At 31.3% G+C, this 57,671-nt stretch carries 53 protein-coding genes and 1 other annotated feature (2 of these 54 cut by a window edge); of the genes, 49 read left to right on the forward strand and 4 right to left on the reverse strand.

Annotated features, from left to right (window positions below; translation table 11 throughout):
* Window positions 1-930 carry the 3' portion of a serine hydroxymethyltransferase gene (locus ACWJJT_RS02265; protein ID WP_462955917.1) on the forward strand. The gene continues 300 nt to the left of window position 1, outside the view, so only the last 930 of its 1,230 coding nucleotides appear in the window; its start codon lies off the left edge, out of view; the stop codon is at window positions 928-930.
* Between the two features lie 149 nt (window positions 931-1,079).
* On the opposite strand, the gene ACWJJT_RS02270 is transcribed toward ACWJJT_RS02265, so the two are convergent.
* Window positions 1,080-2,375 (reverse strand): hypothetical protein, encoded by a 1,296-nt coding sequence (locus ACWJJT_RS02270; protein WP_462955918.1) that lies wholly within the window; start codon window positions 2,373-2,375, stop codon window positions 1,080-1,082.
* Between the two features lie 135 nt (window positions 2,376-2,510).
* On the opposite strand from ACWJJT_RS02270, the gene ACWJJT_RS02275 reads away from it, so the two are divergent.
* Together ACWJJT_RS02275 and ACWJJT_RS02280 are read left to right on the forward strand one after the other, a co-directional pair.
* Window positions 2,511-2,912, forward strand: a complete 402-nt coding sequence (locus ACWJJT_RS02275) for a hypothetical protein (RefSeq protein ID WP_462955919.1) — start codon at window positions 2,511-2,513, stop codon at window positions 2,910-2,912.
* A 282-nt stretch (window positions 2,913-3,194) separates the two neighbouring features.
* Window positions 3,195-3,965, forward strand: a complete 771-nt coding sequence (locus ACWJJT_RS02280; RefSeq protein WP_462955920.1) for a histidinol phosphate phosphatase — start codon at window positions 3,195-3,197, stop codon at window positions 3,963-3,965.
* Between the two features lie 274 nt (window positions 3,966-4,239).
* On the opposite strand, the gene ACWJJT_RS02285 is transcribed toward ACWJJT_RS02280, so the two are convergent.
* Both ACWJJT_RS02285 and hisS read right to left on the reverse strand, forming a co-directional pair.
* Complete coding sequence (locus tag ACWJJT_RS02285; RefSeq protein WP_462955921.1) at window positions 4,240-5,589, reverse strand: aminotransferase class V-fold PLP-dependent enzyme; 1,350 nt, start codon at window positions 5,587-5,589, stop codon at window positions 4,240-4,242.
* Between the two features lie 117 nt (window positions 5,590-5,706).
* Window positions 5,707-7,023, reverse strand: coding sequence for a histidine--tRNA ligase (gene hisS, locus ACWJJT_RS02290; RefSeq protein ID WP_462955922.1), 1,317 nt, complete (start codon window positions 7,021-7,023; stop codon window positions 5,707-5,709).
* Window positions 7,024-7,356: 333 nt separating this feature from the next.
* On the opposite strand from hisS, the gene ACWJJT_RS02295 reads away from it, so the two are divergent.
* The 5 genes from ACWJJT_RS02295 (at window position 7,357) to nifU (ACWJJT_RS02315) (ending at window position 11,052) form a co-directional block, all read left to right on the forward strand.
* Window positions 7,357-7,797 (forward strand): RrF2 family transcriptional regulator, encoded by a 441-nt coding sequence (locus ACWJJT_RS02295; RefSeq protein ID WP_165412752.1) that lies wholly within the window; start codon window positions 7,357-7,359, stop codon window positions 7,795-7,797.
* Window positions 7,790-8,974: a cysteine desulfurase NifS gene (nifS, locus tag ACWJJT_RS02300; RefSeq protein ID WP_462955923.1), complete on the forward strand. Its 1,185-nt coding sequence runs from the start codon at window positions 7,790-7,792 to the stop codon at window positions 8,972-8,974. Before ACWJJT_RS02295 ends, nifS begins: the two co-directional genes overlap by 8 nt.
* 1 nt (window position 8,975) lies before the next feature.
* Window positions 8,976-9,404 (forward strand): Fe-S cluster assembly scaffold protein NifU, encoded by a 429-nt coding sequence (gene nifU, locus ACWJJT_RS02305; RefSeq protein ID WP_165412750.1) that lies wholly within the window; start codon window positions 8,976-8,978, stop codon window positions 9,402-9,404.
* A 10-nt stretch (window positions 9,405-9,414) separates the two neighbouring features.
* Window positions 9,415-10,491 carry a tRNA 2-thiouridine(34) synthase MnmA gene (gene mnmA / locus ACWJJT_RS02310; RefSeq protein ID WP_462955924.1) on the forward strand — a complete coding sequence of 359 codons (1,077 nt, stop codon included), beginning with the start codon at window positions 9,415-9,417 and terminating at the stop codon, window positions 10,489-10,491.
* A 162-nt stretch (window positions 10,492-10,653) separates the two neighbouring features.
* Entirely contained in the window at window positions 10,654-11,052 is a 399-nt protein-coding gene (gene nifU, locus ACWJJT_RS02315; RefSeq protein ID WP_462955925.1) for a Fe-S cluster assembly scaffold protein NifU, read from the forward strand.
* Between the two features lie 73 nt (window positions 11,053-11,125).
* Here nifU (ACWJJT_RS02315) and nagZ read toward each other — a convergent pair whose 3' ends face one another.
* Entirely contained in the window at window positions 11,126-12,346 is a 1,221-nt protein-coding gene (gene nagZ, locus ACWJJT_RS02320) for a beta-N-acetylhexosaminidase (protein ID WP_462955926.1), read from the reverse strand.
* A 253-nt stretch (window positions 12,347-12,599) separates the two neighbouring features.
* Here nagZ and ACWJJT_RS02325 point away from each other — a divergent pair, with 253 nt between their 5' ends.
* The 41 genes from ACWJJT_RS02325 to ACWJJT_RS02525 form a co-directional block, all read left to right on the forward strand.
* The gene (locus ACWJJT_RS02325) at window positions 12,600-13,106 is read left to right on the forward strand and encodes a PRC-barrel domain-containing protein (RefSeq protein WP_462955927.1); all 507 of its coding nucleotides are present in this window, start codon (window positions 12,600-12,602) and stop codon (window positions 13,104-13,106) included.
* Window positions 13,093-14,121: an AI-2E family transporter gene (locus ACWJJT_RS02330; protein ID WP_462955928.1), complete on the forward strand. Its 1,029-nt coding sequence runs from the start codon at window positions 13,093-13,095 to the stop codon at window positions 14,119-14,121. Before ACWJJT_RS02325 ends, ACWJJT_RS02330 begins: the two co-directional genes overlap by 14 nt.
* 84 nt (window positions 14,122-14,205) lie before the next feature.
* Window positions 14,206-14,399, forward strand: a binding site (T-box leader).
* A 118-nt stretch (window positions 14,400-14,517) separates the two neighbouring features.
* Window positions 14,518-17,163, forward strand: coding sequence for an alanine--tRNA ligase (gene alaS, locus ACWJJT_RS02335; protein WP_462955929.1), 2,646 nt, complete (start codon window positions 14,518-14,520; stop codon window positions 17,161-17,163).
* A gap of 184 nt (window positions 17,164-17,347) precedes the next feature.
* On the forward strand, window positions 17,348-17,605 hold the full coding sequence (locus ACWJJT_RS02340; RefSeq protein ID WP_165412743.1) for an IreB family regulatory phosphoprotein: 258 nt from the start codon (window positions 17,348-17,350) through the stop codon (window positions 17,603-17,605).
* Window positions 17,606-17,681: 76 nt separating this feature from the next.
* Window positions 17,682-18,101 (forward strand): Holliday junction resolvase RuvX, encoded by a 420-nt coding sequence (gene ruvX / locus ACWJJT_RS02345; RefSeq protein WP_462955930.1) that lies wholly within the window; start codon window positions 17,682-17,684, stop codon window positions 18,099-18,101.
* A gap of 72 nt (window positions 18,102-18,173) precedes the next feature.
* A complete protein-coding gene (locus tag ACWJJT_RS02350; RefSeq protein WP_165412741.1) occupies window positions 18,174-18,431 on the forward strand; it encodes a DUF1292 domain-containing protein in 258 nt (85 codons plus the stop codon).
* 183 nt (window positions 18,432-18,614) lie between these two features.
* On the forward strand, window positions 18,615-19,067 hold the full coding sequence (locus ACWJJT_RS02355; RefSeq protein WP_462955931.1) for a Fur family transcriptional regulator: 453 nt from the start codon (window positions 18,615-18,617) through the stop codon (window positions 19,065-19,067).
* Window positions 19,068-19,315: 248 nt separating this feature from the next.
* Complete coding sequence (gene typA, locus ACWJJT_RS02360; RefSeq protein ID WP_462955932.1) at window positions 19,316-21,139, forward strand: translational GTPase TypA; 1,824 nt, start codon at window positions 19,316-19,318, stop codon at window positions 21,137-21,139.
* Between the two features lie 21 nt (window positions 21,140-21,160).
* A complete protein-coding gene (mltG, locus tag ACWJJT_RS02365) occupies window positions 21,161-22,159 on the forward strand; it encodes an endolytic transglycosylase MltG (RefSeq protein ID WP_462955933.1) in 999 nt (332 codons plus the stop codon).
* 100 nt (window positions 22,160-22,259) lie between these two features.
* Entirely contained in the window at window positions 22,260-22,928 is a 669-nt protein-coding gene (locus ACWJJT_RS02370; protein ID WP_462955934.1) for an O-methyltransferase, read from the forward strand.
* Window positions 22,925-24,157, forward strand: a complete 1,233-nt coding sequence (locus ACWJJT_RS02375; RefSeq protein WP_462955935.1) for a peptidase U32 family protein — start codon at window positions 22,925-22,927, stop codon at window positions 24,155-24,157. Before ACWJJT_RS02370 ends, ACWJJT_RS02375 begins: the two co-directional genes overlap by 4 nt.
* Window positions 24,157-24,792, forward strand: a complete 636-nt coding sequence (gene udk / locus ACWJJT_RS02380) for a uridine kinase (RefSeq protein WP_462955936.1) — start codon at window positions 24,157-24,159, stop codon at window positions 24,790-24,792. Before ACWJJT_RS02375 ends, udk begins: the two co-directional genes overlap by 1 nt.
* A gap of 62 nt (window positions 24,793-24,854) precedes the next feature.
* Window positions 24,855-26,612 (forward strand): penicillin-binding transpeptidase domain-containing protein, encoded by a 1,758-nt coding sequence (locus ACWJJT_RS02385; protein WP_462955937.1) that lies wholly within the window; start codon window positions 24,855-24,857, stop codon window positions 26,610-26,612.
* A gap of 124 nt (window positions 26,613-26,736) precedes the next feature.
* Entirely contained in the window at window positions 26,737-27,465 is a 729-nt protein-coding gene (gene sigK / locus ACWJJT_RS02390; protein WP_462955938.1) for an RNA polymerase sporulation sigma factor SigK, read from the forward strand.
* Between the two features lie 244 nt (window positions 27,466-27,709).
* Window positions 27,710-28,765 carry a type IV pilus twitching motility protein PilT gene (locus ACWJJT_RS02395; RefSeq protein WP_462955939.1) on the forward strand — a complete coding sequence of 352 codons (1,056 nt, stop codon included), beginning with the start codon at window positions 27,710-27,712 and terminating at the stop codon, window positions 28,763-28,765.
* Window positions 28,766-29,138: 373 nt separating this feature from the next.
* Window positions 29,139-30,395, forward strand: coding sequence for a cell division protein FtsA (gene ftsA, locus ACWJJT_RS02400; RefSeq protein ID WP_462955940.1), 1,257 nt, complete (start codon window positions 29,139-29,141; stop codon window positions 30,393-30,395).
* Between the two features lie 15 nt (window positions 30,396-30,410).
* Window positions 30,411-31,502, forward strand: coding sequence for a cell division protein FtsZ (gene ftsZ, locus ACWJJT_RS02405; RefSeq protein WP_462955941.1), 1,092 nt, complete (start codon window positions 30,411-30,413; stop codon window positions 31,500-31,502).
* Window positions 31,503-31,789: 287 nt separating this feature from the next.
* Window positions 31,790-32,596, forward strand: a complete 807-nt coding sequence (gene spoIIGA / locus ACWJJT_RS02410; protein WP_462955942.1) for a sigma-E processing peptidase SpoIIGA — start codon at window positions 31,790-31,792, stop codon at window positions 32,594-32,596.
* 55 nt (window positions 32,597-32,651) lie between these two features.
* Window positions 32,652-33,359 (forward strand): RNA polymerase sporulation sigma factor SigE, encoded by a 708-nt coding sequence (gene sigE, locus ACWJJT_RS02415; protein ID WP_462955943.1) that lies wholly within the window; start codon window positions 32,652-32,654, stop codon window positions 33,357-33,359.
* A gap of 239 nt (window positions 33,360-33,598) precedes the next feature.
* Window positions 33,599-33,859 (forward strand): YlmC/YmxH family sporulation protein, encoded by a 261-nt coding sequence (locus ACWJJT_RS02420; protein WP_165412727.1) that lies wholly within the window; start codon window positions 33,599-33,601, stop codon window positions 33,857-33,859.
* A 60-nt stretch (window positions 33,860-33,919) separates the two neighbouring features.
* A complete protein-coding gene (nrdR, locus tag ACWJJT_RS02425) occupies window positions 33,920-34,375 on the forward strand; it encodes a transcriptional regulator NrdR (protein WP_462955944.1) in 456 nt (151 codons plus the stop codon).
* A 446-nt stretch (window positions 34,376-34,821) separates the two neighbouring features.
* Entirely contained in the window at window positions 34,822-36,231 is a 1,410-nt protein-coding gene (ltrA, locus tag ACWJJT_RS02430) for a group II intron reverse transcriptase/maturase (protein WP_258280593.1), read from the forward strand.
* A gap of 290 nt (window positions 36,232-36,521) precedes the next feature.
* Window positions 36,522-37,217 (forward strand): response regulator, encoded by a 696-nt coding sequence (locus tag ACWJJT_RS02435; RefSeq protein WP_462955945.1) that lies wholly within the window; start codon window positions 36,522-36,524, stop codon window positions 37,215-37,217.
* Window positions 37,218-37,219: 2 nt separating this feature from the next.
* A complete protein-coding gene (gene pnpS, locus ACWJJT_RS02440) occupies window positions 37,220-38,923 on the forward strand; it encodes a two-component system histidine kinase PnpS (protein WP_462955946.1) in 1,704 nt (567 codons plus the stop codon).
* 181 nt (window positions 38,924-39,104) lie between these two features.
* Window positions 39,105-39,992: a phosphate ABC transporter substrate-binding protein gene (locus ACWJJT_RS02445; RefSeq protein ID WP_462955947.1), complete on the forward strand. Its 888-nt coding sequence runs from the start codon at window positions 39,105-39,107 to the stop codon at window positions 39,990-39,992.
* Window positions 39,993-40,194: 202 nt separating this feature from the next.
* On the forward strand, window positions 40,195-41,106 hold the full coding sequence (gene pstC / locus ACWJJT_RS02450; RefSeq protein WP_462955948.1) for a phosphate ABC transporter permease subunit PstC: 912 nt from the start codon (window positions 40,195-40,197) through the stop codon (window positions 41,104-41,106).
* On the forward strand, window positions 41,106-41,993 hold the full coding sequence (pstA, locus tag ACWJJT_RS02455; RefSeq protein ID WP_462955949.1) for a phosphate ABC transporter permease PstA: 888 nt from the start codon (window positions 41,106-41,108) through the stop codon (window positions 41,991-41,993). Before pstC ends, pstA begins: the two co-directional genes overlap by 1 nt.
* A 12-nt stretch (window positions 41,994-42,005) precedes the next feature.
* Window positions 42,006-42,758, forward strand: a complete 753-nt coding sequence (gene pstB / locus ACWJJT_RS02460) for a phosphate ABC transporter ATP-binding protein PstB (RefSeq protein WP_462955950.1) — start codon at window positions 42,006-42,008, stop codon at window positions 42,756-42,758.
* Between the two features lie 23 nt (window positions 42,759-42,781).
* Entirely contained in the window at window positions 42,782-43,438 is a 657-nt protein-coding gene (phoU, locus tag ACWJJT_RS02465) for a phosphate signaling complex protein PhoU (protein WP_462955951.1), read from the forward strand.
* Between the two features lie 65 nt (window positions 43,439-43,503).
* Window positions 43,504-44,328 carry a substrate-binding domain-containing protein gene (locus ACWJJT_RS02470; RefSeq protein ID WP_462955952.1) on the forward strand — a complete coding sequence of 275 codons (825 nt, stop codon included), beginning with the start codon at window positions 43,504-43,506 and terminating at the stop codon, window positions 44,326-44,328.
* A 301-nt stretch (window positions 44,329-44,629) separates the two neighbouring features.
* Window positions 44,630-45,967 (forward strand): DUF512 domain-containing protein, encoded by a 1,338-nt coding sequence (locus ACWJJT_RS02475; protein WP_462955953.1) that lies wholly within the window; start codon window positions 44,630-44,632, stop codon window positions 45,965-45,967.
* Window positions 45,967-47,283 (forward strand): ribosome biogenesis GTPase Der, encoded by a 1,317-nt coding sequence (der, locus tag ACWJJT_RS02480; protein WP_462955954.1) that lies wholly within the window; start codon window positions 45,967-45,969, stop codon window positions 47,281-47,283. The genes ACWJJT_RS02475 and der overlap by 1 nt, the downstream gene beginning before the upstream one ends.
* Before the next feature lies 1 nt (window position 47,284).
* Window positions 47,285-48,277, forward strand: coding sequence for an NAD(P)H-dependent glycerol-3-phosphate dehydrogenase (locus tag ACWJJT_RS02485; RefSeq protein ID WP_462955955.1), 993 nt, complete (start codon window positions 47,285-47,287; stop codon window positions 48,275-48,277).
* 146 nt (window positions 48,278-48,423) lie between these two features.
* On the forward strand, window positions 48,424-49,902 hold the full coding sequence (gene spoIVA / locus ACWJJT_RS02490) for a stage IV sporulation protein A (protein WP_462955956.1): 1,479 nt from the start codon (window positions 48,424-48,426) through the stop codon (window positions 49,900-49,902).
* A gap of 191 nt (window positions 49,903-50,093) precedes the next feature.
* On the forward strand, window positions 50,094-50,960 hold the full coding sequence (locus ACWJJT_RS02495) for a polysaccharide deacetylase family protein (RefSeq protein WP_462955957.1): 867 nt from the start codon (window positions 50,094-50,096) through the stop codon (window positions 50,958-50,960).
* A 79-nt stretch (window positions 50,961-51,039) separates the two neighbouring features.
* Window positions 51,040-51,693, forward strand: coding sequence for a thiaminase II (tenA, locus tag ACWJJT_RS02500; RefSeq protein WP_462955958.1), 654 nt, complete (start codon window positions 51,040-51,042; stop codon window positions 51,691-51,693).
* A 145-nt stretch (window positions 51,694-51,838) separates the two neighbouring features.
* A complete protein-coding gene (locus tag ACWJJT_RS02505; RefSeq protein WP_462955959.1) occupies window positions 51,839-52,279 on the forward strand; it encodes a GatB/YqeY domain-containing protein in 441 nt (146 codons plus the stop codon).
* A 694-nt stretch (window positions 52,280-52,973) separates the two neighbouring features.
* On the forward strand, window positions 52,974-54,401 hold the full coding sequence (locus tag ACWJJT_RS02510; RefSeq protein ID WP_462955960.1) for an aspartate ammonia-lyase: 1,428 nt from the start codon (window positions 52,974-52,976) through the stop codon (window positions 54,399-54,401).
* 408 nt (window positions 54,402-54,809) lie between these two features.
* A complete protein-coding gene (locus ACWJJT_RS02515) occupies window positions 54,810-56,090 on the forward strand; it encodes a dicarboxylate/amino acid:cation symporter (RefSeq protein ID WP_462955961.1) in 1,281 nt (426 codons plus the stop codon).
* Between the two features lie 31 nt (window positions 56,091-56,121).
* Window positions 56,122-57,294 (forward strand): NAD(P)-dependent malic enzyme, encoded by a 1,173-nt coding sequence (locus ACWJJT_RS02520; protein ID WP_462955962.1) that lies wholly within the window; start codon window positions 56,122-56,124, stop codon window positions 57,292-57,294.
* A 187-nt stretch (window positions 57,295-57,481) separates the two neighbouring features.
* On the forward strand, window positions 57,482-57,671 hold the 5' portion of the coding sequence (locus ACWJJT_RS02525) for a hypothetical protein (RefSeq protein ID WP_462955963.1). 149 nt of this gene lie beyond the right edge of the window; the window shows 190 of its 339 coding nt (coding positions 1-190); the start codon lies at window positions 57,482-57,484; its stop codon lies beyond the right edge, outside the window.

Consider the following 57,671-nt stretch of genomic DNA (forward strand, 5'->3'; position numbering starts at 1 on the left):
GCTGTATATTTTTCAATGCTTAAGCCAGGAGATACAGTACTAGGTATGAATTTGAGTCATGGTGGACACTTAACACATGGTAGTTTAGTAAATTTTTCAGGGATTTTATATAACTTCGTTCCTTACGGTGTTAATTTAGAAACAGAAACTATAGATTATGAAAAAGTGAGAGCTTTAGCTAAAGAGCATAACCCTAAAATGATAGTTATTGGGGCTAGTGCTTACCCAAGAGCTATAGATTTTGCAGCATTTAGAGAAATCTGCGATGAAGTAAACGCATATATGTTTGTTGATATGGCTCATATAGCAGGACTTGTTGCAACAGGAGCACACCAGTCTCCAGTTCCATATGCTGATTTTGTTACTACTACAACACATAAAACACTTAGAGGACCTAGAGGTGGAGCAATTTTATGTAAAGAAAAATATGCAAAACAAGTAGACAAGTCTATTTTCCCAGGAATGCAAGGTGGACCATTAATGCATACTATAGCAGCTAAAGCTGTTTGCTTTGGAGAAGCTCTTAAACCAGAATTCAAAGTTTACATTGACCAAGTAGTTAAGAATGCAAAAGTATTGGGAGAAGAACTTTTAAAATATGGATTTAAATTAGTATCTGGAGGGACAGATAACCATCTTTTACTTATTGAATTAACAAACAAAGATATTACTGGAAAAGCAGCTGAAAAGTTATTAGATATTGTAGGTATTACTGTAAATAAAAATACTGTACCAAATGAAACCTTAAGTCCATTTGTTACAAGTGGCATAAGAATTGGTACACCTGCTGTAACTACAAGAGGATTTAAAGAAGAAGAAATGAAAAAAATAGCTGAACTTATAAATGAAACTCTAGAAAATAGAGAAGGAAACTTAGAACCAATTAGAGAAAAAGTAGTACAATTATGTAGTAAATTCCCGTTATACTAGGCGAATAGAAACATAATATTTGTGTGTAGAGAAGGGCATCTGCTTATTGGCAGGTGCCCTTTATTAAAATATGGCAATAGAAATATTAACTCCATTATATATTATTATTATTGATAACTTTGAAGATTTATATTTTAGTTTTTGTGATTTTACACATTTATATCTTGGGTTTCAGCGTCGTTCACAGCAGTATCTTTAACTATTAATACTGATTCACAGCTATTACAGATTTCAGAAGTCTCACTATTAAGTGCGGTGCAATTTGGGCATCTTATCATAATTTTAATTCCATTTGCAGATTGAGGTGATGTGTTAGTATTATGGTTAGTGTGATTTTGCTTTTGAAATAAATTTTGTAGTTTATGCTTTAATAAAATCCCCTCGTCTGATTTTAAAAGGTACTTTATTGAAACAAACGCAATATATCCTATAATTACCGTGTCTATTAATTCATAAGGAGTACTATATTTGGAATGCTGTATTTTTGGCAAAGAACTAGCTAGCATCACTAATTTTGAGATAGTAATAACTATAAATGATAGAGCAAGAGCAATGTACTTTTTATTTATAAAGCACAGGCCACCTACAAGCAATAATATTGTTACGCTACTGTTAATCCATATAAAGTCAGTGAAAATGGATATTGCAATTGATATAAAACTTACAAAATATAAAATGAAATCTATAAATGGCATAATAGTTTTTAAGACTTTAAAGGAATAAAGCACTTCAAGAAGATTTTGACAAACTTCATCAAAAGTTATCCCAGTTGCTTCTTTTGCCACAAGGGAATTATCCATTTCTATTATGTTTTTTATATTCGAAGAGAAAGTATTTCCTAGTGGAAGACTTTTAGGCTGCGATGAGTTAATTTTTGAGAAGCATGAATTTGAATTAGTCGCGTTTTTGTGTAAAGTTAATTGTACCAATATTCCAACTATAGAAATGGCTACACTAAGAAGTATATTAGCTAAATCACTATCTGCTTTAAGTATTATAAGTAAACTCATGCCAGCCGCGAAGCCACCTGAAACACTGGTGGAGAGAATAATTACAGTTTTTACAAAAAATATACTTAAAATACCTACCACTAATGATGTAAATATTGATAATGCAATACTTTGTGTCAGCATATAAGCTAATAAAAATCCCATAAGACCACAAAGAGTAAAAACTCCTACATTATATATCTTTAATGATATAAAAGCTCCTCCTATAGCGAATAGCAATCCGAAAAATATCCCCGCTCCTAAGCTTCCTATAATAAATACGCTGACTAATCCACCTAGCATACCAAATATTAAAAATCCAAAAACAGCAATCCAAAATTTTAATATCTTATACCCTAGGAAACATTGTAAAATTCCAAAAATAAATAATGTGATGGCAATAAGTTTAATAGATTGGCCAGACGTAGAGCTAAATTGATTTAAAATTTCAATCATTTACATGATCCTCCCATTATAATTTTATTGTTCCTGCAAATGAAATTATAACATATATTTACAAATTATAAAATAATTTACTGAAATATATAATTTAAAATATGGGCATCTTAATATATAAGAAGAGGTGGAGTTATGAAGATTAAGATAGCATGTGTTTTATTATTAGGTATGTGTATGATAGGGTGCAATCGTACTACTGAGGTAGCAACTATGGTAGAAGATTTAAATATGTCACAAAAACAATCTGTAATATCTCAAAGTCAATTAAAAATTATAAATGAAGTATCCGTTGTTAAGCGTGGAGAAACAGGTGTTATAACAATACAAGGAACACCGAATACATTATACAACATAAAGACTTCTTATAAATTAGCAAATAAAACAGTCTCTGTCATTCAATGGCGTACTACTGATGGTACAGGGGTGACTACATTTGATTGGATTGTTAGCATGGGAACTATGGCTGGAACATATGATGCCACAATATCTGGTGGAGGAGATACATTAAAAACGAATCATAGAGTTCTTTCGTAATATATAATATAAATTGGATATTTCAACTAAAAAGGCTTGGTATTACAAAGAGAGTAGTTTGTATTTTTTTTATGTCTTGTTTTTGAAAAAGGGCGAAGCTTTATAAAATTTAAATAACATAAGAAGACGAAGGGATTACATTTTATAATCCCTTTTTTTAGTGCATAATCTCAGGAGATGATTTAACTGAAAATTATATATTTATAAACTATGATATAATTAAATAAATAAAAGTAAATAATAGCTTTTGCATGATATATAGGAATACTAGGAGGATGGCTTATGATTGACTCACATATACATACAGAATTTTCTTTAGACTCCCAAATGAAGATTCAGGATGCACTAGAGCATTCGAGGAAAAATGGAATAGGAATGACTATTACAGAGCATCTAGATTTGAAATTTCCAACAGGAACAGGTTTTGTTTTTGATATAAATAAATATTTTAATGATTATGAAAGGTATAGAAGTAGCAAGTTTATGCTTGGGATTGAAATAGGTATGCAACTTATATGCCTAGAGGAAAATAGAGAAATAGCACGTAAACATCCTTTTGACTATATAATCGGATCTATACATGTAGCCAAAGGAGAAGATGTTTTCAGTCCGAAATTTTATGAAGGTAAGACTAAAAAAGAAGCCTTTGAGCAATATTTTTCAAGTATGGTCGATTGCATAAAACAGTACGACTTTATTGATAGTTTAGGACATATTGACTATATATCTAGATATGCCACTTTCAATGATAAGGAAATACATTATCATGAATTTAATGAATGTATAAATGACGTTTTAAAAGCTATAGTGAAAAATGGAAAAATAATGGAAATTAATACTAGAAGACTAGGAAATAAGGAGGCATATATCAATTTGATTAATATTTATAAAGCATACAATCAAATAGGAGGAAAATATGTAACCATAGGATCAGATGCTCATCATGCAGAGGATATTGGGAAAAGATTCTTAGAAGCTACTAGGATATGTGAGATATGTAACCTAAAGCCGGTGTATTTTAAAAAGAGAAAAATGGAATATATTTTTATGTAAAAAAATATTTTATTTTAATGAATAGTTAATAAGAGCCCCCCTTTATTGGGCCAATATTTTGAACTAAGGAGGACAAAAATGGAAAATAGCCAATTAATTAATCAAGTTATCGCATATTAACTACCACAACATCAATATCTATGATAATTATTGGCTCAATGCTTGCGTCAAAATTGAGAAGAGACAAGCTCCGCATAATGAGACTTGTCTTTTTATAATTTCAGATAAAAACTAAAGTATATTATTTTTATTTACCAGTAAATGAGTTTAGAAGTTATACATCAAAAAGGGTTTTTTTCATATTTTCATATTTTGCAACATAAAAATTTTTGTTTAATGAAATTTTCTTTAGAGCATAAGCTAATGTATCAATTTCTGAGTAAGTGTTATACAGTCCAAAACTTATTCTAACCATTCCAGGACGGCATAAATCAGGATTTGTTATGAGATTAAGTGTAAACTCATTAGGAATATTCAATAGCTTAGCAAGGTATGGCTGAGCACAAAAACACCCGCTTCTCACTGAAATACCCCACTCATAGGAAAGGATTTTTGCAACCAAGGCGTGGTGAATTCCGCAAATATTAAAGGGGATTATGCTAACCCGGTCAACTCCTTTAGAAGTATCACAATATATTTTTAAGTTTGGAATATTTTTTATTTTCAAAATGGCGTATGCGGTCAATTTTTTTTCAATACATTCCACGTTGTCCATACCAATTTTATTCAATGTTTTAATAGCAGATGCTAGAGCTATAGATCCTATAACATTGGGCGAACCTGCCTCATGCCTTTGAGGAGAGTCATCCCATTTTATAAAATCATGAGTAACAATATCTACTGTTCCACCGCCTACTAAATCGGGCTCACATTTATCTAAGAAATTTTTAGGACCGATTAATACACCAGTGCCAAAAGGGGCATACATTTTATGAGCAGAGAATATTAAAAAATCTATATTATATTCTGAATTCTTATTACTCATAATAAAAGGAGCGTGGGGTATTAATTGTGCTCCGTCCACAAGTAGTTTTGAACCAAATTTATGAACTAATTTAGCGATAGCATAAATAGGGTTTTTATATCCAGTTACATTTGAAGCACCTGTAATTGTAACTAATTTTATATGATTATTATATTTATTTAACTTAGATTCTAAATCATCTAAGGACAAGCGACCATCCGCATCTACGGATATATAATCGATAATAAATTTATCTCTCCAAGGTAGGTCGTTTGAGTGATGCTCCATATCCGTTGTTAGAATAACATTTTTTTCATATGGATCGTATAATAGGGTGGAAAGCTTGTTAAAGGCTTCTGTGGAATTTTTAACATAAATGACTGTATTATTAAAATCAGCATTAACAAATTTGCTGACGATATTTCTAGAATCGTCATATAATCTAGTAGTTAGTTGAGACTTATACCCTTCACCACGGTGAATGGAGGAATACCACGGAGCAAAATCAATAATATCTTCCATGACAGATTTAAAGGGAGGTGTAGTTGCTGCATTATCAAAATTAATTGCAGTAACACTTTTTCCGGATATAAGGGGTACCTTTTTGTTTATGCCAAGTATCAAACCCCTGTAGCTTGGACTATTATCTTTACTAGACATATAATCCTCCTCGTAAAATTATTTACAGTATATAGTATTAGTCTTACGAAGAAAAGGTGACTAAAAAAGAGAAAACTTCAGGAAGAGTATGAATCTCCTTCTGAAGTTGTTAATGATTTATAAATTAACTATTTTATGAGCATCATCAAAATCAGAAGTTATTTGCTCACCAGTGAGCATATTCTTTATAGTAACAGTTTTATTTTGAGCTTCTGTTTCACCTAATAAAAGTACAAAAGGGATATTTAATTTATTTGCATACCCAAGCTTCTTTACAAGTTTAGTATCCTCAAGGTATATTTCTGTGATTACGCCCTTATCTCTTAACGCATTTGCAAGAGAAATTCCATAATCAATATTATTATCTAGTGGTATTACTAGTGCTTTTGTTATTGAAGAGGTAGTGCTATTTTTAAAGAATCCAACTTCATTTAATTGATAAAATAATCTAGTAAGACCAATTGATATCCCTACTCCTGGTAGTTTTTGTTTTGTATAATACCCTGCTAAATCATCATAGCGTCCACCTGAGCATACAGATCCTATAGAAGGGTATTCGTTTAAAAATGTTTCATAAACAGTTCCTGTGTAATAATCAAGGCCTCTGGATATTTTTAAATCTATTTTAAAATTATCATCAGGAACTCCAAATAATTTAATGTATTTAGTAACTGTTGAAAGTTCACATACACCGTCTTTAAAGTTTGAATTAGAAATGTTTAAATTCTTTAATAATAATAAAATATCATCGTTGCTTCCACTGATATTAATGAATTCAAGAATTTTTTCTACGACTTCTTTACTTAAACCACTATTTAAGAGTTCCTCGGTTGCGGTTGTTACTCCAATTTTATCTATTTTATCAATAGTCTTTAATACCTCAGATTTATCTTGGATTTCTAAAGATTCAAAAAAACCATTTAATAACTTTCTATTGTTTATTTTTATTGTGAAATTCTTAAATCCAAGATTGTTGAATATTGAATAAATAATGCTAGGTATTTCAGCATCATTCAAAATACTTAAACTGTTGTTTCCAACAATATCAATATCGCATTGGTAAAATTCACGGAAACGTCCTTTTTGATTTCTCTCTCCTCTATATACCTTACCGATTTGGTATCTTCTAAATGGGAAAGTTAAAGAACTAAAATTTTGAGCCACATATCTCGCGAGTGGCACTGTTAAATCAAATCTAAGGGATAAATCATTACTACCCTTTAAAAATCTATAAATTTGTTTTTCGGTTTCTCCGCCTCCCTTTGCCAGGAGTATTTCTGATTTCTCTATTACTGGTGTGTCTATGGGCATAAACCCAAAGCTCTCATATGTTCCCCTTATTGTATCTGCTAATTTGTTGAACTGAATTTGATCTGCTGGCAGTAACTCCATAAAGCCAGGCAAAATTGATGGTTTTACAATTTCATTTTTCATTTTTAATACCTCCTATAAAAATATAAAAAACCCCACGCAGGTGATGCACCTACGTGGGTGATATTCTTCCAAAGCTTTTTTTTAAATTATACTATATATAATTAAATACTTCAAGGAAACTTTTTTAGTTATAAGATTAAATACTTCTCATAATATATAAATTTGAGTATTATGGATATATATATGAATTATTAATGAATAATTCAATGATTTAGCTTATAAATAGGAATAATAATGAAGAATTGAGTTATTTATAGTTGACAACATTACTAGGATTTGATATTATTATTTTAGAAAGTATAGCAAAACACTCTACTTTGAAGGAGTGATTGTATGAAATTATCTACTAAGGGAAGATATGGGGTTAAAGCCATGGTGGATTTATCAATAAATTATGGAGAACAACCTGTATCTATAAAAAGCATATCAGAAAGACAAAATATTTCTGAATATTATTTAGAACAATTATTTTCATCACTAAGGCGTGCGAAGCTTATTAAAAGTATAAGGGGAGCTCAGGGTGGATACATACTAAATAGAAAACCAGAGGAAATAACTATACAAGACGTCCTTGACGTACTTGAAGGTCCAATTGAGGTGTCAAATTGTTTAGAAGACGGAGCATGCAATAATATTGATTGTTGTGCTACTAGATTATTATGGAAGAAATTAAAAAATAGTATAGATAGTGTAACGTCATCAATAACTTTAAAAGATATTGTAGATGATTACAATGAAATTACATTAATTAAAGGAGTGAAAGATAATGAATAAATCAATTTACATGGACCACGCTGCAACCACTTATACTAAACCAGAAGTTTTGGACGCGATGATTCCTTATTTTACAAAATACTTTGGAAATCCTTCATCAATTTACTCTTTATCAAGAGAGACTAAAAAAGCTATTGATGTTGCAAGAGACAAGGTGGCAAAAGCGCTAAACGCCAGCGAAAATGAAATTTACTTTACTGGTGGAGGTTCTGAAGCAGATAACTGGGCAATAAAGGGGATAGCTTCTGCTTATAAGCAAAAGGGAAATCATATAATTACAACAACAATTGAACATCATGCAGTATTACATACTTGCGAATATTTAGCTAAGAATGGATTTGAAATCACATATTTACCAGTTGACGAATACGGATTTATTAGCATTAAAGATTTAGAAAATGCTATTACAGATAAAACTATTCTAGTATCTGTAATGTTCGCTAACAATGAAATTGGAACAATAGAACCAATAAAAGAAATAGGCGCATTATGTAGAAGTAAAAAAATACTTTTTCATACGGATGCAGTTCAAGCAGTAGGTCATATTCCAGTTGATGTAAAAGAAATGAACATAGATTTATTATCCCTTGCTGGTCATAAATTTTATGGACCTAAGGGCATAGGAGCTTTATATGTAAGAAAAGGAATTAAAATAGATAATTTAATACATGGTGGTGGACAAGAAAGAAATAGAAGAGCAGGTACTGAAAATGTAGCTAGCATAGTGGGAATTGGTAAAGCTCTTGAACTAGCGGTAGAAAACATGGGAGAAAATAATAAAAAACTAGTGTATTTAAGAGATAAGCTTATGAATGGATTATTAGAAGTACCTTACACAAGATTAAATGGACCAATAGGAGCAAAAAGGCTCCCAGGCAATTCGAATATCTGTTTTAGATTTATAGAAGGTGAATCTATATTATTGATGTTAGATGCAAAAGGCATTGCAGCGTCAAGTGGAAGCGCATGTACATCGGGTTCTTTAGACCCATCTCACGTGTTACTTGCCATAGGTCTTAAGCATGAGATAGCACATGGATCCTTAAGATTAACATTAGGTGATGCTACCACAGAGGAAGAAGTAGATTTTGCATTAGAAACAATACCAAAAATAATCCAAAGATTAAGAGATATGTCCCCGCTATGGGATGACTACTTAAAGAAAGGGGAAAATTAATATGATGTACAGTGAAAAAGTTATGGACCATTTTACTAACCCAAGAAATGTAGGAGAAATTCAAAATGCTAGTGGAATTGGTGAGGTTGGTAACGCTAGATGTGGAGATATTATGAAAGTTTATTTAAAAGTAGAAGAAAATATAGTAGTAGATGCAAAGTTTAAAACTTTTGGTTGTGGATCAGCTATAGCATCTTCAAGTATGGCAACAGAGCTTATTAAAGGTAAATCTGTAGATGATGCATGGACACTTACAAATTTAGCTGTGGCTGAAGCGTTAGATGGACTTCCAGCAATAAAAATGCATTGCTCAGTACTTGCTGAAGAAGCTATTCACAAAGCAATTAATGATTATAGAAGTAAGGCTGGACTTGAAGTATGGGATTTCGTAGAACATGACGATATACATGGTGAAGTACACGGAGAATAGGTGATATTAAATGAAGAAAAAAGTAGTTATCGGAATGAGTGGTGGAGTAGATAGTTCCGTAGCTGCATATCTTTTGAAAGAGCAAGGATATGAAGTTATAGGAATTATGATGAAGCTATCACCAGATAATCAGGATTATGAAGAAAATGAAGGCGGATGTTGTTCTATTTCTGCAGCAAATGACGCAAGGCGCGTTGCAGATGCACTAGATATACCCTTTTATGTTATGAATTTTAAAGATGTTTTTAAGACAAATGTTATTGATAACTTTATTGATGAATATATGGAAGGTAGAACGCCTAATCCATGTATTGTATGTAATAAAATAATTAAATTTGATGAATTTTTAAGAAAAGCGAAGGCGCTTGGTGCTGATTATATAGCTACAGGTCACTATGCTAAAATTGAAAAACAAGAAGAGCGATATATTCTTAGAAAATCAGAAGATGATAGAAAAGATCAAACTTATGCATTGTATACATTAACTCAAGAGCAATTAAGTCACACTTTAATGCCTTGTGGAGATTATGCTAAACCGGAAATACGAAATATTGCAGAGCGAATTGGACTAGAGGTTTTTAAAAAAAGGGACAGCCAGGAAATTTGCTTTATACCTGATAATGACCATGGAGCTTATATTAAGAAGTATAGTGGTAGAGAAATAAAGCCAGGTAACTTTGTTAATAAGCAAGGGGAAATTATGGGGAGACACAAAGGAATAGTGTATTATACTATAGGACAGCGAAAAGGACTTGGGATAGCGGTAGGTAAGCCTGTTTTTGTTACTGATATTAACCCTCTAACAAATCAAGTGATAATAGGTGATGAGGAGGATATTTTTAAAACTGAGCTTATAGCAAAAGATTTAAATTTCATTCTCTTCGATAAGCTGACCTCGAATTTAAGAGTTTCAGCTAAGATTAGATATTCGGCAATTCCTCAATTAGCTAATTTAATCCCTTTGGAAAATAATAGGGTGAAGGTCGTTTTTGATGAGAAACAAAGAGCTATAACCAAAGGCCAATCAGTAGTTTTCTATTCAGAAAACTTAGTAGTTGGCGGAGGGATAATCGAGGAAATTTTATAGGTGTACTAATTTAGTTTATAATTTAGGCAGAGGGATATCTAGTTAAAAAACTAGGTATCCCTCTGTATTTATAGTGGATAATTGTAACTATTTTAAATAGTGAAATTTCAGCTCTGAAGGTGATGATTTGATTATTTTGTTTATAAAAGGAGGAGCAATATTATGATGTATAGTGATAAGGTTATGGAGCATTTTTATAGTCCAAGAAATATGGGAATATTAGGTGATGCTAACGGTATTGGAGAGGCAGGAGACCCTAATTGCGGGGATATAATGAAGATTTATATAAAGGTTGAGGATAATATAATAACTAGTGTTAAGTTTAAGGCTTTTGGGTGTGGCTCAGCTATTGCATCATCTAGCATTGCGACAGAGCTTATAAAGGGTAAAACCTTAGAACAGGCATGGGAATTAACCAACAAGTCAGTAATTGAAGCCCTGGAAGGATTACCGGCTTTAAAACAACATTGCTCAGTGCTTGCAGAACAAACTATACATAATGCGATAAATAATTATAGAGAGTCGTGCATGCTTGAGCCTTGGAGGAATGATTTAAAATAAATATATTTCAGCTACGAAGGAGATGATTTAATGAAACTTCATTGGTGTTAATCCCATGTAGTTTGATTTTGATTTACTCTTTCAATAAGTTTTCTATTTTATTGTTAAGTTCATTAATGTTTATTGAACTTATGGCATCGTTATTAATAATATATTTTTCTTTGAGTTTCAGTATTCTATATACACTCTCATTTAATCTATTTTCTGATATTACATTATTTTGTACTGCAGCTTTTAGTGAATTAATTACTTTTAGCTCGTTGTAATATTCATGGCATACTAAGATAATGTCACTTCCAGCATTAAATGATTTAACGGCAGCATCGCCAATGTCATTATATTTTGTAATGGCCGCCATAGTCATATCATCAGTAATGACTACACCGCTAAACTTTAAAGTTCCTCTTAATATATCGGTTATAATAATTTTTGACATACTCGCAGGAGAAACAGCATCTATTTTATTAAGTAATATATGTGATACCATAATGGCATCCACATTATTTTTTATAGCTTCATTAAAGGGAGTCAGTTCAAAAGCATTAAGTTTTGTTAAATCCTTATTTACTATAGGCAGGCCTACATGGGAATCAACTGAAGTGTCCCCATGGCCAGGAAAGTGTTTTACCACAGGAATTATATTGTTATCTATCATACCTTCCATGGTTTTAATGCCTAGTTTATTAACAATATCAGTGGTACTCCCAAAAGCTCTGTCTCCTATTACAGGATTATTAGGGTTGCTATTTATATCGAGTACTGGAGCAAAATTCATATTAAATCCAAAGGTTTTAAGTTCTTCTGCAATAATTTTCCCAATGTTGTAACTTAAGGCACCATCCTTCTTTTCCCCTATAACCTGGTTGGATGGAAGCTTTTTAATTTCATTTGGAATTCGTGATACCCGTCCACCTTCCTCATCTACAGAAATAAATAGAGGGGTTTTGTTTTGTGAATTAGTAGTTTTTAGTGAGTTAATCAGGCTAACTAATTGATTAGAAGTAGCTACATTATTTCTAAATAAAATAAATCCACCAACTTTATGGTCTTTAATCAAATTATTTATATTATTATTCATTGTATAACCATCAAGCCCAACAATTACTAACTGACCAATCTTGTCATCTAAGCTCATAGCATCAATCTTGTTTTGAACTACATCAATATTTTCAGGCTTAGGATTAACAACCTCATCCTTAGAATTAAAATTAGGGCTAAGGTTAAAATTTGAATTACTACAGCCAGATATAAATAAACCACCAATTAACAATATACTTATAATTAATTTTTTCATTACTAAATTTCACCACCTTCTTTTAATAAAATGAATAGGGTAAAGAAGTCATTAAAGAATAAAATTTTTATTAAAAATATTATTTAGAGCAAATATAAGAAATAGAGTTAACAGTAATTTAATATAAGAAATTGTGCAACTACAAAATACTTATCTTTAACATTATTTTTAGTATATGTAATAATTCTGAGATTATTTGGAGAATATAACTATAAATAAATAATAATTAAATTTTTTTCATTTAGGAGATAATATGTTTAAAAGCAGAGATTTTATATTTATGAATGTTGTTAGTGTGGATGGCAAGAAAATTGGGTTTATCAGAGATTTGTTAATGGATTTTAATAAAGGAAAGGTAATTGGATTTGTAATATCTCCTTATAAACTTTTTCATAAAAATTTAAGTGTATTAAAAGAAGACATCATATATTTTAATAAGCACATGGTAGTTAAAAAAGTAGAGAAAAGTAAATATCTATGTTTACATAGCTTTATTAATATGGATGTAATAGATAAATGTAGCAATGTATTTGGTATGGTGGAGGATATTACTTTTTCATGTGATACATTTGAAATAAAAGGAATTATAGTGTCTTCTGGATTTATTACAAATATACTTAGAGGGAAAAGGATAATGCTAATAAATGAACTAATACTTGGAGAAGAAAATATTCTCTACATTCCCAATTTTGATGAATCATGTTTTAAAAGTATGCCACATAACTTCTTTGTGGAGGGAAAAGCCGATGAAAAAAAATAGCAAAAAGAAGTTAGCTATTACGATTCTCAGTATTATTATTTTTGTAGTTGTACTCTTTATGTTAATAAAAATCCCTATTGTTAAACAATTAATAAATTTAGTTTTTATTTCCTTTATTGTTGCATATATACTAAAACCATTATATATGCTTTTGATTAGAAAAGGAGTAAATAAAAAAGCTACTGCTTGTTTAATAATAGTCGGTTTATTAAGTTTAGTATTATTAACATTTATAGTGGTAATTCCATCAATATTTAGAGAAAGTTTAGACATAAATAAGGCAATAAATGATTTGCAAAAATATTTATTTAATGCAAATATGAAAATAAAAGTATTAAATAGAAGCAGAGTCATGAGTACTATTATGACTACTATATACCAAAAATCAAATGCTCAAATACTCCTAATATTTAATAAAATATTAGATTCTATCATGGGCATCGGTGAGAATATATTAACTTACATGGTTTCGCCTTTAATAGTATATTACTTTTTATGCGATAGTGAAAACATGATAAATAAGGCTTTGATAGTTTTTCCGCCAGAGAGCAGAAATATAATAAAGAGAATCATAGAGGATATTGATAAAGTATTAGGAAGGTATATTATAAGTCAATTTATCTTATGTGGAATTATAACCATTGCTACGTTTTTGATATTAATGTTTATGAAAGTTGATTTTCCTTTAATACTTTCATTGATAAATGGAATTTTTAATATAATACCTTACTTTGGGCCTATCTTTGGGGTAATACCTATCATTTTAATAGCTCTGCTTGCCTCTCCAAAAATAGCCTTATATACAGCGTTGTGGCTATTTGCACTTCAACAAATCGAAGGAAGTATATTGTCACCAAAAATAATTGGTGATAGTATAAGTATGCACCCATTAACAGTAATATTATTGTTGGTTATAGGTGGGAAGGTTGGAGGGATTTTAGGTATGATACTAGCAGTGCCATTAGGAGTAGTGATAAAAGTTATATATGAGGACTTAAATTATTATCTGTTCTAGGAATAAGCAATATATTTTTATTTATAATTTGCATATATTGAAGTATTAAGGTAAAATGTACTATAGTATATATATATAAGTTAATATCAGGTAATGATAAGAATTAGTAAATATAGTTAATCATTTAGAGAGGAAGTGGAGGGTGAAAACTTCTTGATAGACATATTGAAGCTGTCTTTGAACCTTATTTTGTTGAGAGATATCACTATATAATTAATAAAAGTTAATTATATAGTGATATAATTAGGGTGGTAACGCGGAAAACTTTCGTCCCTTGCTTTAGGGAAGTGAAAGTTTTTTTATATTTTAGAAAATTATGAATTTTTAAATTCTATATATAAAATTAGTATAAATAGATCGTGTTAACACTATCTATAAATAATTGGAGGAGATATTATGGAAAAGTTAGGATTAAATGAAATTAGGGAATCGTTTCTAAATTTTTTTGAAGGTAAAGAGCATCTTAGACTAGAAAGTTTTCCTCTAGTACCTAAGAATGACAGCAGTTTATTGCTTGTAAATGCGGGTATGCAACCACTTAAACCATATTTTACAGGAGTTAAAACTCCACCTAATACTAGAATAACTAATTGTCAAAAATGTATTAGGACAGGAGATATTGAGAATGTAGGAAAGACATCAAGACATGGTACTTTTTTTGAAATGCTTGGAAATTTTTCTTTTGGTGATTATTTCAAAAAAGAGGTTATACCATGGGCTTGGGAATATGCAACAGAGGTTTTGAAAATACCAAAAGAAAATTTATATATAACTATATATTTAGATGATGATGAGGCTTTTGATGTATGGAGTAAAAATACTGATGTTGATTCTTCACGTATTTTTAGGTTAGGAAAAGAAGAAAATTTTTGGGAAATAGGTCAAGGACCTTGTGGACCGAGTTCAGAAATACACTTCGATAGAAATGTAGAACTCGGCCAAATAAAAACGGAAGAAGAGTTTATTAAGGCAGGCAATGAAGATAGAGTAATAGAATTTTGGAATTTAGTGTTCACTCAATTTAATAAGGATGAACATGGTAACTACAACAAATTAAAAAATCCTAACATAGATACAGGTATGGGTCTAGAGAGAATAGCTGGTATAATGCAAGGCACAGATAGTATATTTGAAGTAGATACTATAAAAAATATTTTAGAAGAAGTTTCAAGAATTTCAGGTGTGAAATGTGGAGATAGCCGTAATGAGTCGATATCTTTAAAAGTTATAACAGACCATGTTAGAAGCACAACCTTTATGATAAGTGATGGTGTGCTTCCGTCTAATGAGGGAAGAGGTTATGTTCTTAGGCGGCTACTAAGGCGTGCGGCAAGACATGGTAGGTTAATTGGAATTAAAAATACTTTTTTAAGTGAACTTTGCGATACTGTTATTGAAAACTCCTCTAAAGCATACCCAGAATTAAAAGAAAAATCATCCTATATTAAAAAAGTTATAAAAATTGAGGAGGAAAGATTTTTAGAAACTATAGATTCTGGTATGGATATATTAAAAGTTTACATAGAGGAGCTTCAAAAAAATAATAATAAAACTTTAGGTGGAGATAAAGCTTTTAAATTATACGATACCTATGGTTTTCCATATGAGCTTACAGAAGAAATACTTAGCGACGCGGGTATAAAAATTGATTTAGAAGGATTTAATGCTGCAATGCAAAGTCAAAAGCAAAGGGCAAGAGCTGCTAGAGGACAGTCGAATTATATGGGCAGTGGAGAAAGTTTAATGAGCTTAATTCCTAAAAATATAGAAACAAGATTTGATGGATATGATAAAATGCAATTGAAATCTAAGGCTAAATTTTTAATTAGTGGCGATGAGCATGTTACAGAGCTTTCAAAGGGTTCAAAAGGGATTATTGTAACTGAAGATACTCCTTTCTATGCAGAAATGGGAGGACAAATTGGAGATAAGGGAATAATCTTTAATGATAATTTTAAAGCAAAAGTGTATGATTGCCAAAAAGATATTTCTGGTAAAATAATACATTTTATCGAGGTATTAGAAGGAACATTGATAGCAGATGAAATAGTAACTCTTAAGGTTGACGAAGAGAGGAGAGCTCAAATTTGTAAAAATCATACTGTAACTCACATGCTACAAGAAACACTAAAAAGAGTTTTAGGTGATCACGTTCATCAATCAGGTTCTTATGTAAATGAAGATAGATTAAGGTTTGACTTCACTCATTTTTCTGCACTAACTGAGAAAGAAATTGCTAAAGTTCAGCAAATTGTAAATGATAATATTATGAAGGCATATAAGGTAGAGACTGAGGTTATGAGTATAGAGAAAGCTAAGGAAACTGGAGCTATAGCATTATTTGATGAAAAATATCAAGGAGATGTTAGAGTAGTAACTGTAGGAGAGTATAGTAAGGAATTATGTGGCGGTACTCATGTTAGAAATTCAGGCGAAATCGGATTATTTAAAATTTTATCTGAAGCGGGAGTAGCGGCAGGGGTTAGAAGAATTGAAGCTATAACAGGTAGACAATCTATAAAATATGTAGATGATAAAAGTGATTTATTAAAAGATATTGGGAGTACATTAAAATGTTCAGAAAAAGACATAATAAATAAGTTACAAACTCAATTGCTAGAATTAAAAGACAAAGAAAAGGAAATAGTATTATTAAAAGAAAAATTAGCTAGTTCTTCAGTAGATGAAATTTTAGAGAATATTAAACAGGTCAAAGGTGTTAAAGTGATTTCTGGAGCTGTAAAAAATATAAACGGAGATGCTTTAAGAGATTTAGCTGATAAACTTCGTAATAAAATTGTTGATGGTGTCGTGGTAATAGGAAGTTGTACAGAGGATAAAGTACAATTTGTTGCAATGGCATCTAAGTCAGCAATAGATAAAGGAATACACTGTGGGAAAATAATTAAAGAAGTTGCTAAAATCGCTGGCGGTGGTGGTGGTGGAAGGCCCGACATGGCAGAGGCAGGTGGGAAACTTCCCGAAAAATTAGATGAAGCAATAGCGAATGTATGCTCTATAATTGAAAGATTGGTAAAATAGTATACTTTTTGCAATAGTTGTTTTATAATATAACTAATAATAAGTAATTTAATTATAGTTATTATGTAATTATGGAACTTATTATAACTGAAAAAAATTTACTATATTACCAAATGATTTCCTAGCGTATTCAAATGGGATAAATTTTAGTGTTTAGCGTATGATGAGGAAAGGGGTGTATATAATGGATAATAATCAAAATACAGTCCAATTTGATTTTGTAAAAGATAAAAAAGATTTAACAAAAACTATTTTGACTGACGTATATAATTCACTTATAAAAAAGGGCTATAACCCAGTGAATCAAATGGTAGGATATCTAATTTCAGGAGATCCGACATATATAACGAACTACAATGGAGCAAGAGCGATGGTAAGAAAGCTAGAGAGAGATGAGATATTGGAAGAAGTTTTGAAATCTTATCTAGACATAAAAAAGTAAAATGCCCATAGGGGGCATTTTATTTTTTAAAGTTAGTGGTGTACATTAACTAGGCTATTATTAAAGGAGCATGTGGATGAGAATATTAGGGTTAGATATTGGAGACAGAACAATAGGGGTAGCAGTATGCGATCCACTAGGATTAACAGCACAGGGAATTACAACAATTAAAAGAAAAAGCATAGTTCTAGATATAGAGGAACTTTCTAAAATATGTAAGCAATACAATGTAGAAGGTTTTGTATCAGGACTCCCTAAAAATATGAATGGAACTATAGGACCACAAGGGGAAAAGGTTCAGCGTTTTTGTGAAAAGCTTAAAGAAACATTAAATTTAGAAGTGAAAATGTGGGATGAAAGATTATCAACAGTAGCTGCTAATAGAGTGATGCTCGAGGGCGATTTATCTAGATCAAAAAGAAAAAAGATTGTAGATAAAATTGCGGCTACATTCATTTTACAAGGATATTTAGATAGTTTAGGTACGCGTCTATAAAATGAAATTTACAGAAATATGCAACGGGTATTAAGATATTATTGATTGCATAAATTGAAAGGAGAGAATAAAATGGATAACAATGTTGAAACCGTATTATTATATGATGAAGAGGGTAAAGAAATAGAATTTGATGTACTAACGAAATTGGACATTAAAGATAAGGAATATGTTATAGTTGCGCCAACTGGTGAAGAAGATATTGATGCAATTGCACTAAGAATAGATAAGGACGCAGAGGGTGAGGATATTTTAGTTACAATAGATGACGATGAAGAGTTTGAAATGATTTCAGAGGCGTATGACGCAATTTCTTCAGGAGAACTATAATAGCATTTAAGCAAATAGATTCTAAATTAAGGCATTTTAGTATATTTTTAAACTAATTAACCTATTTTCTTAAAACTAAATGATTATCAATTGACAATATTATAATAAAGGATTAAAATAAAAGTATACTTAATATAATCTTATCTGTGAGTCAAATGATGTTTGTAGAAAAGGGGTATATATATGTCAAAGGTATCTCCAGAGAGCGTTGAGAGTTTAAAAGAAACTCTAAAGCAAGAGGGCTATAAGCTTACTCCGCAGAGAAGAGCTATTTTAAATGGAATAATTAAGAGTGAAGGTAGCCATCTTACTGCGGAAGAACTATATGACTTGGTTAAATCTGATTGTCCAGAAATAGGTCTTGCTACAATTTATAGAACAGTTCAACTTCTTGAAGAAATGGGTGTAATTCGAAAGTTTGATTTAGATGATGGCTGTAGTAGATATGAACTTAACCATGAAAATGAGAGACATCAACATCATCACCTAATATGTAATCGCTGTGGTAAAGTATTAGAGGTTCAGGGAGATTTACTAGAAGAATTGGAGACTATTATTGAAAAAAAATATAACTTTAAGATTGAAGATCATAGTTTGAAATTCTATGGTGTTTGTGACAAGTGTATTTGCAAATAATGTAAACGATAAATCCTACAGAGGAAGCATTTGTATTTATGTGGGATGATGTGATGAAAAAACCAACTAAATGATGTAATTTAAGTAAATGTATCATTTTTTTAATAATGAATGCTATACATAGTTGACTTTTTTGCAAGATAACATTAAAATAAGTATAGTAAATGCGAAAGTTGGGTACTTCAAGATGTATCCAATTTTTGTTTGTGTAATATGTTTAACTTACGAAAAAAAATTGGAGGATTAATATGAATTTATTTACAAGAAATGATGTTAGAAATATAGCAATAATTGCTCACGTAGATCACGGTAAGACAACACTAGTGGATTGTTTACTTAAACAAAGCCATATTTTTAGAGAAAATGAAAAAGTACAAGAAAGAGTAATGGACTCTAACGATTTAGAAAAAGAAAGAGGAATAACAATTCTTTCTAAAAATACTGCAATAATGCATAATGGAATTAAAATAAATATAGTTGATACTCCTGGCCACGCTGATTTCGGTGGAGAGGTTGAACGAGTACTTAAGATGGTTGATAGCGTACTACTTGTAGTTGATGCATATGAAGGTCCAATGCCACAAACTAAATTCGTTTTAAAAAAGGCATTAGAATTAAACCTTAAGCCAATCGTTGTTATAAACAAGATTGATAGAAAAGATGGTCGTCCTACACATGTTCTTGATGAAGTATTTGACCTATTTGTTGAACTTGGAGCGGATGATGAACAATTAGACTTTGCAGTGGTATATGCTTCTGCTAGAGAAGGATTTGCTAAATTAAATGTTGATGATGTAAGTGACAACATGGAACCATTATTTGATTCTATAGTAAAGAATGTAAAGGCACCAGAAGGATATTTAGATATGCCACTTCAATTGCTTATTTCAACTATTGATTATAATGAGTATGTTGGTAAGATAGGAATAGGAAAAATCGAAAGAGGATCAATCAAAAGAAATCAACCTATCGCACTTATAAGAAAAGATGGTACAATAAACAATGTTAAAGTTTCGGCTCTTTTCGTTTACAAAGGTCTTAAAAGAGAAGAAACTGATGAAGCAATTCTTGGTGATATAGTAGCAGTTTCTGGTATTCCAGACATTAACATCGGAGAGACAATAGCTGATGTTAATGAACCAGAAGCTCTTCCATTCGTTGAAATTGATGAGCCTACACTAACTATGAATTTCATGGTTAATAATTCTCCTTTTGCAGGAAAAGAAGGAACTTTTGTTACATCAAGACACATAAGAGATAGACTTATTAAGGAACTTGAAACCAATGTTAGTTTAAGAGTAAATGAAATTGATGATGGTTTTGAAGTAAGTGGAAGAGGAGAACTACATCTTTCAGTTCTAATTGAAACTATGAGACGTGAAGGATATGAATTCCAAGTGTCAAAAGCAAATGTTATATTTAAAGAAGAAAATGGCCATAAAACAGAGCCAATTGAGTACCTTACAATTGACGTACCAGAAGAATTTATGGGCGTAGTAATGGAAAAAATGGGACCTAGAAAAGCAGAAATGGTAAATATGACTTCAGCTATAAACGGATACACTAGATTAGAATTTAAAATACCATCAAGAGGATTAATTGGATTTAGAAGTGAACTTATGACTGATACCAAGGGTAATGGTATAATGAATCACGTTCTAGATGGTTACGATAAATACAGAGGTGAAATCCCAGATAGAAGTAGAGGTTCTTTAATTGTATTTGAAACAGGAGAATCAATTACTTACGGATTATTTAATGCTCAAGATCGTGGTACTCTTTTCCTAGAACCAGGAGTACCTGTATATGCAGGTATGATTGCAGGAGAATGTGCAAGAGCAGGAGATATGGAGATAAATATTTGTAGAAAGAAACAATTAACAAATACTAGATCTTCAGGAGCAGATGAATCACCAAAACTAGTTCCAGTAAAACAAATGACACTAGAACAATGCTTAGAATTTATAGCTGTTGATGAGTTAGTTGAAATTACTCCTCTAAATATCAGAATGAGAAAAAGAATATTAGATTCAGGAGAAAGAAAAAGAGCAACTAGCAAAAAAAGCAAATAGCATAAATTATGGGGTGGTTTAATGAAAAAGATAGTGCTATTAATTGTGGGTTTAATAGTTTGTGTATTAGCTGGTAATTTTCAGTATAAAAAGATAATACAGCATCCTATTAAAACTAATAAAGATATCTATGTTGATGTGAAAAATGGAGACGCTTTGTATAGTGTACTAGATGATTTAAACCAAATTGGTGCTATAAAAAATGCAAGTATTATAAAATTTTATATCAAATCAAACAAAATAAAATCTAATGTTCATACAGGAAAGTTTTTGATACCGAAGGATGCTACAGTTGTGGAGTTTATAAAAATTTTATCAACTGTAGGAAATGAAAAAGACATTATTAAAGTAACAATACCTGAGGGATTTGATATAAATAATATTGCAAATATGCTACAAGAAAAAGGAATAATAAACAAAGAAAAATTTATTGATAGCTGTAAAACTTACAAGCTGCCTACTTATATTATGGAAAAAGAAAACCGAAAATTTAATTTGGAAGGTTTTCTTTTTCCATCTACATATGATCTTAAAGTCGGTATGAGTGGAAATGAAATAATAAAATTAATGGTGGATAAGTTTTACAGTACTATAAATGAAATAAATAAAGAAAAGCCTATAGATATAAAGAAATTAGATAATATAATAATAATGGCATCAATTGTTGAAAGAGAAACTAGTGATAAAAATGAAAAAGCTAAAGTGGCATCAGTTTTTTATAATAGGCTAGAAAAAGACATGAAGTTACAATCTTGTGCAACTGTTTTATATTCTTTAGGTAAACATAAAGAAAAATTATACAATAAAGATTTAGAAGTTAAGTCACCTTATAATACCTACAAGGTGACAGGACTTCCTGTAGGTCCAATATGTAATCCAGGAGAAGAATCTATTAAAGCAGCCTTATCTCCTACTAAAACAAATTATTTATACTTTGTTTTAAGTAATGATGGAAAGCATTTTTTTACAGATGACTATAATGAATTTTTAAAGGTAAAAGATGTAACACAGGGATTTTAGTTAGTGTTAGTCACATGAGAATAAATAACAAGTCAGTATAATTATATCGTTGACTTGTTATTTGTTTTTATGTGCATTAATGAATTTTGGAGGAAATTAAATGAGTGGGATAACATATGATTATATGGAACAATATTTAAGAGATCTCATTCCAAGTAATGTTGGTATTTTAGATGAGCTAGAGAAATTTGCTCTCGAGAATAGAGTCCCTATAGTTCAAAAAGAAACTGCTAAATTTTTGGAATTAATGATAACTATAAATAGACCTAAAAAAATTTTAGAGCTAGGCACAGCTATAGGATATTCTTCTATTTTAATGAATTTAACTTCCGATGGTTTAAGTGAAATTACGACTATTGAAAGAGATGAAAAAATGATAGAAATTGCAAATTCCAATATAATAAAATACGGAATGCAGAATAAAATTACTGTTCTAAAAGGAGATTGTTTAGAGATTTTAGAAAGTCTCCAAGATGAATATGATATGATTTTTATGGATGCAGGTAAAGGTCACTATAACCATTTTCTTCCTCACTGCTTGAGACTCTTAAAAAAAGAAGGGGTTCTTATTGCTGATAATGTGCTTTTTCGAGGAATGGTTGCATCGAAAGAACTCGCAACACGTAGAAAAATCACTATAATAAAACGTATGAAAAGCTATTTAGAACTAGTATCTAATAATGATGACCTTGTAACTTCTGTAATACCAATGGGTGATGGTATCTCAGTTACAGTAAGAAAGTTTGCAGGGGGCAGTAAGGAGGCATGAAACTAATGAAACCAGAAATATTAGCACCGGCAGGTAATTTGGAGAAATTAAAAGCAGCTATAAACTTTGGAGCAGATGCAGTTTATTTAGGCGGAAGTAAATTGAATTTGAGAGCTTTTGCAGATAATTTTAGCAATGTTCAATTAAAAGAAGGTATAGACTTTGCACATTCCAAAGGTAAAAGAGTATATGTTACATTAAATGTATTTCCTCACAATGACGATTTAGACGGCCTAGAAGGTTACCTAAAAGAGATATATGAACTAGGTGCAGATGCTATTATTGTTTCTGACCCGGGAATTATTATGACGGCTAGAGAAGTTGTACCAAATTTAGAAATTCATTTGAGTACCCAATCTAACAATGTAAACTACAAATCAGCTATTTTTTGGCATAAGCAAGGGGTCAAAAGAATTGTTCTCGCAAGAGAATTGTCTCTAGGTGAAATTAAAGAAATTAGAGCAAAGTTGCCGGATACTTGTGAACTTGAAGCTTTTGTCCATGGATCTATGTGTATGGCCTATTCGGGAAGATGTCTTATGTCAAATTATATGACGGGAAGAGATGCAAATCGTGGACAATGCGCTCAGCCATGTAGATATAAATATTTCTTAACGGAAGAAAAAAGAGATGGTGAATACTTTCCTATAATAGAAGATGATAAAGGTACTTACATAATGAATTCAAAGGACTTATGCATGATAGAACATATACCGGAACTTGTAGAATCAGGGATAACGTCATTTAAAATAGAAGGAAGAATGAAAAGCTCATATTATGTTGCTTCTGTATGTAAATCCTATAGAGAAGCTTTGGATACATATATGAAGGATTCGGTAAATTATAAATTTCAAAAAAAATGGATGGATAATCTCCTGAAACCTAGTCACAGACAATATTATACTGGGTTCTACTTTGGAGATCCAAATAAACAGATACATGAATCCTCTTCATATATTAGAGATTACGATATAGTTGGAATTGTACGCGAATATCATTTGGGAAATAATATTGCATTAGTAGAACAAAGGAATAAAGTATTCCAGGGTGATACTGTTGAAGTATTAAGGCCTGTAGGAGATAATGTTTTAATTGTGCTTAATGATATGAGAAATTCTAAGGGCGAAAGCATAGCTGCTGCACCAAGTGCCCAGATGTTATTCACTGTAAATGTTAAAGAAAAACTACATGAGAATGATATACTTATCAAATCTAAGGAGAAAGAATAATGTATCGCCCGGTTTTAATAGGGATAACCGGAGGTACGGGTTCAGGGAAAAGCACTATAGCGAGAGAAATTTATAAACATTTTGGTGAGACATGTATTACAATGATTGCACAAGATTCTTATTATAAGGATCAAAGTAATCTTTCTTTTGAAGAAAGAATAAAAACAAATTATGATCATCCGGATGCTTTCGATACTTCACTATTAGTGAGACACCTAAATCTTCTTTTAGAAGGAAATGTTATTGAAAAGCCTATTTATAATTTTGAAATGCATAATAGAATAGAAGAAACAGTTTCCGTCCAGCCAAAGGAAATTATTATATTTGAAGGAATTCTTGTACTCCAGGAAAAGGTTCTTCGTGACATGCTGGATATTAAAATATATGTAGACACAGATGCAGATGTTAGGTTTATACGAAGACTTACAAGAGATATTACCGAGAGAGGTAGAACAACAGATTCTGTTATAAATCAATATTTAAATGTTGTTAAACCAATGCACGAACAATTTATTGAACCTACCAAAAGACACGCTGACATTATAATACCTGAAGGCGGACATAATAAGGTAGCTATAGATATAATTACAGCTAATATAAGCCAAATACTGCAGAAACAGCAAAAGAAAAAATAACATATTTGAAGTATAAAACATCTCAATCTAGGCGAGAATTAGCCTAGGTGAGGTGTTTTTTTATGAGTAGTAGAAATAATATCTTTGGTTACTCAAATCAAAGAAGTGAAATTAAAAAAAGAACGTGGACGGTAATGGGTGTGTTTACGGTATTATTTTGTTTTTTAATTTGGAGAATCATGAATTACATGTATTTCAAATCTGAACCCTTGAAAACTATGTTTAATTCACAATATACAATAGATGAACAATACGGGTCTCTATATAGTTTAACTGACTGTAATGGGCGAGATCTTTTGAATTATGCTGTGAGTTACTATGCGATTATTGATCCTGTCGATTATTTGAGATTTAATGAATATACTAGCAAATATGACATGCAAGCATTAACTATTACTTTAAGAAACTATGATAAAGGCTATGATTTAGAAAAAATAAAAGGTAATGGTAATGGAGAGAAAATAAGATATAAAATTGATGAAGTGACTTATAATAAACTTAAAGATATTAAAAAAGTAAAAGGGTTTTATACCTATGTAGCTAATGAGGTGATCAAGGATAGGAATTGGAAAATTGAAAATGTATTGATAGACCCGAAATACAATAAAGAGCACGTTGATCCTGTATCTAAAAAAGTCGTTAGTGATTATGTATTCAAAGGCACTGATTCTTTGGAAATGGAAATATACAATAAAACTAAAAATAATGATTATACAAAAATTAGATTCTCTAAAGGGGTTAATGGCGAAATAGCTGCGGGCAAAATTATTAATCCTAAAAACAATGTTAATGTAAGACTTACCTTAGATAAGGAAATCCAAGATAAAGCCTGTGCTGTTCTTCAAGAGGGAATCTACAAAAAGTATAGTCAAATTGGTGTTGTAGTAATGGAGAGTAATAATGGAAAGATAAGGGCGATGGTACAAAAGGATGATAACGCTTATAATGCAAACTTAGGATATCCAAGTACTAATGGAGCTTTGCCGGGATCGATTTTTAAAGTTATTGTGGATGAAGCTGGTTTAGATACGAATAAAATAGATAACTATAAAAAATATACAGTAAGTCCTAAAATATTTCTAGAAGAGCCTTTTAAGGGAGAAACATTTACAGTTGCTGAGGCGCTAGCCAAATCTTCTAATAACATATTTGCTCAACTAGGTTGGAAAATAGGTTTTAAAAATATATATGATTATGCAGAAAAACAAGGGATGTTACATAAAGTATTAAATATTCATCAAGAGGCCAGTGGTAAGTTTGACATGGCTGATTTATTAAACCCTACGGATGGTGATACAAGCCAAACAGCTATTGGTCAGAATGTTAGAATAACGCCGCTAGAAGCCATGAGTATTCCTAATACTATTATAAATAATGGAGTGTATGTTCAGCCAAGCATAATAGATGCATACGTAAATGATGATAATAAAATTCTAGGGGAAATTACCCCTAAAAATACGACCGTACTAAAAAGAGAAACTGCAGAAGCTGTGAAACTTCATATGATGGATGTAGTAAACAAAGGCACAGGAGCCCAGGCTTCAATTAAAGGCATGGATATAGGTGGGAAAACGGGCACTACTACATACTATGTAAACAAATTAGTAAATGGGAAAAAAGAAAGTCAGAAGTGTTCCGATGGATGGTTTGTTGGCTTTTTCAATTTAAACGGGAAAAATTATTCTATGGTTGTATATGTGAATAATATTGAGATGAGTAATGTAAAGGGTGTAGCAGATGAAGAAGGTGGAGGTACAGCGGCTCCAATATTTAAAAAAGTAGTTAACGCCATTAAAGCATCTCCTGTGGGGCTGCATTAAAGACTTCGGAAGGAAAGTTATTAGCTAAAGAAATTTATAAAATAATAAAATAAATTTCCATGTACAGGCACTTTTAGTAAAATAAATCATATTATATTAATAAGCTCTATTAGGAGGAACATCTGTGTTTTTCATAAATTGTTTATTAGATATGATTGGAAATGTTACACTTTTGACGGCTTATATAACTGGAAGTAGTTCATTCCCTCAACCATTAAGTGAAGAAGAGGAGAAATCTTATTTAAAAAAGTTAAAGGACGGCGAGTTACTAGCTAAAGGTGTATTAGTTGAACGAAATCTAAGACTAGTTGCACATATAGTAAAAAAATATTCCTATCCAGGAAAGGATGTAGATGACCTGATATCTATTGGAACTGTAGGTCTTATTAAAGCCATTGATTCCTTTGATATAAGTAAGGGAACAAGGCTTGCCACCTATGCTGCAAGGTGCATAGAAAACGAGATACTTATGCTTATTCGCAATAATAAGAAAACAAAAGGGGAGATTTACCTGCAAGATCCTATTGGTATCGATAAAGAGGGTAATGAAATATCACTTATGGATGTGTTAAGTAGCGATGAAGATTCTATTATTGATATAGTAGAAAGTAAAATACAAATTAAAAAGCTTTACAATAAGATAAACGTAGCTTTAATGGATAGAGAAAAAACAATAATTCAAATGCGATATGGATTACTTGATGGTAACCCTAGAACTCAAAGAGAAATTGCATTGATCTTAGGGATTTCAAGGTCCTATGTTTCTAGAATTGAAAAGAGAGCATTAAAGAAGCTTAATAAGGAATTAAATAGTACTAGTAAAAATAGGTTGAATAGTTCTAATAAATTGTAACAACTATGGTATAATTATAAAATGTACACCGTTAGTCAAATAAAGCATCTTAACGATTTTCGTTTAAGATACAAAATATTTCGGGAAAGAATGTATTTAAATTATTTATCTGAGAAAATAAAATTTCTGAAGTTAGGTGATGAAAATGGAGCAAAAATTTTAAGTGACAAGAAGATTCTAAAATTCAGGACTTAATTTGGCATATAGGTTTGGAAGCTTCATTAAAAGAACAGGAGGACCAATAATGATACCTCTTAGTGAATTACTAAAAAAAACAACAGAACAAAATGCATCAGATTTGCACCTTACAGTGGGCTCAGTGCCGATCATTAGAGTTGATGGTAATTTAATACAAACAGGGGTAGATAAATTAACTCCAGCAGACACTGAAAAATACTCAAGAGAAATTTTAGAAAATTCTTATGAAGAATATTGTCAAAATGGAGAAATTGATACGTCTTACTTTATTTACGGCCTTGGAAGATTTAGGGTTAATGTTTATAAACATAGGGGAAGCGATACTATAGCTATTAGAGTAGTTGCATTAAAAATACCTACTATTAAACAGCTTGAGCTTCCAGAGGTCGTTAGGGTTCTTACCACAAAACAAAGAGGGCTGGTTTTAGTGACAGGGCCTACAGGTAGTGGTAAAAGTACAACTCTCGCTGCTATGGTTAATGAAATTAATTCTACTAGAGCATGTAATATTATAACACTCGAGGATCCTATTGAATATTTACACAAACATAACAAATCCATTATTAATCAAAGAGAAATTGGAAAAGACAGTAAAAATTATAAAAATGCATTAAGGGCTATTCTTAGAGAGGATCCAGATGTTATATTAGTAGGCGAAATGCGAGATCTTGAAACGATTTCTATTGCTATTACTGCCGCTGAAACTGGACATTTGGTTTTCTCTACCTTACATACTATAGGTGCAGCAAAAACAGTAGATAGAATAGTTGATGTATTTCCTCCATATCAGCAGCAACAAATTAAAGTTCAATTATCAGCGGTAATGCAGGGAATAGTTTCTCAGCAATTAATACCTAAGATAAATGGAAGAGGGAGAGTAGCAGCGCTTGAGGTAATGATATCAACTCCAGCAATTCAAAATCTTATTCGCGAAGGCAAGACGCATCAATTGCAGTCTTGTGTTCAAACTGGAGGCAAATATGGTATGAAAACTATGGATATGTCAATCGCAGAGTTATATAAAAAAGGTATTATATCTAAAGAAGAAGCAATTACTTACTCAGTTGACAATGAAATGATTGTAGAAATGCTATCAATTTAGTAAATAATTAGAAAATAAGCTAAAAGTATAGATAAACCGTAGCTTCCAGCCTTATTTTTATTTTAATGTAAAAATAACCAATTATATACTATTTGATTGGCTTACTTAACAATATGATATTGCTTTTTCTATATTTTGCTATTATAATTAGTCTAGAAGAACAAGTTAGCTTTTTAACATTATAATATAATGTAGTTTACTAATTTGAAATTAAGTTTATATACATCTACAATATACAATAAAATGAAATTAATTTTGATTATATTTAAATTTATAATAAAAATTTAAAAAAATCATTTAAATTAAGAGGAAAATTTATTTTTTTGTTGAATATATACACTTAAGGTTTCTCTTATGAGGGGGGATAAACTTAATGAATGAACAAATAGTAGGGATTGATTTAGGATCATCAAAAATATGTGGAGCAGTTGGTAAAGTCAGTAGTAATGGAAAACTTCAGATTATAGGCATTACATCAGTTGTATGTAGTGGTTTAAATAAATCAGTTGTAATAGATATTGATAGTACAGCTGAAGCTATAAAAAAATGTATTACACAATTAGAGCGTATGACAGATACACAGATCAATGAAGGGTATATATCTTTACCCGGAGGGATTTGTGAATTAGTAAGAAATACAGGTATGATTGCGATATCTTCTGAAGACAGAGAAATAAAGCAGAGCGACGTGGACAGGGTAATTGAGGCAGCTAAACTCATCTCAGTTCCGCCAGATAAAGAAATAGTAGGTGTTGAGCCCGAACAATATATTGTTGATGGATATGATAATATTAAAGACCCTAGGGGAATGAGTGGTATAAGGCTAGAAGTTGAAGGACAAGTAGTCATGGCACAATCCACAGTAGTTAGTAATTTATTAAAAAGTGTGAAGCGAGCTGGAATTAAAGTTAATGGGATAGTACTTCAACCATCAGCTATATCAGAGGCAGTATTACGAAAAGAAGAAAAGGACATGGGAATAGCACTAGTTGATGTTGGAGCACAAACTATTGATATTTCTATTTACAAGAGTGGAAAATTAAAACATACTTCTATTATTCAATTAGGTGGAGATAACATAACAAATGATATCTCGGTTTGTCTTAAAGTTCCTTTTAGCGAAGGTGAAAGATTAAAGCTTAAATATGGAAGCTTAATTAAAGAAAAAGGAGAAAGCGTTGAGAAAATTAGAGTTAAAGATTCTTATGATAATTTAATGGAAATTGATAATAATTTATTAGTTGATATAATTTATGCTAGAGTAGATGAGTTATTACATTTAATTAAAAGAAACCTAGTAAATAGTGGATTTTATAATGAAACTTCTGGAGTAGTAATAGTTGGTGGAGGTATAGCTCTATTAAAAGGCACTAATGAACTAAGTAAAGCTATACTGGATAAGTCAGTGAGAATAGGTTCGCCAGAGTATGTAGGAGCAGCTAGCCCTATATATGTTACAGCAGTAGGTATAGTGCTTCAAGCTGTTAATAATATTAAAACTAGTAATAGTTCATTGGAAGAAGAATCAGATGAACATTCATATGATAACAAATGGTCAAAAAACAAAAATATAAAAGTGGAAAATGGATTTGCATCAAAAATAAAAGGTTTTTTTGCGGATTTTTTCTAAAGAGGAGGTAGTGTTGTGCTAGATTTTGATGTTGATGTTCAAGAATTTGCTCAAATTAAAGTAATTGGGTGTGGAGGCGGAGGAAACAATGCTATAAACAGAATGATTATAGAGGGACTAAAAAACGTGGAGTTTATAGCTATAAATACGGATAAACAAGCTTTAATTCTTTCTCATGCAGTTCAAAAAATTCAAATTGGTGATAAGTTAACTAAGGGGCTAGGAGCAGGCGCTAATCCAGAAATAGGTATGAAAGCAGCAGAAGAAAGTAAAGAAGAAATCTCTCAAGCAATAAAAGGAGCGGATATGGTATTTATTACTGCAGGTATGGGAGGCGGTACAGGTACTGGAGCTGCACCTGTAGTTGCAGAAATCGCTAAATCCATGGGAATACTTACTGTAGGAGTTGTAACAAAACCATTCCCTTTTGAAGGCAGAAAAAGAATGATTAATGCTGAAATCGGAATAAAAACGCTTAAAGAAGTAGTAGATACTTTAGTGACAATTCCAAATGAAAGATTATTAACAATGGTAGATAAGAAAACTACATTGATGGATTCTTTCAAAATGGCAGATGATGTTTTAAGACAAGGTATACAAGGTATATCTGATTTGATTACTATACCCGGTCTAGTAAATTTAGATTTTGCAGATGTGAGAACAATTATGCTTGCTAAAGGTCTTGCACATATGGGTGTTGGTAGAGCAGCTGGTGATAATAGATCTCAAGAGGCAGCAAAACAAGCTATTTCAAGCCCGTTACTTGAAACTTCTATAGTCGGTGCTACAGGTGTACTTTTAAATATTACTGGTGGAATGGACTTAGGTTTACTTGAAATAAATGAAGCTGCGGAAATTGTACAAGGTGCAGCTGACCCAGACGCTAATATTATATTTGGTGCAGTTATAGATGAAGACCTAAAAGATGAAATAAGAATAACAGTTATTGCAACTGGTTTTGAAAGTGACAAAGTTGTGCAAAATAAAACTGTCCCAAAGCCTAAAGTAAAAGAACCAGTTAATCCTATTGAAGAAGTTGCATATACTAAAGAGTATGGAGATTCTGATTTAGAAATTCCTGCTTTTTTAAGAAGACAAAGCAAGTAATAAATAATAAAGTGCCTTTTGGCACTTTATTTGCGTTTAGGGCAATTTTAATTGCTAATAGGACTTAATCTCTATGCAAATTCACTGCATTAACTTAAAGCATTTTAGAGGGGCTAGTTAACTTAGTGAATTTATAGGGAATGGTCCTTTTTTTTACTTTGTATTTTCTAAAAAAAATATGGAAAAAAATGGTGCTTTATAGAAGAATAAAAATAAAAAAACATTGTAAAAAATGACAAAATTTTGATTGCATAAGTTATATAATAATTTTAAAGGAGGAAGAGCAAGTGATAGTATATATAGATGTGCTTATATTAGTGAATTTTATAGTTAATCTATTCATATTGCATATTACAGTTCAAACATTAAGAAAAAGAGTAAATCTTATATGGATGTGTCTTTCAAGTTTTATAGGCAGCTTATATGTTTTAACAGTAGTCTATCCAAAGCTTAGATACTTGACATATTTACCTTTTAAAATATTAGTACCTGTTGCAATGATTTTAATTGTTTTTAGAGAAAAAAACATTTTATTCAATATTAAGGCTTCTTTAATATTTATATTATATTCAATACTTTTAGCAGGAATGTGTTTATTTATACAAATGAACAATAGTAAAGATATGTCATTTGATATTATCATAATAAATTTTCCTTACGAAAAATTAATGCTTTCAGTAATGATAATTTATATATTGATATACAGGATCATGATTTTTATTGGAGATAGAAAAAAAATATCAACACTTATATACACTGTTGATATAATAAATAAAAGCTATAAAAAAACTATTAAGGCATTTTTAGATACTGGAAATGAGCTTCGTGAACCAGCTACCAATTTACCAGTATTAATTGTTGAACGGGATATATTAAGCGAAATGTTGTTTGAAAGAAATAACTCATACTTTATTCCTTATAATGTAGTGAATGGCACTAGTGGAAGGCTTATAGGGTTTAAACCACAGTATATTAATATTCATATTGATAAAAAGAATGTTGAAACAAGAGATGTAATTATAGCATTTTGTGAGTATAAATTAAGCAAAGATAATGACTATAACGCTCTTATGTCTAGAGGGATACTCAGTTAGATGATTTAATAGGAAATGATCGCTATGTGTTAATAATATAGATGGGGAGGAAATTATGTTCAAATTTAAAGTGATGTTAAACAAGTTATTTGCTAAATTCAAAATATTTTCAAACAATTTGTTTTATATAGGAGGGAATGATGCATTGCCACCTCCTTTAACTAAGGATGAAGAGTATGAGTTAGTAGTTAAATTAGATACAGGTGATAAGCAGGTGAGAGCTACCTTAATTGAAAGAAATTTAAGACTAGTAGTATATATAGCAAGGAAGTTTGAGAATACAGGCTTAAATGTTGAAGATTTAATTTCTGTAGGAACCATAGGGCTTATAAAAGCAGTTAATACTTTTGATCCTGAAAAGAACATTAAGCTAGCTACATATGCTTCAAGATGTATAGAGAATGAAATTTTAATGTATCTTAGGCGAAACAGTAAAATTAAAACAGAAATTTCTCTTTATGAGCCTCTAAATGTTGATTGGGACGGTAATGAATTGTTACTTTCAGACATTATTGGAACGGACAACGATGTGGTTTATAATATAATTGAAGAAGATGTAGATAAACAATTGCTTTGGCTTGCTATGCAACGTTTAAATTCAAGAGAAAAAGAAATTGTTCAATTAAGATTTGGATTAAATGGAACCATAGAAAAAACGCAAAAGGAAGTGGCTGACATACTTGGAATATCACAATCTTATATCTCAAGGCTTGAAAAAAGAATAATAAAAAGATTGCAAAAAGAAATAAATAAGATGGTATAGGGGCCGAAAGCAGGACCCTTTTTATAATTTTATTTTAGAAATCGATTTTTAAAATTATTATTTCAAAATTAAATATTAGGCAAAATGAAACAAATAAAGAAATGTTCTAATTATAAATAATATTTTTAATCACTTATGAATATAAATAATATAAAGTGCTAGGCCTCTAAAAATAGACTAGAGTAGTGACTAGCTGTTTAAAAAAACGGGTTTATGAAAACTTATTGGGGGTGAACAAAATGGAAAGTTTAATGTTTGCAATAAATAATTTAAGACAGATGGAAATTATAGATATAAGTTCAGGCTCAAAAATGGGATATATCAAAGATTTAAAAGTTGATTGTGAAGACTATAGAATTATTTCAATCCTAATGCCAACCCAAAAGTCATCTTGGTTCAATAAAAATAATAGTGTTGAGATACCTTGGGAAAAAGTAAAGAAAATTGGGGTAGATGTTATTCTTGTAGATGGTAGTGATGTAAATATAGAAAACGAATAGGAAAAAGTGTATAATGTTAGTATATTTGCAAACTATACTATGAAAAGGACGTGAAGGCCATTGAAATGTCCATATTGCAGCTGTGAAGAAAGTAAAGTAGTTGACTCTAGATCAACAGATGAGAATATTGCAACTAGAAGAAGAAGAGAGTGCCTAAGTTGTTTTAAGCGATACACTACATATGAAAAAGTGGAAGATGTACCTATTTTAGTAATAAAGAAGGATTCTAATAGAGAAAATTTTGATAGAACGAAAATATTAAATGGCCTTATTAAGGCATGCCAAAAGAGACCGGTGTCAAGAAAACAAATTGAAGCTATTTGTGATGAAGTAGAAAAGCAGTTAAATAATGAAATGCTTACAGAAGTGAAATCAGATTATATAGGAGAAATCATTATGAGCATATTAAAAAATGTAGATGAGGTATCTTATGTGAGGTTTGCTTCAGTTTATAGGCAATTCAAAGATATTAATACATTCATGGAAGAGATAAGGAAATTAATGTCTAAGGAATGAAAATGCCCTTAGGCATTTTTTTTATAATTGTGCGCCCGGCATGGGCGCAATCTAATGGGTGAAAGTCCCTAGCACGGGTTAATAGTGCCAAGTGCATAGCTTAAGACAAGGGTGTCCATCGTGAGATGGAATCTGAAGGAAGTTGGCGGCCAAACTCCGGTCTGACGAACAGAAACTACATATAAGGCATATGCTTGTGGGTAAGTTTGCAATACAAAACGAAGCCCAAAACTATTCGAAACAAGTGGTGTAAATGTAGCAGATAGATGGAGTGAAAGATTGCGTTCTTACCCGGGGAGATCTGATAGGTAAGTTGTGGATATGAATTTAGAAATAACAACCCATACAGTGATGTATGGCTGAACTATCAGAAGTCAGCAGACGTCATAGTACCATGCAAAACGCGTTAGCGTGGGAAGGACTGAACAATAGGAGGTTTTGGAATTTTGAAGGATACGAGAAAATATGATAAAAGCAGACAACTTCATAAAGAAGGCTCTCTACGAGAGAATAGAGTGGAACTCGAAGGTAATGTAGAAGTGCATAGTATTTCCTCTATGTCAGAAGAAGGAAGAAACGATGTGAATGAATATGATAATGGTTTACTCGAGCAGATATTATCGAGAGATAATATGAATAAAGCATATAAAAGAGTAAAAGCCAATAAAGGAAGTCATGGGATTGATGGTTTGACAGTAGATGAACTTCTACATTATCTAAAAGAGCATGGACAAGAATTAAGGCAATCATTATTAGAAAGTAGATATAGACCTCTAGCCGTAAGAAGGGTAGAAATACCAAAACCTGACGGTGGAATTAGGCTACTTGGAATACCTACTGTATTAGATAGAGTTATTCAGCAAGCGATATCACAAACTCTAATACCAGTATATGAAAAGAAATTTTCTGATAATAGTTACGGTTTTAGACCTTTAAGAAGTGGAAAACAAGCTGTTGAAAAATGTAGGGGATATATTAATGCTGGACATACATGGACGGTGAATATAGACCTTTCTAAATACTTTGATACGATAAATCATGATAAATTAATAAGGATACTATCGGAAGATATTAAAGATAGTAGAGTAATTTCTCTGATACGAAAGTATCTACAAAGTGGAGTGATGATAAATGGGGTATTTATGAATACAGAAGAAGGAGCACCTCAAGGCGGGCCTTTGTCCCCATTATTAAGTAACGTAATGTTACATGAACTCGATGTAGAACTAACAAAACGAGGACTAAACTTTTGTAGATATGCTGATGATGCGAATATATACGTCAAAAGTGAGAAATCAGCAAATAGAGTAATGAAGAGTATTACGAGATTTATTGAGGAAAAGTTAAAGCTTAGAGTGAATAAAGAAAAGAGTACAGTAGATAGACCTTGGAAACTTAAATTTTTAGGATTTTCATTTTACCGGGCAAAAGGTGAATACAGAATGAGAGTTCCTCAAAAACCTATAATCAAATTCAAAGCAAAGCTAAAAGAATTAACTTCAAGAAGTAATGCGATGAGCATGAAATATAGGTTTATGAAACTTAAGCAAGTGATAGTTGGATGGATAAATTATTTTGCTATTGCAGACATTAAAAGTATTCTTAAAACACTTGATGAATGGTTAAGGCGAAGAATTAGAATGTGTTTTTGGAAACAATGGAAAAAGATTAAAACAAAATATGGGAACCTTGTTAAATTAGGAATACCAAACAATAAAGCTTTGCAATATGCAAATACAAGGAAAGGCTATTGGAGAACATCCAATAGCCCTATATTAAACAAAACATTGACCAATAAATACCTTAAAAATATAGGATTAGTTTCTATATCTGAGACATATTTATTAAAACATTAATTTCTATTGAACCGCCGTGTACCGAACGGTATGCACGGTGGTGTGAGAGGTCGCTAAATAAATTAATTATTTAGCTCCTACTCGATTTTTCTTGAAAAACTACGAGAAAATTATGACGTAGGAGTTAAATATATTAGAGGCTGATGATATGAAACTATCAGGTAAGTAACAGAACAGTTTACTAGTGAGGATATTTAGAGTAATATTAAGGTTAGTAATAATAAACAAAAGAAAATGTATTATTGTTCATTTAAAACAATAAACTAATGCTGAAATATGGAGGGATTAACATGGCTGAAGAAAAAATATTAGTGGTGGATGATGAGGAACATATACAAGAGTTAATTAAATTTAATTTGGAGAAAAATGGTTATAAAGTTATGTGTGCTAATAATGGTATAGATGCTATAAAACTTGCTAAAGAGCAATTGCCGCAATTGATGTTACTAGATTTAATGTTACCTGGAATGGATGGCCTAGATGTTTGCAAGGAAATTAGAAAAGATTCATCTATGTCAAATATGCCAATAATAATGATAACAGCAAAAGCAGAAGAAATAGATAAAATAATAGGACTAGAGCTAGGGGCAGACGATTATATTACAAAGCCATTCTCAGTAAGGGAGCTAGTAGCAAGAATCAAAGCCATGCTTAGAAGAACTAATATGCAAGTAGCCGAAAAATCTTTTAGTGTTGGAAATTTGATTATTGATTTTGGTAAGCACGAGGTTATTAAAGGTGAAATCAAAATTGATTTGACATTAAAGGAATTCGAATTATTGGAAATTTTGATAAAGAATAAGGGAAGAGTTATGACTAGAGACTTTTTATTAGATAAAATATGGGGTTATGAATACTTAGGTGAAACAAGAACTGTTGACGTTCACATAAGACATTTAAGGCAAAAAATCGAAGAAGATGATAAAAATCCAATGTATATCCAGACTATTAGGGGCATAGGATATAGATTTAATTTTGGAGAGTAATTATGAAAAAAAAATTACTTATATATTTGTTAAGCACTGTGATTTTTATATTTGTGTTAGTAACTGCATTATTCACGTCTATTTTTAATTATGAATATCAGCAAAATCTAAAAGGGAAGCTTCAAATGAATAACAATATGATTATTAGATTATTGCAAAGTAATAATTTAAAAGACCCCCAGAAATTTTTTATTGAGAACTTAGAAAGTTCGCAGCTAAGAATTACCTATGTTGATAAGAATGGTAAGGTTATCTATGATTCAAATATAAGCGGGGAAACTATGGATGATCATAATGATAGGAAAGAAATAATAGACGCAAGAAAAAGTGGCGGCGGATTTACTGTGAGATATAGTAAATCGACTGATCGGAATATGATGTATTTTGCAACTACTTTTGGTGATGGGTTTATTATTAGAAGTTCTATGCCTCTTGAAATTGTAAATGGATTAGGCAGTAAATATTTTAAGCTCTACATCTTAGCCATAATTTTTTCAGCAATAATGTCAATTTGGTTTTCTCTAAAACTATCATATATTATAGTAAAACCAATTACCGACTTGATTTTTATTACTTCAAGAATTAGTAAGGGCGAATTTCATAGAAGAGCTAGAGTATTATCAGATGGTGAAATAGGACAACTAGCTAAGAATTTTAATGAGATGGCGGATAAACTAGAGTCTACATTGAATGAAGTTACCGATAAGCAAAACAGGCTAGAGGCTATTTTGCAAAGTATGGATAGTGGAGTCATTGCTGTAGATAGAAAAAATAAAGTGATAATGATTAATCCATATGCTAAAAAAACATTTGGAATCACTAAAGATATTATAGGGCAGAATCTTCTGGATAATATAAGGGATTTTGAATTAGAAAATATATTCCACCAAAGTGATAATGATTATAAGGAAATAAAGATAGTTTGGCCACAAGAAAGAGAACTTAGAATAAAAACTACAGATATAATTAACAGAAACGAACATATAGGCACTGTGGCAGTTGTTCAAGATATTACAGAGGTGAAAAAATTGGAAAATATGAGAACACAATTCGTTGCTAATGTTTCTCATGAGCTTAAAACGCCTTTAACCTCTATTAAAGGGTTTGCAGAAACTCTAAAATATGTTGATGATGCTGACACAAAGGAAAAGTTTTTAAATATAATTAATGAAGAAGCTGAAAGATTAACTAGATTAAGTACAGATATTTTAACACTTTCACATATAGAACAACAAAAGGAAGTTAAAAATGAAAAAATTAATATTAATAAAATTGTAGAAAATGTCTACAACTTAATGAAAAACATAGCAGAATTAAAAGGAATCAAGTTAACAGTTGAGCAGCAAAATGTAAAAGAAGTGATAGGTGATGCTGATAGGTTTAAACAAATGTTAATTAACTTAGTAGATAATGCAATAAACTACTCAGAAACTGGAGATAGTGTTTGCATTGGAATGGAGAGCAAGGATAATAGATGCATTCTATGGGTTAAGGATACTGGGGTTGGAATAGATAAAGAACAAATTCCACGTATATTTGAGAGATTTTACAGAGTGGATAAGGCTCGTTTAAGATCAAAAGGTGGCACTGGATTAGGGCTTGCTATTGTTAAGCATATAGTACTTAAATTAAATGGAAAAATATATGTGGAAAGTCAGTTAGGATTAGGCAGTAAATTTATAGTTGAAATTCCGTACGCTAAATAAAAATAAAGTTATCGCGTTATTAACGTGATAGCTTTATTTTTATTTATTGTAAAGTTTAATTAACATTAGCTAAACTTTAGTTAACTTTGCCTTAATACAAAGTTAACTTTCGGGGTATAATATTATAAATGTAATGAGTAGCTAATAAAACAATCTAAATAAATGAACGGGGGAATTATCAATGAAAAGAAAAAGCTTAAAATTAATGGTCGCTGCACTAGCAGTTGCAATGACAGCAGGAATTTCCACGGGTTGTTCAAGTAAAACTGCACCTAAAACTGATACTAAAAAAAATGAGTTATCAGGTACAATAACAGCAGCAGGATCAACATCACTTCAGCCTTTAGCTGAATTAGGTGCTAAGAGTTTTTTAGATAAAAACCCAGGAGCGACTGTAAATGTTCAAGGTGGCGGTAGTGGTACTGGACTTAAATTAGTATTAGAAGGTAGTGTAGAAATAGGAAATTCAGATATATATGCAAAGGATAAAGAAGGAATTGACGCAACTAAATTAAAAGACAATAAGGTATGTGTTATAGGAATTGCAGCGGTAACAAATCAAAAATCTAAAGTTGAATCTTTAACAAAGGCTCAATTAATAGATATATTTACAGGTAAGATAAAAAACTGGAAAGAAGTTGGCGGAGCTGACATGAAAATCACTGTTATAAATAGACCAAAATCTTCAGGAACTAGAGTAACATTTAAAGAATTTGGTTTAGATAAAAAGGAAGAAGTCGCTGGTTTAACTCAAGATTCGAGCGGAGCTGTTAAACAAGCAGTTAAACAAACAGATGGAGCAATAAGTTACTTAGCATTATCATACTTCGCTGATGCAGCTAATAAGGAGGGGTTAACCGTACTAAAAATTAATGGTGTTTCTGCAAATGCAGAGAACATAAGCACAGATAAATATAAAATTTGGGCATATGAACATATGTATACCAAAGGTGAACCTACCGGAATAACAAAAGCATACTTGGATTATATGGTAAGTGATGAAATGAAGGCAGGAATAACAAAATTAGGGTATATTCCAATGGCGGATATGAAGGTTAAAAGAGATTAATATTCTCTAAAGGCTGGGTAAAACCGGTCTTAATTTGCATTAAATTATCACTTTCGATTCAACAATATTAACGACTTCAGAAGGAGATTTATAACCTCACCGAAGTTTCATTTTTATTAGGGTAGAAAGTAACCAATTATAGAAAATATGGGGACTTTCCTTCTAAAGTATCGTTAAAATAATTTTTTTGAGGTACAATGATATGAAAAAAAATGATATGAAAAAAATATTTTTAAAACTAAAGAATGAAAATTTAGGACGTGGATTTGCAACATTTTGTGGTGCTGTTATAGTTATTCTTACATTTTCAATCATATTTTTCCTAACGACTAAAGGATTAAATACCTTTATAAAGCACGGATACTCAATATTTCATTTTATATTCTCTGGAGATTGGAATCCAGAGGTGGGGGGAGAATCTTTACCACCTCAATTTGGAACTTTGATATTTATTCTTGGGTCTTCAGCAGTGTCTTTCCTTGCAGTGCTAGTAAGTGCACCGATAGGGGTAGCTTTAGCGGTGTTTATGAATGTAGTATCACCAAAACTTGGCACAAAAGTTCTTCAACCTGCCATAGAGTTATTTGTGGGAATACCTTCAGTTGTTTATGGTTGGATAGGTGTAAGTGTTTTAGTGCCTATTATTAAGCTTTGGTTCGGAGGAATTGGTTTTAGTTTACTCGCAGGAGTATTAGTTATAAGCGTAATGATTTTGCCAACAATCACAAGTATTGCGTCTGATGCTATAAAAACCATTCCAAAAGATTATATAGAGGCATCTTATGGACTTGGAGCAACTAGATGGCAAACTATAATTAAGGTGATTATTCCTGCATCTAAAAGTGGAATATTAACAGGTATAGTACTCGGAGTTTCAAGAGCATTTGGAGAAGCATTAGCAGTGCAAATGGTTATAGGAAACTCAGTAGCATTCCCAAAGGGGTTACTCGGAACCACATCTACATTAACAAGCATACTTACTATGGATATGGCAAATACAATCTATGGTACAGCTTGGAATGATGCGTTATGGTCAATGGCATTATTATTACTAATAATATCCTTTGTATTTATACTTATAATTAGAAAACTTGGAAAAAGAGGTGAGGTATAATGAGTTCTAAAGTTAAAGATAAAATAGCAACCATAGTTTTATATATAATTTCTGCTTTAGTAATTCTTTTACTCGTAAGCCTCATAGGATATATACTATATAATGGAAGGCAATCATTAAATTTAAAATTTATATTTGGCGAACCACAAATTGGTGAAGCCGGTGGAGGTATTGGACGTCAATTATATAATTCGTTACATCTGCTTGTAGTAACACTTGTAATAACAGTGCCACTAGGTGTAGGGGCTGGAATATATTTAGCTGAGTACGCAAAAGAAGGCAAGCTATTAAATATTATTAGATTGAGTATTGAGACTATGGCATCGCTACCGTCTATAGTAGTTGGCCTATTTGGACTTTTAGTGTTTGTTAATATGACAGGATGGGGATATTCTCTTATTGCTGGAGCATTAGCTATAACTATAATAAATCTACCAGGACTTACTCGAGTTAGCGAAAATGCTATTAAAGCCGCTTCTTTTGGTGTTAAAGAAGCAAGTTTAGGATTAGGTGCAACTAGATGGCAGACTATTAAAAATGTTATATTGCCATCTGCAATGCCTCAAATTCTAACAGGTGTTATACTAGCGGCAGGGAGAATATTTGGAGAAGCAGCAGCATTACTGTATACTGCAGGTATGAGTGCACCAACTTTAAATTTTACTAATTTAAGTTTAACTAGTAAAGCTTCAGCTTATAGTTTATTAAGGCCCGCTGAAACTTTATCTGTATATATATGGAAACTGAATTCTGAAGGAATGGTACCTGATGCTACTAAGATAGCAAATGGAGCTTCAGCAGTTTTAATAATTGCAGTGCTTATCTTTAATGTATCTGCAAGAATAATTGGTAAAAAATTATATGAATCTCATACAGGAAGTAAATAAGGAGGGTACAATATGGGAATTGTTATAGCAAAGAATCTAAATCTATATTATGGCAACGTTCAAGCATTAAAAAATGTAAACATTAATATAGAAAAAAATTCGGTGACTGCACTTATAGGACCATCAGGTTGTGGTAAATCGACATTTTTACGTACTATAAACAGAATGAATGATTTAATAGATTCTGTTAAAATAGATGGAGAAGTATTATACGAAAATAAAAATATATACAATCCAGATTATGATATTATAGATTTAAGAAAGAAAATAGGAATGGTATTCCAAAAGCCTAATCCTTTCCCTATGTCAATATACGATAATGTGGCTTATGGACCCAGAATTCATGGTCTAACTAATAAGAAACAACTTGATGAAGTTGTAGAGAATAGTTTAAAGGGAGCTGCACTTTGGAATGAAGTAAAAGATAGGCTTAAAAAGAGTGCATTAGGATTATCTGGTGGACAACAGCAACGTTTATGCATAGCTAGAACTTTGGCAGTAGAACCTGAGGTTTTACTGATGGATGAACCAACTTCTGCATTAGACCCTATTTCAACTTTAAAGGTTGAAGAATTAATGGATGTTCTCAAAAAAAAGTATACAGTTATAATTGTTACGCATAATATGCAACAAGCAGGCAGAATTTCTGACTATACAGCATTTTTCTTAAATGGAGAAATTATTGAGAATGGGAAAACAGAGGAGATTTTTTACAAGCCTCGAGATAAAAGAACAGAGGATTATATTACCGGAAGATTTGGCTAAATTATAATAAGGAAGGTGATTTAATGGCAAGAAAAGTATTTGATGCGAATCTTCAAGAACTTCATAATGATTTAATTAGAATGGGAAGCATAGTAGAAAAACAAATTTATGACTGCATCGATGCCTTAGTTACTCAAAACACCGAAAAAGCTGAAAAAATAATGAAGAATGATGACATAGTTGATGAGATGGAAGGAGAAATAGAAGATAAAGCAATAAAATTAATCGCTATGCAGCAGCCTTTAGCAATAGATTTAAGAAATATTTTCACCATGACAAAAATAGTAACGGACCTTGAGAGAATGGCTGATCATGCCGTTGATGTTGCTAAAATCACATTAAGATTAAAAGATGAAAAGTATGTAAAGCAACTAGTAAGTATACCTAAAATGGCTGAAATAGTAGTGCTTATGATAAGAGATGCCTTGGATGCCTATGTGGCAGGAGATGTTAAAAAGGCATATGCAGTTTGCAAACGGGATGATGAGGTAGATGCTATATATAAGGAAGTATTTAGAGAACTACTACAATTGATGATTAAAGATCAAAATACAGTAAATCAAGCTACTCAATTTATATTCATTTGTAAGTGGCTAGAAAGAATTGCTGACCATACAACAAATATATGTGAATGGACAATTTATCTAGTTACTGGTGAAAAAATTAATTTAAACGAATAGTTTTTAGAGAAAATACAAAAACTACAATAAACGCAAATTTAAAATATTGTAGTGGAGTTGTGATTATGAAGAAAAAAAAACTAAGAACCTTTTTTATATTTTTTTGCGTTAGTATGATAATGCTAAGTGCGGGTTGTAAAAAAGGTGCAGAATTCAAAGAAAAAGAGCCTAAAAGTATTAAAATAATTTGTGAAGACACAGTTTTTCCTTTGGTAAATGATTTAGCACGTGATTATAATTTGAATAATGAGCATGCAGTTACTGTGGAATCTGCTGAGAAAGAAAGTGCTTTTAACAAATTAGATAATTCTGAAGGGGATGTTTTAATTGGATATGTTCAGCCAGATAAGAAGGGGATTGAAGCTGACATGCTAGCTTGTGATGGAATAGGGATTATTGTTAACGCTAGCAATAAAGTGAATGGTGTGGGAACTCAGGAATTAAAAAAAATATATACTGGAAATATAGTAAACTGGGAAAAATTAAATGGTGAATCAAAAACAATAGTACCTGTAGCATATAAAAATATGTTAAATACAGTCCAGCAGGGATTTAACATAAGGATAATGGATACTCCTGTAAAAGAACAAATGGGTAATAGTACTCAATATGTATCAAGTGTAGAAGAGATGAAGAATTTTGTTGCTCAGAATAAAAATTCTATAGGATTTATACCTGGACAGTGGTATAATAAAGAAAGTAAATTTTTAAAATTAAATGGTATTGAAATTACTAAATCAAATTTGCAAAATGAACTTTACTTTCTTAGGGTTCCAATAAAAATGTATTATTCTAAAGAAAATGAAGACAGTTTAAAGGATCTTTTTCAGTATTTTAAAAGTGAAGATGGTAAGAAAATTATTAGAAAATATTGCATAGAAGCATTTTAATACCTCCTTCTTAGGAGGTATTTTTATTCTGTAGTAAATTACATAGTAGGCTTAAATCCATTAGTATAAGATAGCTAAAAAACCGCAAAATGAGCGAAATTTGCTTTTTTTCTTCTTTTAACGACTAATAGCGTTGACTTAGGTATTTAATTAATGTAATATAACTTAATGGAATACTATAATTTATTACTTAACTAATTTCTTATTATAAATTTAAAGGTGTGATTTGATCTTAATATAATATTTCTAATTCCTCATAAAACCTTTTAGATGAAAGGTTATGGTTGAGCAGGAGGTAAAAATGAAAAACCAAATAGCTAAGATACTTCCAGGAAGTATCGCAGAAGAAATTGAGTTAGAAGTAGGAGATAGATTAATTAGTATAAATGGCAATGACGTAGTAGACATTATAGACTACAAATTTTTAATTACAGATGAACTTCTTGAAATTGAAATTGAAAAGATAGATGGTGAGATTTGGGAGATTGAATTTGAAAAGGAATATGATGAGGATTTAGGAATCCAATTTGTTGATGCTATTTTGGATAAACCAATGAGCTGTCATAATAAATGTATATTTTGTTTTATTGACCAATTGCCAGAAGGAATGAGAGAAACTTTGTATTTTAAAGATGATGATTCAAGATTATCGTTTTTTCAAGGTAATTTTGTAACTTTAACTAATATGAAGGAAGAGGATATAGATAGAATTATTCGATACAAAATAAGCCCTATTAATGTATCAGTTCACACTACTGATCCAGAGCTTAGAAAGATAATGTTAAACAATAAATTTGCTGGAAATGTTTATGATAGGTTAAAAAGGCTGGCTGAAGCGGGTATTAAAATTAATTGTCAAGTAGTTTCTTGTCCAGGTATTAATAATGGAGAAGAGCTTATAAAAACCATAGAGGATTTATATAAACTTTATCCTAGCATAGAAAACTTAGCAGTTGTTCCAGTTGGAATAACAAAGTATAGAAAAGGCTTATTTAATTTAACATTGTATGATAAAAATACTGCAGCAAAGGAAATAGAAAGTGTAAAGCAATTACAAGAAAAATATATTAGAGAAGTAGGATCACCTTTTATACGATTGTCTGATGAATTCTATGTTGTAGCACATAGTGATGTACCACAAGAAGAGTTTTATGATGGGTATGATCAATTAGAAGATGGCATTGGTATGATTAGACTACTTAGAAGTGTTATTGATAAAGATATAGCAAACCTAAAGATGAATAATAAGGGAAGCTTTACATTTGTAACAGGGCATTCAGCTTATTCAGAAATATTAAAGGTAGCTGAGAAAATTACAGCATGTAATAATAAAATAAAAACTGATGTTAAAAAAATAAATAATGTTTTTTTTGGAGAAACTATTACAGTAGCGGGTCTTTTAACAGGAAATGACATAATTAAGCAGCTTAGGGATGAAAAGCTAGGAGATTATTTAATAATTCCTAGCAATATGCTAAAAAAAGGATATGAACTAGGAAACTATGAGGAACAAATATTCTTGGATGATATTACGGTAAGTGATTTAGAAAAAAGCTTAAATACAAAAATTTTAATATGTGATTATTCAGGAGAAGATTTAATCCATATAATAAACCAAAATAGTCGGGAGGAAGAATAATGGCAAAACCAATCGTAGCAATAGTAGGAAGACCCAATGTAGGTAAATCTACATTATTTAATAAGTTGGCAGGTAAAAGAATTTCAATAGTGGATGATAAACCAGGTGTAACAAGAGACCGAGTATATGCAGATGCAGATTGGCTTAGACACAATTTCACATTAATTGATACAGGTGGTATAGAAATTGAAAGTCAAGATATTATTTTAGCTCAAATGAGAAGACAGGCACAAATAGCTATAGAAACAGCAGATGTTATAATATTTATTGTAGATGGTAAACAAGGACTTACAGGTGCGGATACTGAAGTAGCGCAGATGCTTAGACAAAGCAAAAAAGCAGTAGTACTCGTAGTAAATAAAATAGACCATCTTGAACTAGAAGCTAATGCTTTTGAATTCTATAATTTGGGTATAGGGACTCCTATAGCTATTTCTGCAACTCAAGCCCTTGGACTTGGAGATATGCTAGATGAAGTAGTAGCCCATTTTGAAAGTGTTTATTCAAACACAGAAGATGAAGAATATATTCAAGTTGCAGTAGTAGGTAAGCCGAATGTTGGTAAATCATCGCTTATAAATAAAATACTTGGAGAAGAAAGAAACATAGTAACTAATATTGCAGGTACTACAAGAGATGCTATTGATAGTAAAATAGAAACTGAAGAAGGTAAATTTATTCTTATAGATACTGCGGGAATAAGAAGAAAAAGTAAAGTAGAAGAAGGAATTGAAAGGTATAGTGTTATTAGATCATTAGCTGCTGTTGAGCGAGCTGATGTAGTAGTACTTATTCTTGATGCTACGGATGAATTAAGTGATCAAGATGAGAAAATTATAGGTTATGCTCATGAGATGAAAAAAGCAATTTTTGTTATAGTGAATAAATGGGATCTTATTGAAAAAGATACGAAAACCATGCTTGAATATAAAAATAAATTGCAAGCAGGATTAAATTTCATGGCATATGCACCTTATTTATTTATATCTGCGAAAACAGGCCAAAGAGTACATAAGGTATTAAAAACAGTTAAAGAATGTTATGAGAATTATTCAAAAAGAATTTCTACAGGAATACTTAATGAAGTTGTAAATAAGGCTGTACTTATGAAAGAACCTCCAACAGTGGCAAATAAAAGATTAAAAATATTCTACGTTACTCAAGTAGACTCTAAACCACCAACATTTGTATTCTTTGTAAATAATGAAAATTTACTACATTTTTCTTATGGAAGATATTTGGAAAATCAATTAAGAAATAGCTTTGAGTTTATCGGAACGGGGATAAGACTTATATTTAGGGAAAGGAAGGAATAGAATGTCAAAAGTTGCGTTTTTAGGTGGTGGAAGTTTCGGCACTGCATTATCAATAATGCTTGCCAAAAATGGTGCGAGCGTTAATATCTGGGATAGAAAGCTTAGTGTTATTGATGATATTAACATTAAGAGAGAAAACATTAAGTACTTACCAGGCATTATCGTGCCAGCAGGAGTAACAGCATTTACGGACATAGAAAAGGTTATAAGTGATAGTGAGCTAATTGTATTAGCGGTGCCTTCGCATGCAATAAGAGGCTTAAGTAAGATGATAGCACCACATCTAAAAGAAAATCAAATTGTGGTTAGCATTGCAAAAGGAATCGAAGAGGGTTCAGCAAAAAGGATTTCAGAAGTTATAGAGGAAGAAATCGTAAGTAACCCTATAGTAATACTTTCTGGTCCTAGTCATGCGGAAGAGGTTGCACTAGAGATACCTACAACGGTAGTAGTTACATCTAAAAAAATGGAGTATGCAAGTATTGTGCAAGATGCATTTATGTCTAGTAAATTTAGAGTTTACACTAATGAAGATATTGTGGGTGTAGAGATAGGTGGAGCAGTTAAAAACATTATTGCACTAGCTGCAGGCGTATCTGATGGTATAGGCTACGGTGACAATGCTAAGGCTGCGCTAATGACAAGAGGAATGAGTGAAATTATACGAATAGGCACAAAGCTCGGAGGTAGAATTGAAACATTCTATGGCTTAACGGGTATGGGTGATCTTATAGTAACTTGCACTAGTATGCACAGTAGAAATAGAAGAGCTGGTATTTTGATTGGAAAGGGTGTTCCAATGGAAAAGGCATGCGAAGACATAGGGATGGTAGTAGAGGGTATAAAAGCTGTAAGAGCCTTCTATGAGCTTAAAGAAAAAGAGCAGATTTCGATGCCTATTACGGATGTGTTATACAAAGTATTATTTGAAGGTAAAGACCCTAAATATGGGGTATACGAATTGATGTCAAGAAACAAAAAAGATGAGTTTTAAGAAAACTATTAGTATGGAAAGACCAATTTTTTATTAAAAATTTAATGAAAAATTGGTTTTTTTTATATATTTTTAATCTATAGTAATAATTCATTGATCTCTAAAATATATTTATAGTGATAATAATAAGTATTGGGAGGTATATATTGGATAATTTTGATATATATAAAGATATAGCGGAGAGAACGCAAGGGGATATTTATGTAGGTGTTGTGGGTCCTGTAAGGACTGGAAAATCAACATTTATAAAAAGATTTATGGAGCTTATGGTAATTCCTAACATAGACAATCCTCATAAAAAAGAAAGAGCAAAAGATGAACTTCCTCAAAGTGGTTCAGGGAAATCGATTCATACTACTGAACCTAAATTCGTACCCAACGAAGCAGTTGAAATTGAGTTTGAAGGGGGAACTAAATTTAAAGTAAGGATGGTTGATTGTGTTGGGTATATTGTTAAAGGAGCGGTAGGATATGCTGAAGGAGAGACGCCTAAAATGGTGACAACCCCTTGGTATGATTACGAAATTCCATTTGAGGAAGCCGCAGAGATTGGAACAAAAAAGGTAATAAATGAGCATTCAACTATTGGTCTTTTAATTACTACAGATGGTTCTATCACAGGCATAGAAAGGGAAGAATATTTAGAAGCGGAAGGAAGGGTAGTTGATGAACTTAAATCCATTAATAAACCTTTCGTAATGGTATTAAATTCTAAAAATGCAGATGCTCCTGAAACACAAGTTTTAGCAAGAGAATTAGAAGAAAAATATGATGTTCCAGTTCAAGTTATGGATGTTGTAAATATGAAAGAGGAGGATATAGCTAATATATTTCAAAGAATTCTTAAAGAATTTCCAGTTAAAGAAATTAACATAGATATGCCAGAATGGATTGAAAACTTAAGTTCTAAGCATTGGGTAAAAATTAACTTTATGAAGTTCTTAAAAGATACGTGTAAAGATATTTTTAAAGTTAGGGATATAAATAAATCGCTACTAACATTTAAAGAAGTTGATTTTTTAGACTCTGCAATACTTGATGAAATGAATATGGGAGAAGGTACTGCTAGAGTTAATATAATTCCTAAACACGAATTATTTTACAAAATACTTGGCGAAACTTGTGATTGTGAAATAAAAGGAGAAAATGATTTATTAACATTAATGGGAGAATTCTCTAGAGCTAAAGTAGAATATGATAAAATTTCAGAGGCTTTAAAAGATGTTAAAGAAAAAGGCTATGGATTAGTTGCTCCACAGCTTTCAGAAATGACATTAGAAGAACCTGAAATTGTGCAACATGGTGGGAGGTATGGAGTTAAATTAAAGGCATCTGCACCTTCTCTTCATTTTATTAAGGCAGATATACAAACAGAAATATCACCTATTATGGGTACAGAAAAGCAAAGTGAAGATTTCTATAAATCCATTTTAGAACAGTTTGAGAATGATAAATCTCAAATTTGGCAGAGTAATATGTTTGGTAAATCTTTAGAAGTATTAGTTAAAGAAGGCCTCCAAAGTAAGCTGTTTAAGATGCCTGATGACGTTCAAGTGAAAATTCAAAAGACTCTACAACGAATTATAAATGAGGGTAATGGCAGCTTAATATGCATTATATTATAATAAGATTTTTCAGGATATAGCAGCTTTGAGTTATAGGGAGTATTCCTTATGGCTCAAAGCTTATTTTCATTTGCAAATAATTATAATAATACATACAAAAAAATATTATAAAATATTTTAAAAGAGGTATAATAGCTATGTGGAAGTTTATCGTATATGAATATATTAAAATATACATAGAGGTGATCTAATTGCAATTTAAAAAAATACCGCTATTAATAGTATTAACACTTGTGCTTTGTGGTTGTGCAAATGACAGACAAAATCAGATAAGTTTAAGTAATGCAAAGCAAACAAATAGCAGCCTTAAAACGGGCAGTGATGGAAATACAAAATCTAAATCAACTTTAAAAGAGAATAGTCCAAATCTACAGACAAAAACTATTAACTGGTCATGGGCTTATTCACAAAGAGAAAACTCAACATTATTATCGAAATATCATGCTTATGCTTTTGGCGAAACTTCTAAAAAAGTAATTTATCTAACTTTTGATGAGGGGTATGAGAATGGTTATACAGCAAGCATTCTTGATACTTTAAAAGCTAACAATGTTAAAGCAGCTTTTTTTGTAACTAAGCCCTATGTAACGGGTTCCTTTAATGGTGCAAAAGATATTGATCTTGTAAAAAGAATGATGAATGAAGGTCATATTATAGGGAATCATTCAGTGCATCATAAATCCATGCCTTCTATAACTAATGAAATGGATTTTGATTCAGAGATTACAGAAAATGAAACTACTGTTAATAACATCCCCGGTTTAAAAATGTCGAAATTTTTTAGACCGCCTATGGGTGACTTCAGTGAACTTTCTCTTTATTACACTCAAAAGCTTGGTTATAAATCAGTGTTTTTTACACTTGCTTATAAAGATTATGAACCTGAGGATCAGCCAAATCCTGAAATGGCAAAAAAAAATCTTTTAAAGCAAACAAAGCCTGGAATGATATGTTTGCTTCATGCAGTTTCAGAAACCAATACAAAAATACTCGACAGTCTGATTAAAGAGTGGAAAAGTCAGGGATATGAGTTTAAAACATTGAATGATCTTCCTTAGAAAATAGCATAGACTTATATAGACATTTTGGGCTTAGAACTGTTTGAGAAATTAAATGACGATGAAGGGGGGGAATAGTATGAAATTTACAGATTATATATTTGAAGAGGTAAAGGAATTTTGGAATTCATATTTAGAGCATCCATTTATAAAGGAGATAGGAGAAGGTACCTTAGATAAAGAAAAGTTTAAAAACTATCTTATACAGGATTATCTATATTTAAAAGAATATTCAAAGGTGTTTTCTGTAGGGGTAATTAAGGCAAAAACTATGGACGAGATGAAATTTTATTATAATTCAATAAGGGGAATTATGGAGGATGAAACGGCTGTTCATATAAAATATTTAGAAGGCTTTGGATTAACTGCTAAAGAAACGGAAAAATGTGAATATAAATTAATAACTACAAGTTATACAAGCTATATGCAAGGTGTGGCGCTTACCGGAGATTTAAAGGAGATTGCCCTTGTTACTATGCCGTGTACGTGGAGTTATAGCTACATAGGCAAACATATTAAAAAGACTTATGGACATAAGCTAGAGGGGAATTTTTTCAATCCATGGATTGAGGAATACGCTTCTGAAGATTTTGAAAAATTCACTAATGACTGGCTGGATTACATAAATAATTTATGCGAATACATAGATGAGATAGAAAAGAAAAAATTATTAGCTATTTTTATGAAATCATGCATGTATGAATTAGAATTTTGGAATAGGGCATATAATTAATATTAGATTATAAAATTGTGAAACTTTCCTTCTGAAATGTCGTTAAAGTGAGATTATAAGAGTATAATGTATATATAAGTATAGTTTTAATTAAGTAACAAAATAACTTGTTAAAAAATACTGAATTATTTAGGAGGTAACGCATATGTTAAAACAAACACTGAAAGATGATATTATTAAATATATGAAGAGTAGGGATAAGATAAGACTGACTGCTTTAAGGACTTTAATGGCTGACGTTAAATATAAAGAAATGGATTTGAAAAAAGAGATTTCAGACGACGACTTAATTGGTATTATTGAGAAAACAATTAAACAATTAAATGAAACTCTTAATTATGCGAAAGAAGCTAATAAAGAAGATATTATAGCTGAAACAGAAATTGCTATCGAAATGTTTACATTTTATATGCCCAAGCAATTAAGTGACGATGAAGCAAAAATAATTATCAGTGAAGTTATTACCCAAAATCACTTTAGCGGAAAGGGTGACATGGGGAAGGTTATGAAGGCTGTTATGCCTAAATTAAAAGGAAAGTATGATAGCAGGAAGGTAAATCCTCTTGTGAATCAATTATTGGCATAGGAAAAATGGAGTAATGGTACCATTTATCAAAGGTAAAGGCAAATTAGTAATTATGAGTGAGTTTTATCCCATATGTAGGGGTAAGATTCACTTTTGAATTTATTAAGAAAGTATTTTTTTATATTAAAATTTATAAAATGGAGTTTTAATAAGTAATGAGTCCTTATTGAATAATCAATTTAAGGGTATAACAATAGTTAATAATACTGGATTTAAATTATATAATAAGTACTAAATAATTGTAAATACAATAGTGTAAACAATTACAATATGATTTATTAACAGGTTAATTAATTCATTGTGATGTTATCTGCCTATAAAAATCAAAAAACTCTTAGTAGCAAGTAGCTATCTTCAGGTCATATCATAGTACCCTTGAGGTACTTATTTTTTTATGTGGAGTACCACTTAGAGAGCAGATGTAAAATTAATCTTAACGGTAATCTTGCAAAGTAAACAATATTCAAAATATTCAAACTAAAGGTTGCATTCGATATAACCCTAGGTATATTAAGAATTAATTTTCAATTTCAAATGCTTTAAAGCGCCGTAAATCAATAAATATTGAGTGATAAATTAGTCTTAATTTAGTTAAAAGACTTACTTGTGATACTTAAAAAGACAGATATTTATTTGACAAAATTTATTTCAAAGGGTATTATTAGTATATTATAGTAAACAAGGAGGAAATATTATGAATGAAAACATGCAAAAATTTAGGGTGGAAAGCGATTCTGTTGGCTCTAAGAATGTACCTATAGAAGCATATTATGGAGTTCAATCATTAAGGGCGTCAGAAAACTTTAATATTACAGGTAGGAGGATGCACAAAGACTTAATAGTTAGTCTTGCGCAAGTGAAAAAAGCGACAGCTATTGCAAATAATGAAGCTGGATTAATGAGTAAAAAAATCAGCGACGCTATAGTACAAGCATGTGATGAAATAATAGTTGGTAAATTACATAATGAATTTATAATTGATCCTATTCAAGGTGGAGCAGGTACATCGGGTAATATGAATGCAAATGAAGTAATTGCTAATAGAGCAAATGAAATATTGGGTGGTAAATTGGGAGAGTATGATAAAGTTCATCCAAATGATCATGTAAATATGGGACAATCTACAAATGATGTATTCCCAACAGCAGGCAAGATGGCAGCCCTAAAACTTATTCCAAAAACCTTAGAGGAGTTAAGAAAACTTGGTGATGTACTTATTGAAAAGTCGAAAGAATTTGATGATGTTATTAAAATGGGAAGAACTCAAATGCAAGATGCTGTACCTATTAGATTAGGCCAAGAATTCCATGCATATAGCTCAGTAATAAAAAGAAATATTGATAGGTTAGAAAAAGCCAGTGAAGGGCTAAAGAGTGTAAATATGGGAGCTTCTGCTATAGGGACAGGAATAAATGTGGATACAGGATATTTTAAAAAAATCGTGCCAGCAATTAATGATGTTGTTAATTTAGATTTACATCAAGCAGAAGACTTAGTAGATGGGACACAAAATCTGGATGTTTTTGTGGACGTTTCATCGGCTCTTAAAACTTGTGCAGTAAGTCTATCCAAGATATCAAATGACTTAAGGTTAATGTCTTCAGGTCCTAGAGCAGGCTTTGGGGAAATCAATCTGCCAGCAAAACAAAATGGATCTTCAATAATGCCAGGAAAGATAAATCCTGTAATTCCAGAAGTTATGAGTCAAGTATCTTTCAATATTATAGGAAATGACATTACTATAACTATGGCAGCAGAGGCCGGACAATTAGAATTAAATGCATTTGAACCAGTTATATTCTATAACTTGTATGAATCTATAGAAACACTAGGTAACGGAGTTAATACACTTAGAGAAAATTGTATTGCAGGTATTACGGCTAATAGGAAAAGGTGCAAATACTTAGTAGATAATAGTGTAGGTATAATTACAGCGATAGTACCTCATGTAGGTTATAAGGCAGCTGCAAAAATTGCAGCTAGAGCGATTGCAACAGGCGAACCTGTCAGTGAATTGGTACTTAAAGAGAGTATTTTAACGAAAGCACAACTTAATGAAATACTAGATACAATAGCAATGACCGAGCCAGGAATAGCAGCAAAGCATTTAATGGCTATATAAATTATTTTATTAATTAAATGTAAACAATAGTATGCAATTAGATATTTTCTGTGGTATTATAGTATTGTGAAATTGCATTCATCATGGAAAAAATAAGGGCACAGTTAGTTTCGAGGATTGAAACTAGAGATGATCTTAGCATTGCATATACCCCGGAAGTGGCTAAAACATATTGAGTGAATATTAAGAAAACGATTACTGGTATGCTCCTAAACAAGATTTGATTGTTTAGGAGCATACTGACATAAAGGACTCCTTTCTAAATTCATTCTTAGTGTATACCCATCTTGTAAATGTATATGCGCCAAGATGGACGGATTACAGCCATTTAATATATAAAAATGTGGTATTAATGCTGGATGTGGCATTTCATAGTCAGCTAATAAAATATATAAAGGAGGGTTTTGTATGAGTAAAAAAAAGGTGAACTTGACAACTAAAATCCTTATTGCTCTATTATTAGGATCAATAACTGGAATTATTGTATTTCAATTTCCTAATGGAACTTTTAAAAATGCTTTTTTAATAAATGGTGTATTCCAGTTAGTAGGTCAACTTTTTTTAAGAGGAATAATGATGCTTGTAGTTCCACTGGTGTTTATTTCCTTAGCAAATGGTGCGGCCAGTATGGGAGATGTAAAGAAATTAGGTAGGGTCGGGGGAAAGACTGTAGCTTTTTATCTATCAACTACAGCAATAGCTGTTGCTATTGCGCTAGTCTTAGGTTATTTTATAAAGCCAGGATCAGGGTTAGATTTAACAGCCGTAAAAGCAGTGAAAACTACAATTGCTACCAAAACTCCATTGGTACAAACGTTATACGAAATGGTACCAAGTAATCCAATTTTAGCTATGTCGGAAGGTAATATGCTTCAAATTATTGTAGTTGCTGTATTAACTGGTATAGGCTTATCTTTATTAGGTAAAAAAGGTCAGCCCCTAATTAATTTACTTGAAAGCCTAAATGATTTAATAATGAAATTAGTAGAAATCGTTATGACATTTGCACCTATAGGTGTATTTGGGCTTATAGCTAAAACCTTTGCTACTGTAGGGTATGTAGCTATGATGCCTTTAATGAAATATATTCTTACAATATATTTGGGTCTATTACTTATCTCAATATTAGGATATGCAAGTCTTTTAAAAAGTTTTACTGGGTTATCTATAAAAAAGTTTTACAAAAAATTCTTCCCAGTTATGTCTGTAGCTTTCTCAACAGCTAGTAGTAATGCCACAGTACCAGTGAATATGGAAACATGTGAAAAAGAATTAGGGGTCTCAAAGGGAATTGCGGCTTTCACTATTCCATTAGGTGCAACAGTTAATATGAATGGTACTGCTATTATGCAAGGGGTAGCAACATTCTTTGTAGCTCAAGCATATGGCATTCCTGTTACACTAAATATGATGTTAACAGTGGTTCTAACTTCAACTATTGCATCTGTAGGTACAGCTGGAGTCCCTGGTGCTTCCATTATAATGCTGTCTATGGTATTTCAGGCTGTAGGTCTTCCCTTAGAAGGAATCGGTCTTATAATGGGCGTAGATAGATTGGTAGATATGGGCAGAACAGTTGTCAATATTACAGGAGATGCTATTTGCACTGTTATAATAGCTAAGCAAGAAGGGGAATTAGACGTTGATGTATTCAATAGTGAGAACGAAGAATTAAGTGAAAATGTATAAATAATACAATTTAATAAAGGGGAAATATCGAATGAATTATTTTGTAGAAAGTTTAAAACTGCATGAAAAACATACAGGTAAAATTGAAGTAATATCAAAAATAAAAATCCAAACAAAAGATGATTTGGCACTTGCATACACACCTGGTGTTGCAGAACCCTGCAAGAAAATCTATGAGAACGTAGAAAATGTGTATAAATACACATCTAAAGGAAATATGGTTGCAGTGGTTACGGATGGCACTGCTGTTCTAGGGCTTGGAGATATAGGACCCAAGGCAGGACTTCCGGTTATGGAAGGAAAGGCTATATTGTTTAAAGAGTTTGGTAATGTAGATGCCTTTCCGATCTGTTTAGACACAAAAGACGTAGATGAAATTGTTCGCACAATACAGCTTATCTCCCCAGGGTTTGGTGGGATAAATCTAGAAGATATTAGTGCTCCAAGATGCTTTGAAATAGAAGAAAAGCTTAAAAAAATATTAGATATACCAGTATTTCACGATGACCAACATGGGACAGCAATTGTAGTTCTTGCAGGTCTTATCAATGCAAGTAAAGTAGTTGGAAAGAAGCTTGAGAATTTAAAGGTTGTAGTAAACGGTGCTGGTTCTGCAGGAACAGCAATATCAAAGCTTTTACTCTCCTCAGGAGTGAAGAATTTAATTGTATGTGACAAAGTAGGAGTACTTTATAGAGGGATGGCAATAATTGATGATGCAAAAACAGCCCTTACAGAAATAACTAATCCAGAAAATATAAAAGGAAGCTTAAGTGATGCATTAGTAGGGGCGGATGTATTTATAGGAGTTTCTGCACCGGGAATAGTAACACCTGAAATGGTTAAATCTATGAACAAAGATTCTATAGTCTTTGGAATGGCAAATCCAACCCCAGAAATCATGCCAGATGAAGCTAAAAAAGCGGGCGCAAGGGTATGTGGTTCAGGACGTTCAGATTTTCCAAACCAAGTAAATAATGTTCTTGTATTTCCAGGGTTATTCAGAGGTGCATTAGATGTGAGAGCAAAAGAAATAAATGAAGAAATGAAGATTGCAGCAGCATATGCTATTGCAAATTATATAAAAGATGAAGATTTAAACGAAAACAATGTAATTCCAAGTGCATTAGATAGTGGTGTAGCAACAAAAGTAGCTGAAGCAATTGCGAAAGCTGCAAAAGAAACAGGCGCAGCAAGAATATAAACAAGCTCTGCTAGGATCGCCTATTTGAGAATTATGAATAAGTTATAAATGATTTGTTTTTTTAATTTAAAAAGATAGTAAAAACTTTATAATAAGGTTTTGCTATCTTTTTTTCTATTGAGTTCTTATAGAGTTTTTTAGAATAAATATCCGCCTTACTACATATAATTAGTGGAGGTGGTTAAATATGAATAGAACTATCGTGTGCAAAACATGTGATAACAATAGAGTAGTTATTGAAAAAGTTGGGCAGGAACTATATATCAAGTGCTCAAAATGTGAAAATACAATAATGCAAGCGGTTTACCTAGAGTCTTGGAATGAACATATTGCTAATACATATAAATTTAGAATCGGTATTGATGATGATAGGTTAA

This window comes from Clostridium sp. CM041, assembly GCF_055081035.1.

What these genes read in the sequence shown, in the direction of transcription:
- ACWJJT_RS02270 (WP_462955918.1), bottom strand. Translation starts at nt 2,375, where the DNA reads ATGATTGAAATTTTAAATCAATTTAGCTCTACGTCTGGCCAATCTATT.
- ACWJJT_RS02275 (WP_462955919.1), top strand. Translation starts at nt 2,511, where the DNA reads ATGAAGATTAAGATAGCATGTGTTTTATTATTAGGTATGTGTATGATA.
- ACWJJT_RS02280 (WP_462955920.1), top strand. Translation starts at nt 3,195, where the DNA reads ATGATTGACTCACATATACATACAGAATTTTCTTTAGACTCCCAAATG.
- ACWJJT_RS02285 (WP_462955921.1), bottom strand. Translation starts at nt 5,589, where the DNA reads ATGTCTAGTAAAGATAATAGTCCAAGCTACAGGGGTTTGATACTTGGC.
- hisS (WP_462955922.1), bottom strand. Translation starts at nt 7,023, where the DNA reads ATGAAAAATGAAATTGTAAAACCATCAATTTTGCCTGGCTTTATGGAG.
- ACWJJT_RS02295 (WP_165412752.1), top strand. Translation starts at nt 7,357, where the DNA reads ATGAAATTATCTACTAAGGGAAGATATGGGGTTAAAGCCATGGTGGAT.
- nifS (WP_462955923.1), top strand. Translation starts at nt 7,790, where the DNA reads ATGAATAAATCAATTTACATGGACCACGCTGCAACCACTTATACTAAA.
- nifU (WP_165412750.1), top strand. Translation starts at nt 8,976, where the DNA reads ATGATGTACAGTGAAAAAGTTATGGACCATTTTACTAACCCAAGAAAT.
- mnmA (WP_462955924.1), top strand. Translation starts at nt 9,415, where the DNA reads ATGAAGAAAAAAGTAGTTATCGGAATGAGTGGTGGAGTAGATAGTTCC.
- nifU (WP_462955925.1), top strand. Translation starts at nt 10,654, where the DNA reads ATGATGTATAGTGATAAGGTTATGGAGCATTTTTATAGTCCAAGAAAT.
- nagZ (WP_462955926.1), bottom strand. Translation starts at nt 12,346, where the DNA reads ATGAAAAAATTAATTATAAGTATATTGTTAATTGGTGGTTTATTTATA.
- ACWJJT_RS02325 (WP_462955927.1), top strand. Translation starts at nt 12,600, where the DNA reads ATGTTTAAAAGCAGAGATTTTATATTTATGAATGTTGTTAGTGTGGAT.
- ACWJJT_RS02330 (WP_462955928.1), top strand. Translation starts at nt 13,093, where the DNA reads ATGAAAAAAAATAGCAAAAAGAAGTTAGCTATTACGATTCTCAGTATT.
- alaS (WP_462955929.1), top strand. Translation starts at nt 14,518, where the DNA reads ATGGAAAAGTTAGGATTAAATGAAATTAGGGAATCGTTTCTAAATTTT.
- ACWJJT_RS02340 (WP_165412743.1), top strand. Translation starts at nt 17,348, where the DNA reads ATGGATAATAATCAAAATACAGTCCAATTTGATTTTGTAAAAGATAAA.
- ruvX (WP_462955930.1), top strand. Translation starts at nt 17,682, where the DNA reads ATGAGAATATTAGGGTTAGATATTGGAGACAGAACAATAGGGGTAGCA.
- ACWJJT_RS02350 (WP_165412741.1), top strand. Translation starts at nt 18,174, where the DNA reads ATGGATAACAATGTTGAAACCGTATTATTATATGATGAAGAGGGTAAA.
- ACWJJT_RS02355 (WP_462955931.1), top strand. Translation starts at nt 18,615, where the DNA reads ATGTCAAAGGTATCTCCAGAGAGCGTTGAGAGTTTAAAAGAAACTCTA.
- typA (WP_462955932.1), top strand. Translation starts at nt 19,316, where the DNA reads ATGAATTTATTTACAAGAAATGATGTTAGAAATATAGCAATAATTGCT.
- mltG (WP_462955933.1), top strand. Translation starts at nt 21,161, where the DNA reads ATGAAAAAGATAGTGCTATTAATTGTGGGTTTAATAGTTTGTGTATTA.
- ACWJJT_RS02370 (WP_462955934.1), top strand. Translation starts at nt 22,260, where the DNA reads ATGAGTGGGATAACATATGATTATATGGAACAATATTTAAGAGATCTC.
- ACWJJT_RS02375 (WP_462955935.1), top strand. Translation starts at nt 22,925, where the DNA reads ATGAAACTAATGAAACCAGAAATATTAGCACCGGCAGGTAATTTGGAG.
- udk (WP_462955936.1), top strand. Translation starts at nt 24,157, where the DNA reads ATGTATCGCCCGGTTTTAATAGGGATAACCGGAGGTACGGGTTCAGGG.
- ACWJJT_RS02385 (WP_462955937.1), top strand. Translation starts at nt 24,855, where the DNA reads ATGAGTAGTAGAAATAATATCTTTGGTTACTCAAATCAAAGAAGTGAA.
- ACWJJT_RS02395 (WP_462955939.1), top strand. Translation starts at nt 27,710, where the DNA reads ATGATACCTCTTAGTGAATTACTAAAAAAAACAACAGAACAAAATGCA.
- ftsA (WP_462955940.1), top strand. Translation starts at nt 29,139, where the DNA reads ATGAATGAACAAATAGTAGGGATTGATTTAGGATCATCAAAAATATGT.
- sigE (WP_462955943.1), top strand. Translation starts at nt 32,652, where the DNA reads ATGTTCAAATTTAAAGTGATGTTAAACAAGTTATTTGCTAAATTCAAA.
- ACWJJT_RS02420 (WP_165412727.1), top strand. Translation starts at nt 33,599, where the DNA reads ATGGAAAGTTTAATGTTTGCAATAAATAATTTAAGACAGATGGAAATT.
- ACWJJT_RS02435 (WP_462955945.1), top strand. Translation starts at nt 36,522, where the DNA reads ATGGCTGAAGAAAAAATATTAGTGGTGGATGATGAGGAACATATACAA.
- pnpS (WP_462955946.1), top strand. Translation starts at nt 37,220, where the DNA reads ATGAAAAAAAAATTACTTATATATTTGTTAAGCACTGTGATTTTTATA.
- ACWJJT_RS02445 (WP_462955947.1), top strand. Translation starts at nt 39,105, where the DNA reads ATGAAAAGAAAAAGCTTAAAATTAATGGTCGCTGCACTAGCAGTTGCA.
- pstC (WP_462955948.1), top strand. Translation starts at nt 40,195, where the DNA reads ATGAAAAAAAATGATATGAAAAAAATATTTTTAAAACTAAAGAATGAA.
- pstA (WP_462955949.1), top strand. Translation starts at nt 41,106, where the DNA reads ATGAGTTCTAAAGTTAAAGATAAAATAGCAACCATAGTTTTATATATA.
- pstB (WP_462955950.1), top strand. Translation starts at nt 42,006, where the DNA reads ATGGGAATTGTTATAGCAAAGAATCTAAATCTATATTATGGCAACGTT.
- phoU (WP_462955951.1), top strand. Translation starts at nt 42,782, where the DNA reads ATGGCAAGAAAAGTATTTGATGCGAATCTTCAAGAACTTCATAATGAT.
- ACWJJT_RS02470 (WP_462955952.1), top strand. Translation starts at nt 43,504, where the DNA reads ATGAAGAAAAAAAAACTAAGAACCTTTTTTATATTTTTTTGCGTTAGT.
- ACWJJT_RS02475 (WP_462955953.1), top strand. Translation starts at nt 44,630, where the DNA reads ATGAAAAACCAAATAGCTAAGATACTTCCAGGAAGTATCGCAGAAGAA.
- der (WP_462955954.1), top strand. Translation starts at nt 45,967, where the DNA reads ATGGCAAAACCAATCGTAGCAATAGTAGGAAGACCCAATGTAGGTAAA.
- ACWJJT_RS02485 (WP_462955955.1), top strand. Translation starts at nt 47,285, where the DNA reads ATGTCAAAAGTTGCGTTTTTAGGTGGTGGAAGTTTCGGCACTGCATTA.
- tenA (WP_462955958.1), top strand. Translation starts at nt 51,040, where the DNA reads ATGAAATTTACAGATTATATATTTGAAGAGGTAAAGGAATTTTGGAAT.
- ACWJJT_RS02505 (WP_462955959.1), top strand. Translation starts at nt 51,839, where the DNA reads ATGTTAAAACAAACACTGAAAGATGATATTATTAAATATATGAAGAGT.
- ACWJJT_RS02510 (WP_462955960.1), top strand. Translation starts at nt 52,974, where the DNA reads ATGAATGAAAACATGCAAAAATTTAGGGTGGAAAGCGATTCTGTTGGC.
- ACWJJT_RS02515 (WP_462955961.1), top strand. Translation starts at nt 54,810, where the DNA reads ATGAGTAAAAAAAAGGTGAACTTGACAACTAAAATCCTTATTGCTCTA.
- ACWJJT_RS02520 (WP_462955962.1), top strand. Translation starts at nt 56,122, where the DNA reads ATGAATTATTTTGTAGAAAGTTTAAAACTGCATGAAAAACATACAGGT.